Origin of the sequence: Pseudoalteromonas sp. 3D05, assembly GCF_002723455.1 — a bacterium.
GTDB lineage: Bacteria > Pseudomonadota > Gammaproteobacteria > Enterobacterales > Alteromonadaceae > Pseudoalteromonas.
Genome location: NZ_PDUS01000007.1, coordinates 115861 through 173531, shown reverse-complemented (window position 1 = coordinate 173531; position 57671 = coordinate 115861). Strand labels below are relative to the sequence as shown.

Here is a 57671-nt window from a genome sequence, read left to right as displayed (position 1 = left end):
ACTTGATGGCGTTTCTACATTCGTGCTCATAATATTATTACCTTAACTACAGACACAACAACCCTACACTACGGCAGGGTTAATCCATTAAAATCTAAACTTAAAAACAGACTTATTTAAACCGATTTTTAACCTAAGACTTTACCCACTCACAAGAAAAAATTGGCAGGGGCGGAGAGATTCGAACTCCCAACCGTCGGTTTTGGAGACCGCTGTTCTACCAATTGGAACTACGCCCCTGCAAAGTGGATGCCTATTATACTTACGCAATTCATTAACACAAGAGTAAAAGATACCCATTAACTAAAATCTCACCTCATATTAAGTAAAACAATCTTAACTTTAATTAAAAATCAGTTTATGCTTGTTTCAATTAAGGGAATAATGAAAGCGTAAGGGAATCTGTGTTGATAGGTAAAATCATCATTTATACTGTGGTTATAAGCTTTAATATTTTATTTTCAGCCCTATCTAATGCTCGGTCTCTTCATTTAGACACTTACTCTACCGAGCAAGGTTTAACACAAAACTCAATCACCTGCGCTATCAACGACAAACGTGGATTTCATTGGTTTTCTACTCAAGGAGGCCTTAACCGTTTTGACGGCTATAACATAAAGCGCTTTAAATCCTATCCGATGGACCCGTTAAGCCTTTCTGGGAATTGGATCACGGCATGTGGGCATACTGAAAATGGCACCCTGTGGATTACAACAGCGACAAAGGGGCTGAACCTTTTAGACACAGAAACTGGGCAGTTTAGCCATATTAATCAAACCACTGAGCTCGCAATTAAAGATGACCGCATTTGGTCAGCAACCATGGATAGTAAAAACACTCTGTGGATGGGTCATGAGGATGGCAATTTAACGCAACTTAATATTAAACATAAAACTGCCAATTTTTTTAGCTATACCCATCCCGATGCAAGCAACGTTATTTTTCGAGATGTAATCACTGATAATAATAATAATATTTGGATTGCGAGTAATGTTGGCTTAATCAAATTTGATAAACAAACAACACAGTTTGTCTATTACCCTAAGAGCATGCAATCCCTATGGCGCTTAAAAACCATGCCCAACGGAGCGCTATTAATTGCCAGTAAAAATGGCTTAAGCACATTTAATCCAAAGACTGAAGTGTTTAAAGACCTAGCACAACTCAAGGGTATCTGGATAACTGACATCATGTTTGATAATGAGCAAAACCTATGGCTCTCAAGCTATGGAAAAGGACTTTTTTATCAACCTTATTCAAATAATGTGGGCAATCACTTTGAGCAATATAGGCATACCGCAAAACAACAAAATGGCTTAGCGAGTGATTATCTACTTACCTTATACCAAGACCCACAAAATATTATTTGGATCGGCACGGATGGTTACGGCATTCAACGCTACGATGCATCTCAAAAACAGTTTAATCACCAACAACACCAAGAATCTGTAAACTCATCTATAAGTCATAACTTTGTGCGTGCTTTATTAAAGGATTCACAAGGTCGTCTATGGGTTGGTACTCGCTCTGGCCTTAATAAGCAAACAAAGCGCGGGTTTATACGCTATACAAAAGATGACAACGAACCTACTAGCTTAACCAACAATAATATTTTTAGTCTTTTTGAGGATGCTAATCAACGCGTGTGGATTGGCACTTATGGCGGTGGATTACTGCGATATGACCCACAAACTGACTCTTTTGTAGCATTTACCAAACAAAGCCATCAATTAAGTAGCAATAACATTTACGCTATTACGGGTGATGCTGAGGGTAATTTGTGGCTAGGTGGCAACCAAGGGCTTACCCGCTTTAACCCAGATACCCTAGCCGTTAAACATTTTCAGCATGACAAATCGGCCAATAGCTTATCCAACAATACGATTTTTACCCTGCTGTATGACAAGTATGCCAACGCAATATGGGCAGGCACCCGCGTTGGCTTAAATAAATTGCAATTAACAAATGAGCAATTTACTCATTATAAAGCCAATAGTAATAATGCTACTAGCCTGAGTCATAACATGGTCACGTCTATGCACCTTGAGAATGAACAAACACTTTGGGTAGGCACCATGGGAGGGATAAACCGCCTTAATAAGAAGACGGGCGTGTCAAGCAGCATCTCAGAGCAAAATGGCTTGCTAAACGATAATATTTTCGCTGTTAAACAGGACAAGCAAGGACGCCTGTGGTTATCAAGTAATCAAGGATTAACGCGATACGACCCTAAAACAGAACAAATGCAACACTATTTACCAAGAGACGGTATTCAGCATAACTCTTTTATTCTTGGTGCTGCATTCCAAGGCGATGATGGCGAACTACTCTTTGGCGGTATTAACGGCTTTAATCAATTTTATCCTCACGAGTTAGCACACACTAAAGCAACGCCTGAGCCAGTCCTGACAGAGCTACTCATTAATAACCAAGCCTCACACATAAAAAGCTATGCTAGCGAAGATAAAACTAAACTAATTAGCTATGCCACCAACCTTACTTTTGATAAGGCTGTTGGTGTAATAGGCTTCACATTTTCCGCGCTAAACAGTAATTCCTCCCCCGATCTTTATCAATACGCTTACAAACTTGTGGGATTGGACAAACAGTTTTTATTTACCGACGCAAAGCAGCGATACATCAACTATTCCCAACTCCCTGCTGGCAGTTACCAGTTGCAATTAAAAGTAAAAGACCAGCATGGAAAATGGAGTAAACCAAGCGAGTTAATCAACCTCACTATTGTGCCTCCATGGTGGCAAACAACATTTGCTTATATTATTTATATAAGCTTGAGCATTTTAATTATCTGGTTAATCACTTACTCAATGTATCGGGCTAAAATTGCTGAACAAAAAAACAAGCAGGCACAAGAGCTAAATAAATTAAAAAGTGAATTTTTAGACAACATAAGCCACGAATTAAAAACTCCGTTGAGTTTAATTATTGCCCCGTTAGAGTATTTGCAAGCACATTTTAAAGAAGCTGCCGCCCAAGTTCATTTATCGACTATTAAACGCAATAGCCAGTACTTACTTACGTTAATAAATCAATTATTGCAGCTTAGTCAGCGTCCAAGTGCAGCGTTAAACACAGTTTCACCCTACTCAATCTCAACAATCTTTGAGCAGCTGGTTGAAGACTTCAACATGCTCTTTGTTAAAAAGCAGATTACCTTTTCTATAAAAAAACAAACACCTAATGATTTATACATTAATGTAGAACCACAGCATACCTTATCTATTATTAGCAATTTACTTAGTAACGCACTCAAGTACACACCTTCTCACGGTAGCGTGACGATTACGTTGTCTGAAAATAATAAAATGGCACAAATTAGCGTACAAGACACAGGTATAGGTATTGAAAAACATCAACAAGAAGCAATTTTTGAACGCTTTAACCGCGTTAATTCAGATAATAATGGTTGTGGTATTGGCTTAGCGCTCGTTAAACAACTCACCCAGCAATACAATGGTTCTATATCGCTAGAGAGCGAAAAAGGAAAAGGAAGTTGCTTTAAGGTGTGTTTACCATTGGTACAAGCCATGTCACCCATTTCACTGCCTACGGAAGAACAAGCAAGTGTTAATAACTCATCACAACATAAAAAGATCCTCATCGTTGAAGATAATGAAGATATGCAGCAACTACTGGTGTCACTGTTTTCACCCAATTACATCTGTATAAGCGCACAAAACGGTGAGCAAGGTGTACTGATGTGTAAAAGCGAGATGCCCGATTTAGTCATTAGCGATGTGATGATGCCTATTATGGATGGCTATGAATTGCTCAATACGCTTAGAACCAATATAGCAACAAGCCATATACCTGTATTGTTGCTTTCAGCCAAAGCAGACACTCAAAGCCGATTAAAGGGCCTTGATTTACTCGCGGATGATTTTCTCAGTAAACCCTTTGAACCAAAACTACTCCTGGGTAGAGTACAAGGGTTATTAAATATTAGAGAAGTGCTAAATCGTCATTTGTCGTTACAACTGTCGAGCCATGAAGTCGCTGGAACGAGTGATTCATCGTTTATACAAAACAAAGACTATTCGTTTACTGAACGATTAAAAAACATTGTTCATAAACATTACCAGCAAGAAAGTTTTACGGTTGAACAGCTGGCTGAACATATGCACATTAGCCCGCGTGCTTTACAGTTAAAGATGAAAGCTATTTTTAATTTAACCCCCACAGATTACATCCGCAATATTCGTTTGGTTCAGGCTGAAAAACTGCTTTTAGAAACAGATCTTGCCGTTGGATTAATCGCAGATAAAGTCGGTTTTAGTTCGCAAAGCTATTTCGCACGATGCTTTAAAACTAAACACCAGCTAACACCAAAGCAGTTTCGCGATAACAATAAAAAATTAGCAAAAATTTCGCCTATGTGATTAAACCGTTCGCTTATGTACTATTTTTAACTAGCTGATTTAACTAAATTAACCTTAATTAAAACGTGCACACTTCTACGCACTATATTAAGGAAAATAGCATGCTAAAAACCACAAAAACGATACTGTTGAGTTCTTTATTAATAACTGGGCTAGCAGGCTGTCAAAGCACCTCAACTAAAGTAACCTCAGAGCAAAACTCACCAGATATAAACGAGGTATCAAAGCAGCAATACAACGGTCCAAAAGCTCGAATCGCTGTTGCACGCTTTACTGATAAATCAAATGACTCGCGATGGTGGCGTAAAGAGTTAGGTGAAGGAATGGCAGATCAACTTACCACCGCACTTGTCAGTACTAACCGTTTTATTGTATTGGAGCGCCAAGCATTAGATGCCGTACTTTCAGAGCAAGATTTAGCAGTCTCTGGCAGAGTGAGCGCACAATCAGGTGCAGCTTATGGGCAGATTGAAGGCGCTGAAATTGTAGTTGTTGCAGCGGTTACCGAGTTCGATGATGACAACTCGGGTGCACGAGTGGGGTCAGGCGGTTTTATTGGTGATGTGTTTAGTTCTGTTTCAGCTGGTTTTTCTGGATCGCATATGGCCATTGATCTACGTTTAATTGATACGCGCACTTCACGTATTCTTGCTGCAACCAGCGTTGAAGGTGGCAGTAAAGATTTCGATTTTACCAGCGCAGCAACTAATTTTGGTGGCGCACTAGTTGGTGGCAGCCTTAGTGGTTGGTCAGACACACCGAAAGAAAAAGCGCTGCGAGAAGTAATAATCAAAGCGGTGGAGTTTTTAGAAACTAAAGTCCCAGATACCTACTATCGCTATAACCAAAATAACACGCTTGCAGCAGGTTATACCGCACCACCGCCAAAAGCAATCAGCAAAAAAGCACCAGCTGCGGTAGTTGTTGATGTACCGAATCATAGAATGCCACATTATGAAAAAATGGATTTAGCGATGTCTCGCATGAATCTTGTTTGTTTAGGTTATTTGAGAAATCAGCCACATTATGAAGAGTTTGATACGCAAGATGTTGAATACGACCGTCAAACAGTTATTGCCTTGCGTGAATATCAACAAGAAAAGCAATTAGCAGTGACAGGGCTTGCCGATGAAGCCACTAAAAAGCACCTTGATGATTCAAAGTGCATTGCTAAAACGCAAAAATCAGGACTTGAAAGCTTAGGTAGCATATTTCAAATTGACTAAATTTAAATAAAAAAGCGGCTATCCCCTAGCCGCTTTTAATCTACTCGTAATAACTCACCGCGGTAAAAATCACACAGTAACCATATTTGTTCAAATTGATGGTTTTTTGGAAAAGCTATTTTTTTGATTGTTGCTTCAAAGTCTCTTCTATTCCAGATGGGGCTGGCATTACGAATTAGCAACCAGGTGCGTTTTGAGTAATAGCGCTTAGTGGCTTTTTGTTTGAGTAATCGTCCTAGTGCTGATTGCAGTCGGTGTTCACTGGGCTGTTGTGCCATATCAGCTAAGTCACATTGCATTTGTATCGACAATGGCCGGCCTAACACGGCCATTGCTTCGGTTTCGCTGGCGTATAAATGCGCTACTTCTATATCGAGCTGCTCATTTGCTTGATAGCAACTTACATCAGGTCTATTCGGTTCATTATGCCAAATGTGGCGCATATGAATACCGGTTTGCTGTTCGTAACAGCGTAAAAATAACTTAGCAGCCCCATGCTCAAGGGCTATTTTTTCGCGTTCACTGTCACGCTTCATTTAGTACGTTATACACTTGGCTTAATAAACTCGAAGCGCCGAATCTGAATGTTTGCGGGTTTAAGTAATCAGCCCCCATAATATCACTCGCTAAGTGTAAATAATCACTGGCTTCACTCACCGTTTTAACGCCGCCAGCGGCCTTAAACCCAACCACTTTATTTGAGGCTTTAATTGCCTCTAGCATTATTTTTGTTGCATCAAGTGTCGCGTTAATAGCCACTTTACCAGTGCTGGTTTTAACAAAGTCAGCCCCGCCGGCAATCGCAATTTCTGTTGCTAACTTAATTAACGTTGGAGTTTTAAGCTCACCTGATTCAATGATAACTTTTAATTGAACATGCTCAGGGCATACCGCTTTGCTAGCTGTTACATACTCAAGCGCTTTCGCATCATCACCCGCTGCTAACGCTTTATAGGGCAGCACCAAGTCAATTTCATCAGCGCCACGCTCAATCGCAACTAAGGTTTCGTTAATCACATCACTTAATGCCGCATCACCAGCTGGAAAGTTGGTTACCGTGGCCACTTTAATGTGGTTTAACTCACGTTGTGCCAGAAACACTTTTGCATCGTCAACAAACTCGCTATAAACGCACACTGCCGCTGGCGTACCCAATAAAGGCTGGATGCTTGCCACTAATTGCTCGATCGTGGCAGTTGTATCGGTTTCATTAAGCGTTGTTAAATCCATAACGGCGACAGCGCGCGCTGCATTTTTATGTTTTTCATTCATGAATTAACCACCCTACTCGTATCAAAATTAGTGTTCTATATTAGCAAATTATCATAATCTAGCTATATCTCATAACTAATCACAATAAGCAGATTAATCTACTTGAAAGTAGCCGCAATCCCTTGTTAACTAAGCCTTAGGCCAAATCAACACACCCCATATAACTTTTGGTTATATGAACTGGGTTTTAATTATTTTTTACTTCGCTGTGCGCGCTATACTCTGCGTTTCTATTAAGCATATATGCTACGACAGTTGTTAAGAGGTGTTACTACAATGCAATATTTACCTATCTTCACCAAGCTAGATAATAAACCTGTACTGGTTGTGGGTGGTGGAGAAGTTGCATTACGCAAATGCCGTGCATTTTTAAAAGCACGCGCCAGTGTTACCTTAGTTGCGCCTTGGTTTTGTGATGAGTTACAAGAACATGCACAAAACAATGAAGTAACGCTTATTGACGCCTACTTCGAGGAATCACACCTTGAAGGCAAAATGCTGGTTATTGCAGCCACAGATAATGACGCCGTCAACAACACCGTATTTGAACTTGCCAATGCAAAAAATGTATTTGTAAATGTGGTAGATGATCAACCTAAATGCACGTTTATCTTTCCTTCTATTGTTGACCGTGACCCTATTACTATTGCGATTTCAAGCGCTGGCACAGCGCCTGTTTTAGCAAGGCGACTGCGCGAAAAACTCGAAACACTGATCCCACAGCATATTGGCCCGCTTGCAACGTTAGTGGGAAGCTTTAGAGACAAAGTTAAGCAGCGCTTTAAACATTTTGCCGATCGCCGTCAATTTTGGGAAGGCGTGTTTGATTCCTCTGTGGTCAGCAAAGTTCAAAGTGGTGATACGCAATCAGCTATGGCGCAATTAGAGCAACTTCTTGATGCCAAGCCAGAGCCTGAAGGCGAAGTGTATGTGATCGGTGCAGGCCCAGGCGACCCAGAATTATTAACCTTAAAAGCACTGCAATTAATGCAACAAGCTGATGTAGTGGTATATGACTACCTCGTCTCAGATGAAATTATGGAACTGGTTCGTCGAGACGCCGATTTAGTGTGTGTTGGTAAGCGTTTAGGCGATCATAGTGTAGCGCAAGAAGATACTAACCAAATGCTGGTCGACTTTGCCAAACAAGGTAAAAAAGTATGCCGTATCAAAGGCGGCGACCCGTTTATTTATGGCCGTGGTGGTGAAGAAGTACAAGTACTAGCAGCGAATAACGTAAGTTACCAGATAGTGCCGGGCATTACCGCTGCCGCAGGCTGTAGTGCCTATGCAGGTATTCCGCTAACGCATCGTGACCATGCGCAGGCTATTCAGTTTGTTACCGGCCACTGTAAAAAAGACGGCCAAGAGTTAGATTGGCAATCACTGGCTAAGCCAAATCAAACTTTAGCAATTTACATGGGTGTAATTAAATCACCACATATTCAAGCGCAACTACTTAAACATGGCCGTGGCGCAGATACACCTGTCGCAATTATTGAAAACGGCACACGTAAAAACCAACGTGTAGTAACAGGAAAATTAGGTGAATTAGCCGACTTAATTGAAAGTCATAGCATTATTTCACCTGCATTACTGATTATTGGTGAAGTGGCCTCTTTGCATGAGCAACTTCATTGGTTTGGCGAAAAAGCACAAACCAGTAGCTTTGCGCAGCCGCTAACCGACGTGGCATAAGAACAAATTTTTATCACTTTTAATTTTTAACTTTAATCATTTTAGTAGGACGACTAACAATGGCTTTAACTCACCTTCAGCAACTAGAAGCTGAAAGTATCAAAATCATGCGCGAAGTCGCCGCTGAGTTTGAGAACCCAGTTATGCTTTACTCTATCGGTAAAGATTCATCGGTGCTTTTACACTTAGCGCGTAAGGCTTTTTACCCAGGTAAAATTCCATTTCCACTGCTCCACGTTGATACCGACTGGAAGTTTAAAGAAATGATTGAGTTTCGTGACCGCTTGTCAAAAGAGTACGGCTTTGACCTAATCGTTCATAAAAACCCTGAAGGCTTAGCAATGGGTGTGGGTCCATTTACCCATGGTTCTGGTAAACACACGGACATCATGAAAACCCAAGGTTTAAAACAAGCACTTGATAAGTACGGTTTTGACGCAGCCTTTGGTGGCGCACGCCGCGATGAAGAAAAATCACGAGCAAAAGAGCGTGTGTACTCGTTCCGTGACAAACACCATCGCTGGGATCCAAAAAATCAGCGTCCTGAATTGTGGAATACTTACAACAGCCAAGTTAACCCAGGTGAAAGCATTCGTGTATTCCCACTGTCTAACTGGACTGAACTGGATATTTGGCAATACATTTACCAAGAAAACATCGATATGGTGCCGCTATACCTAGCTAAAGAGCGCCCTGTTGTAGAGCGTGATGGCACCTTGATTATGGTTGATGACGAACGTATGCCACTTAATGAAGGCGAAGTACCGCAAATGAAGTCAGTGCGTTTTCGTACTCTTGGCTGTTACCCACTTACGGGTGCAGTAGAGTCAACGGCAAGCACATTAACTGAAATTATCGAAGAAATGCTGTTATCGACTTCATCAGAGCGCGAAGGTCGCGTCATTGATCATGATTCAGCAGGTTCAATGGAGAAGAAAAAACGTGAGGGCTATTTCTAATGTCTACTAACACTAACGACACCATTAACGAAGTAAGAGAAATTGGCATCGACGCCTACCTTGCTCGCCAACAAGATAAAAGCCTATTACGTATGTTGACCTGTGGCAGCGTAGATGACGGTAAATCAACCCTGATTGGCCGCCTATTACACGACAGTCACCAAATTTATGAAGATCAGCTAGCAGCCCTTCATAAAGATAACGAAAAAGTCGGTAACGCCGGCGAAGATCTTGATTTAGCCCTACTCGTTGATGGCCTGCAAGCAGAACGTGAGCAAGGCATTACCATTGATGTAGCGTATCGTTATTTCTCAACAGCTAAACGTAAGTTTATTATTGCTGACACCCCAGGGCACGAGCAATACACCCGCAACATGGTAACCGGTGCATCAACCAGTGATGTAGCCATTATTCTTGTTGATGCCCGCTACGGCGTGCAAGTGCAAACTAAGCGCCATAGCTTTATTTGTGATTCACTGGGTATTAAACAGTTTGTTGTGGCGATTAACAAAATGGATATCGTTGATTTTGACGAAACCGTTTATGAGCGCATTAAAGCGGATTACCTAAAGTTTGCTGAGCAACTTAACGTCTCTGATATTAAGTTTGTACCTATGTCGGCGCTTAAAGGCGATAACGTGGTTACTCGCTCTGCACATACACCGTATTACACTGACAAGCCGTTACTTGAGTTACTTGAAGACTCACCAGCTGCCGAAAGCGACACAGGCTTTGAAGCGCGCTTCCCGGTGCAATATGTTGTGCGCCCTAACTTAAACTTCCGTGGTTTCCAAGGTACATTAACATCGGGTAAGTTATCTGTTGGCGATGCAGTAAAAGTATTACCATCGGGCAAAACATCAAGCATTAAAGAACTTGTCACGTTTGACGGTAACCTAGACACAGCATATGCTGGCCAAGCAATCACGATTACGCTTAATAGTGAAATTGATATTAGCCGTGGTGATGTAATTGTTCCTGCTGATTCTACTGTTGCGGTGACGAACCAAGTGCAAGCAAAGTTAGTGTGGATGCATGAAGCACCGCTCGTACTAGGTAAAAGCTATAACTTTAAGTTAGGCAGTAAAAACACCTCTGCTATCGTTAAGAAGATTGATCACACTATTGATGTGAACACCCTTGAACACGGCAGCGCAGACAGCCTACAACTTAATGAAATCGCCATTGTAACGCTTGAGCTGACAGAAACGATTTTAGCTGATGAATATCACAACAATCACGAAACTGGCTCGTTTATCTTAATCGACCGTTTATCTAACTTAACCGTTGCAGCGGGCATGGTAGAGCAAGCACTTGCCAGCCAAGAGCAAAGCGGTGACTTTAGTGATTTTGAAGTTGAATTTAATGCTTTAGTACGCAAGCACTTCCCACATTGGCAAGCGCTTGATATTTCTAAGCTTAAATAACTAACTTTGCCTGTTAAGGACATTTAAAGCATGTATCAACAGCTAGTATTAACAGGCATTATGCTTACTTTAGTCGGTTGCCTTTTTGGCACTCGACTAAAGCCAGCATGGCTTTTTGTCGGTGCCATTGGCACCGCCTATTTAGCTGGCCTGATTGAGCTTGAAGACATGTTGGTAAACTATGCCAACCCTTCCCTTATTACTTTGGTTTTATTAGTTTTAGTGTCTATCGCGGTTGAAAAAACCACGCTAGTGCAAAAATTAGCCCAGTCACTTTCGAAGGGTAGCTTATCCAGCTCAGTGACCAAGCTTGGCCTTTCAACGGCCTTTTTATCATCCTTTACTAACAACACCGCCGTAGTGGCATCTTTAATTACCGCAATTAAAGACAGTCCCACTCATTCACCATCAAAACTGTTATTACCATTATCGTACACCGCTATTTTAGGTGGCACGATTACCTTAATTGGTACTTCAACAAATTTAATCGTCAATGGTTTTGCCGTTGACGCTGGCATGGCACCGCTGGGCTTTTTCGACTTTACTTTAGTCGGATTAGGCGCACTGAGTGTTGGCCTTATCACTATTTTAGTAATGCTAAAATACTTACCCGACAACGGTAAGAACGACCAAGAAGTCGTGCCCTTCTATCTTGAAGGTAAAGTGGAGCCCGGCTCAAAATTAATTGGTAAAAGTGTAGAAGAAAACGGCCTGCGCGACCTTAAAGACTTATTCCTAGCCGAAATATTACGAGGCGACAGACGTATATGCGCAGTAACCCCGCAGCAAGTAATAAAATCTGGCGATGTGTTACTGTTTGTCGGCGACATTAAATCAGTGCCACTACTGACCCGCTTTGATGGCTTAAAAGTGGTGCATGATAAGCACGAAAAAGATGTAGAGCACCTCGTTGAAGTGGTCGTAAGTCAATCATCTAAGTTTATTGGCAAAACAGTCAAAGAAATTCGTTTTCGCGAGCAGTTTCACGCCGCTGTTATCGCAATTCGCCGCGGTCATGACCGCCTACAAGGTGGCCTTGGTAAAGTGCAGCTACAAGCCGGCGACTCATTAATTCTTGCTCCAGGTAAAGATTTTTATACCTTGCCTAATTTAAAGCGTGAGTTTGTGTATATCTCAGGGCTTGATTTACAAACTCACCTTGCCTCTAAACAATCAAATTTAGTGCTCGCAAGTTTTGCCACCGTATTAGGATTAAGCATTTTTGGTATCGTGCCACTTGTTAAAGGCCTACTGGTCTTGCTAATCGGCTTAATGCTGACAGGCACCATTAAACTGAATGAAGTAAAGCGCCGTTTCCCTATCGAGTTACTAGCAGTAGTGGGCAGTGCCATTGGCCTTGCCAAACTCATGATAGGCACGGGTTTAGCAGGGCAAATATCAGATGCGATGTTTTATGTACTCGGTGATTTTGGTCCTTACGGCGCGTTTATTGCCATATTTATAATGACGGTGTTATTCACTGAGCTCATTACAAACAATGCAGCCGCAGCTTTATCATTTCCAGTGGCTTACGCTTTAGCGATTGGTTTTAATGTAGACCCGCTGCCCTTTATTATGGCGGTTGCATTTGGTGCCTCGGCCAGCTTTATATCACCGTTTGGTTATCAAACTAACCTAATGGTTTATAGCGCGGGTAATTACCGCTTAAAAGATTACGTATTAATGGGCTTACCGCTTTCTGTTATTTATTCAATAACGGTATTAACCCTAATTCCGCTGGTATTCCCGTTTTAACCAGCGTTACTCAAGATTCAATAAGAGAGTATTAAAATGGATGAGAATATTGTTTGGCACAATTATGCCATTACTAAAGCACAGCGTAGTGAGCATAAAAGTCATAAACCCGCTATTTTATGGTTTACTGGTTTTTCTGGCTCAGGTAAAAGCACCGTCGCAAACGCCCTTGAGAGCGCACTTAATCAGCAAGGTATTCACACCTACTTACTTGATGGCGACAACGTACGCCACGGTTTATGTAAAGACCTAGGCTTTAGCGACGAAGACCGTATCGAGAATATTCGCCGCGTGGGCGAAACTGCCAAACTCATGGTGGATGCTGGCCTATTGGTACTCACTGCCTTTATTTCACCGTTTCGCGCCGAGCGCGACATGGTCAGGGAATTAGTGGGTGATGGTGAGTTTATTGAGGTGTTTTTAGATACGCCATTGGATGTCTGTGAAAGTCGCGACCCTAAAGGCTTGTATAAAAAAGCCCGCGCGGGTGAAATTAAGCACTTCACGGGGATTGATTCAGACTACCAAATACCTCATTCACCTGAAATAATATTAGATACCAGTAAAAACACCCTAGACCGATCGGTGCAAGAACTGATAGCGTATCTAAAACAACAGCAAATTATTAAAGGTTAAGTCATGAACCAAACGGAACTGCTAGAAGAAGTATTGATCCTCGCCCGCCAAGCCGGTAATGCTATTATGGGGATTTATGAAAAAGACTTTAACGTTGAGTACAAGGCCGACGAAAGCCCAGTAACCGACGCCGATCTAGCAGCTCATAAAGTGATTGCCAACGGCCTAAAACACTTAACCCCTGACGTGCCAGTACTTAGTGAAGAAAGTGCTGATATCAGCTGGGATGTCCGCCAAACTTGGACTCGCTACTGGTTAGTTGACCCAATAGACGGCACTAAAGAGTTTATTAAAAAGAACGGTGAGTTCACAGTAAACATCGCACTTATCGAAAACGGTAAACCCACGCTAGCCGTGGTAGACGCCCCTGCTCTTGGCGTTTCTTACCTCGCCGCAGAGGCCATCGGTGCATTTAAAGATAAAGGCGATGAACGCATAGAGCTTAAAGTGACGACTAAACCTAATAAAGGGTTAATTCGCGTAGTTGGTAGCCGCTCTCACCCTTCTCCTGATTTAGCTGAGTTTGTAAAACGCTTTGACGACGTTGAAATGGTATCAAAAGGCAGTTCACTAAAATTGTGCTTAGTTGCCGAAGGCAGCGCTGATATATACCCACGCCTAGGCCCAACCTGCGAATGGGACACAGGTGCAGGCCACGCCATTGCCGAAATAGCTGGCGCAAAAGTCACAAAACTCGACGGCAGCCCTTTGCTTTACAACAGCAAAGATGAATATTTAAATCCGTATTTTATTGTGAGTGTGATAGAAGAGTAAAAGCTTTCAGTCGTAAGTTTATGAGCCGCTCGGCGTTAAATCATAGTAGGCTGGGTAGAGCGAAGCGAAACCCAGCATGTTTAAGCCATAAGCGGTAGGGCTTTAAGCGGTAAGTTATAAGCGCCTCAAAACCCAACCCGTAGGAGATGGCTTTAGCCACGAAAAATCCTACACCGAACTCTATTAAAAAAACAAATTTCACCACAGAGATCACCGAGACGCTTCGCGCTGCACAGAGATTGTTTTTGTAGGTCGGGGTTTACCCCGTCACATTTCTCAGGCTAAAGCCAGACCTACAAGACATAAAACCGTAAGTCCAAATATACCCGTAGGAGATGGCTTCAGCCACGAAAAAGCCTACACTGAATTCTATTTAAAAAGGCAATTTCACCACCGAGCGCACCGAGGTTTGATATTCATGTTCTTTTGTAGATCGGGGTTCACCCCGTCACATTATCAGGCTAAAGCCAGACCTACAAGATATAAAGCCGTAAGTACAAATCCCCGTAGGAGATGGCTTCAGCCACATAAAACGTTCTGCGTTAAAGTTTTTCGTGCATGCCTCATAACTGTACCTTAAAATGAAAATTCAAATTAATTATAAGGAACAATAATGACGACTGTTGAACAGGCTATTGAATCGGCGTATCAAGCGCAAATCACTCACTTATATAATGCACTTAGCCATGCTGTATTAGCTGCTAATGGTGAACCAAGTGAAATCAATGCTGCTGAGGCAAGCTTTAAAAAAGGCTTAACTTTTGCCGCTGATATTAGAGCCCGCGCACTCGCTGCGGCGCAATAAGCGGCACTGTCAATGAGCACTCATTTTGATGCTCATTGCTTTTAGATCTGCTTTATAGAACTCAAGAAGATAAAGATATAAAAGAAACACTCCTCCCTTATCTCACTTGCCCGTGATTTATCTCAAATTGTTTGTTTATCGCAGCTCTTCAGGCATGTTATAAATTAACTAGCCTAAAAATAAAACAATTATGCGCCTTACTAAACAACTCATACTTTGCGTAAGCTTACTTACCACATTTGTGTTAAGCCCTTTAGCTAAGGGGAATAACGTGCCGACTATTTTATCAATGAAAGAACGCGCTGCGTTTATCGATAACATTACCGAGCTCAGGGTTAACACGTTAATGCCCAGCCTAATGAAGCAACACAACATTGATATGTGGCTGCTTATTAGCCGTGAATACAACGAAGACCCGATACTAAAAACCATGCTGCCTGCAACGTGGTTATCGGCAAGGCGCACTACTATTTTGCTGTTTGCCCGAAATAAGCAAGGCGGTGTTGATGCCTACGCTATCGCCCCTTATAAAATAGGTAATGTATTTACAAAGGGCTGGGATAAAAAAACGCAGCCAAACCAATGGCAAGCACTTAATGACATCATTGAACGCTACAAGCCAAGTAACATCGCACTAAATACCTCTACCGATTGGGGCCATGCGGATGGTTTAGTGCTTGGTGATTACAATACCTTAATGGCCAACTTACCAAGTGCTTATAAAAATAAAATAATATCAGCCGAGCCGCTGGCTGTTGCTTGGTTAGAGCAGCGTATTCCTCAAGAAGTAGAAATGTACAAACACATAGTCGCGATTGCGCATGCGATTATTGCTGAAGGCTTTTCCAACAAAGTTATTACGGTAGGCAAAACAACCAGCGACGATTTAGTCTGGTGGTTTAGAGAACGCGTAAAAGACCTTAAACTACAAACATGGTTTCACCCCAGTATTGCAATACAACGCGCCGACAGTAAATCATTCGATCACGAAGACAGCTTTACCAATGGCTATGCCGATAATGTGATTCAAGCAGGTGATTTACTGCATGTCGATTTTGGTATTACGTATTTGCGCTTAAACACCGACACACAACAACATGCCTATGTGTTAAAACCTAACGAAACACAAGCCCCCGACTACCTTGTCGATGCGTTAAAAAAAGGCAATAAACTACAAGATATTTTTACCGCTGAATTTAGCGAAGGGAGAACAGGTAACCAAGTATTAAAAGCCGCCCGCGAAAAAGCCATTGCAAAGGGCTTAAAACCTAATATTTATACGCATCCGCTTGGCTATCATGGCCACGCAGCTGGCACTACATTAGGTATGTGGGATTCACAACAAGGCGTGCCGGGGGATGGTGATTATCCACTGCATTTAAACACCGCTTATTCAATTGAACTTAACAATGCGGTGTTTATCAAACCGTGGCATAAAGAAATTAGAATTATGCTAGAAGAAGACGCCATTTTCGATAAAACCGGCGTGTGGTATTTAAATGGTCGACAAACCGAATTACTGCTTGTCGATTAAGCGCACTTTTAGCCGTTGATGGTTAGGTCTTTTTAAAGCAAAAGCTACAAAAAAGACCTGACATTCCTTTCACTTAATTTAGTTAATGGAGAGAAAACGTACGTTATGCGTTAAACGTGTACTCACGTTTTATTTCTACCACTTGCACACTGTATGACTCATACCACTTAGAACGGCCAACGCCTTGGGCTAGCGCGTGCTCTGGATCACGCTTCCAATTTTTGATTGCTTCTTCACTTTCCCAGTACGAAATTGCAATTTCTTGATCGCCCTCTGTCACAGCAACAAAATCCAAACAGCCGTACTTTTCAAATGCAAGCTCTCTCATTTTTGTGACTGTTTTACCGTATTCATCATCTTGAATTCCCGGTTTTGCCCTAAATATGACTGCGAACATAGATACTCCTTAGTAGTATTCACTGTGACTGGTGTTTGCCTTAACGAGTAGGCTTAAGTAAAAAAAGCCAGTGCGCAAATTTTCACGTACTGGCTTTATTTATCACTGTTTAGTTAAAGGGTCTCATCTAACCACTTAAAGAATTCACGTTGCCATACAATCCCGTTTTGCGGTGTCAGCACCCAGTGGTTTTCTTCAGGGAAGTATAAAAAGCGGCTCTGCAAACCACGTAATTTTGCAGCCTGAAAAGCGGCAATGCCTTGCTCTAGCGGTACACGGTAATCTTTACCACCGTGAATCACAAACATCGGGGCATCCCACTTATCTACATAGCTTATTGGGTTAAATTGGCCATATGACTTTTTAGTCGCGGCATTTTCTTCCCAGTAAGCGCCACCTAATTCGTTATTTACAAAAAATAACTCTTCAGTTGTGCCGTACATGCTACGTAAATCAAAAATTCCACAGTGGGCAATAAAGGTTTTAAAGCGGCCATCGTGATTACCTGCTAAATAAAATGCAGAGTAACCGCCATAACTTGCGCCAATTGCACCAATACGTGAGGTATCAACATAGGATTCTTTTGCCACATCATCAATAGCATTAAGGTAATCTTGCATTACCTTACCACCCCAATCTTGGCTTATGTCTTCATTCCATTTAACACCATGACCTGGCATACCACGGCGGTTAGGTGCCACCACAATATAGCCTTGCGAGGCCATTACTTGGAAGTTCCAACGAAAAGAGTAAAACTGCGAAAGTGCAGACTGAGGACCGCCTTGTAAATACAATAAGGTTGGGTATTTTTTGCTTTTATCGAAATTAGGCGGGTAAATAACCCATGTGAGCATGTCTTGACCGTCTTTAGTTTTTACCATACGTTTTTCAACATTCGGCAAATCAAGGCTGGCATAAAACGCGTTGTTCTCTTTGGTCAATGCAACCAGTTTTTTGCTCTTTAAATCAAGTCGGTAAATTTCTCTTGCGGCATTCATGCTGTTACGCGTAACCACTAATTGATTATCTAATACCGCAACAATGCTGTTTACATCAAACTGGCCATTAGTCAGCTGTTTTATTTTAGGCTTGGCTTTGGTTTTCGTATTTACAGAGACTTGAAATAGCTGAATTGTGCCATCAGTTGGCGCCACAAAATAAATATGCTTACCGTCATTGCTCCATTTAAAGCTGTTTACTGTGCCATCCCAGTGCGCTGTTAAGTTAAATTCACGGTTTTTAACTTTAACAATGATATCGTTCTTATCCGCTTCATTGCCTGGCTCATCCATTTGCAACCACGCTAAATGACCCTTTGGCGAGAACGCGGGATATTTATCATAACCTAAATTACTTTGTGTGATGTTTGTGGTCTTTTTGCTCGCCAGGTTATAACGATAAATATCGGTATTGGTGCTTTTTACATACTCAGTGCCTGTGAACTTTTTGCTCACATAGTAAATATTTTCACCTTTTGGACCCCAGGTATAATCAGCAGCCCCACCAAATGGTGACGTTGGGCTGTCGAACGCCATACCCTTCATGATGTCGACTTTTTCTTCGCTTTTTAAATCTTGATAAAATACATGCTTAAAACTGCCGTCTTTCCATGTATCCCAGTGGCGATAGTTTAAGTCATCAAACACATACGCATTTGCCTGACCAAGTTCTTTATATCTATCGGATGCTAATACGTTTTCTAGTTTCACTTTTTCATGAAACAGTTTTTTACTGCCATCAGGGGATATACTGCGATCAATCAAAAGGCCTTGGTAGGCTTCTAATAACTGAGATTCACCGCCTTTAAGTGGCACTTGGTAAACTTTGCTATTGAAGTCGTTGCTTTCAACACTTGGCGTGGTTACTTTATAAATCACATGGGTTTTGTCTTGATTTAAACCCAACGCACTGACGCGCTTTACTTGCCAAAGCTTTTCTGGGGTCATTACATCGCTGGCATATGCGCCCATACTGACCGCTAATCCCAAGCTTACAGATAACACTGTTCGCAACATGGCGAAACTCCTTTAAAAATTAGACTCGATTATGCTACATAAAATAGGCACAAGTTAAAAGAAAGTCGCGATTAACTGACTCCCTCTTTTTATAACCCCCAAACTTGGGATGCTGACAGCGCTATAGACAAAACCAGTCCTATAAAAGCCAAGAAATTAAAAAGCTTCCAATGTCCTTTGTGTTTTTTCAAAACTTGATAGAAAGTAAAAATCAAACCTGCAATAGAAGCCAATACCAGCAATAACGAGTTTTGCATTAACGGTGACCATATAACATTTCCAGCACCGATATGATGATTTAAAAAAGCGGCAAACCACAACAACAGTAGAGCTATAAATATAAGATAGTACTCTTTCAGCCCAAACCGGCTTTGAGAAGCGCCACAAAACGGGCAAAAATAAGCGGCAGATTTACCTGAACCGACTAATTTAGGTACGATTTTGCTTTTGCATTTTTTACATGTTGTCATAATGCACACTATTTTTTGGCGGTATTTGCTAAACTAAGCAAAAACTAACCGTTGCCTCGTTAATCTGCGCAATAGGCAAGCCAACTGTTAGTTTTTATTTTTGCCCCAGAAAATAGGCGCCATCTACCTTTAATTAGTTACATGCTAATTTTGCTTGTTGTTTACAAGCCTGTTCAGCCTGCTCAATAGATTCACCACCCATACAAAAATCTAACCTTAAGATTCTCTTTTCTGGAGCCGTCACTGTTGCTGCAGGTACCCACTCCCATTTTTTCAACATTTTGCGAGAATATTTACCTATGTGCTTATTAGGCAATGTACTAATAACCTCAACATTCTCAGTTTTTCCCGAATCAGTGATATCAAAGACCAAAACAGCGCAGCCTCTTATTCCAGAGCGAGCAAGCTCAACTGGATATTTAGGCGTATTTTGATTTGCACGCTGCCAAATAAAGTCACTGGTAGGGTCTACATTTGTAACCTGTATGTCTGCATAAGTAGTTTTATTTTTAGCTACTGCACCTGTACTGGCAAAGGCTAAGAAAACAGGGATTAATAAAGAAATTTTCATATACACTCCATTGTTGGAATATCCACATAACAACCTGCCCTATCTCATTTTGGCGACTGATAACAACACCTTGTGTCAGTTAATAGCGCCATCAGACAACAGCACTGTTTCTAGCACCAAAGGCTGTGCCGCAGGTAGTTTTCACCTTAAATTCATCACTAAGAGACAATAATATATAGCAACGCCAAGCCAATGAGGGCCCTCTACGTGCTTTACTTAAAAAATATCGTCTGAGTGAAATACACAGGAATGTTTTGAGTATTGGATTCAGCAGGAATAAAATCTTGTTTTGACATCGCTTCAACCCCGGCATTATCCCATAGACCTTCAGGTACTGATTCGATGATTTCAGGGTCAAATGTGTTGCCATTGGAGTCTATGAGAAAACGTAAAGTAACATGCCCTTCTTCAAGTTTTTCTGGTGCTCGTCTTAGAGGTAAATTAACACTAAATTTTTTATTTTTTAGTACCCAGTATTTACCAACATTGTCATTGGTTACCTCTACTGGCTTTTGGTTCAAAGCCACTTCAGGGGTTGAAGTACAACCTAAAACCAAGATTGAAAAGAAAATAAGTAAGAGTGTTTTCATAAAATATCCCTATATGTTTAATTTAAATGAGTACATAAATTTTTCGTCTACGACATATACAGTTCTATCAACCGATAAATATCTATATATGACAACATATTAACATTATCCATTAAATGCATTTTTGTAAACAATTAGTTAATTATGATTCAGCGTTATGGATTCTAACACTCGTAACTGAGGGGTGGTAACTATCATATTTAATAAAACTAAATGAGCCAAACTGACTGCATAAATTACGATAATAAGTAACGGTGCTTTTATCGCTCATATAGCGGTGTAAGATTAACTCAAACTTGTAAAGCTATATGAGCAGATATTATTACGGCACGCTGTGCCCTGTAGAGCCCTGCCAAATTCGGTACCACTGCTCGCGGGTTAGTTTTAACTGCTTGGCGGCTACTGCCGATTCAATACGTTTAATGTTGCCTGTACCGAGCACTACCGATGGCGCGCTTGGGTGCATTAGTAACCATGCGTAAACCACTTGATCAATCGAACTTGCGCCAATTTCACTCGCAACTTGCTCAAGCACATGGCGTAAACGTATTGCTTTTTCATCGCTGTCTGAAAACAAACGCCCGCCAGCAAGCGGCGACCAAAACATGGGTTTAATATCAAGCAGCTGGCATTGATCTAAAGTGCCATCATCAAGGGCTTTCAATTCATAGGGTGAGCATTCAATCTGGTTAGTCACTAAGTCAAAGTCTAGGCGTGACTGCAACAAGCTCAATTGTGAAGGGGTAAAGTTAGACACGCCAAATTCCAACACATCACCATTTTGCTTTAAGGTATTAAAGGCGTGTGCCATTTCATCGGCATGCATTAAATAATCAGGACGATGGATTAGCAATACATCTAATCGGTCTGTATTAAAGTGCTTAAGTGATTGCTGCGCAGAAGCAATAATATGTTGTGCACTTGAGTCATAGTGATTGGCTTTCCCCTCAAGACCTAAACCAGGAAAAGCAGGTTTAATACCACACTTAGTAATTATTTTAATGTCATCACGAATACTTGGCTTTAATGCCAAGGCTTTACCAAACTCTGCCTCGCAACCATATTGTCCGTAAATATCGGCGTGATCAGTCTCTGTTATACCCGCTTCAATCGCTTGCTCGAGAAAAGTTAAGCATTGCTGCGGTGAAATTTGCCAATCAAGTAATCGCCAAAACCCCAGAACTAATTCATCTATTTTTCGCTCAGTGCTGATCATTATTTCTGCCTCATTCCATTTATTATTCAATTAAAACCCGCACGTTAATAGGTTGTTACATTATTGTCGTGTGCAGATACTGATTATGCTTTATTCTACCTACATAATAAGGTATTAATAGCCTTAAGATTTGTACCTACAAGGAATAATAATAATGAAATCAACCAATGCCCTGTCTGCGTGTGTCGATATTTTTATCACACCGACTAAAACCTTCAATGGCCTAAAAGAAGCCAAAGGCTGGTCTTGGCTTGCGTTTGCACTGATTATAACGGCTCTTGTTGCCAGTAGTTATTTGTTTTACAGCAAAGCTGATCCGCAATTTCTATTAGAACAACAAGTCGCCGCGGCCACGGTTGATGCCACCATTGGCGAAAAAAAGATGATTCGTCAAAGTATTGAACAAGGGATTGATCACCAAGTTTGGTTTGCTATTGGTGGGGGGATTTTCGGTATTATTTTTATTAACGCACTTATTTCTGGGTATTACTTATTAGTGTCAAAACAAGACCCTGAAGCAAATTACAGCTATGGTGCATGGTATGGCTTTGGTTTTTGGGCCATGATGCCGATGATTATTTCAAGCTTAGGTGTTATTGCCTTAGTGTTGACGGCAAGCACCAATGAACTTTCAATCAATTTATTTAATTACGCCTCAGTAAATCAATTACTACTTGGCTTAGAGCTAGGTCACCCGTTTTATACCATGACTGAAAGCTTAAGTATTTTTAGTCTTTGGGGCATTGCTTTAGCGGCTATTGGCTTAAAGTGCTGGACTAATTTTAGCTTCAATAAAGCACTTCTGTTTGCAGCTCTGCCAAGCGTTGTAATCTACGGAATATGGACTGTGATAGCCCTCGTTTAAAAGTGCGTGGGTAATTAACGTTACCCACAAAACACACGGAAATAACAATGAAAAAAGCCATTATCATCATCCTTGCGATTGCTGCGTTTGTCGCATTAATTGTGTCAAAGCAAATCACCGGCAATAAAGATGCACCAGAAGTTAATATCGCACTGGTTGAACAAGGCAGTATTGCCGACTCTATTTTAGCCTCGGGTAACTTGGTGTTTAATACGCAAGTACAACTGCGTTCTGAAGTAACTGGACGCGTTGACAAAGTGTTTGTAGAAGAAGGTCAAAGTGTGAAGCAAGGCGATATTTTAATGCGCCTAGATACCACCGCATTTGAGTCTGAAGTCAATCGTAATAAAGCGGTTTTACGTGCCAGTGAAATAGAAATTAAGCACAGTAAAACAAGGCTACAAAATATTGAGCGCCAGTTAAAACGCCAAAAAGAACTCTATGATGTTGGCCTTGCTGGACAAGAAGTGTATGAAAACCTACAAAATGCCCGCGACCTTGCCAAAATTGATATAGAAGCACGCGGTGAGGCCTATAACCAAGCTAAAGCGTCACTGTCGATTGCTGAAGACAGGCTCAGTAAAAGCGTTTTTCGCGCCCCAATGAGTGGTTTATTAGCCTCGGTTAATATTAAAGAAGGCGAAACGGTCATAGCGGGCACCACCAATATTATTGGCTCTGACTTAATGCTGGTTGCCGATCCAAGCGCTATTTTGGCAGAGCTCAGGGTTGATGAAACCGATATTGCAGGCATCAAACTTGATCAACATACCGATATTTATGCCGCTGCCTACCCGAACCAACCTTTCACAGGCAAAGTGATTAACATCGGCACTTCGGCTAAAAATCAGCCTGGCTCTCAGGGCTTATCATTTAGAGTAAAAGTACTACTTGATAATACCGACAGACAACTTTACGCCGGCATGAGCTGCCGTGCGGAAATTGCGACGAGTATTGCTGTTGATGGTTTAAAACTCCCCATAGAAGCAGTACAAAAAGAAGATGATAAATTTTTTGTATGGCGTTTAAACGACGATAACACAGTAAGCAAAGCGTATGTCGAAGTGGGAATTTCATCCGACATAGAGCAAGCCATAACCAAAGGTTTAACAAAAGGTGAGCGCGTTGTTATTGGCCCTGCTCGTCCAGTCAGTAAGCTAAAAGAAAACGATACCGTAAAAGTAAAACAGCCTATTGCTGAGGATGCGTAAAAATGTCGGCGGTTATTAGGCTTGAACATATCAACAAACAATACAAAATGGGTGAGCAAATATTTAAAGCACTCGATGATGTAAACGTTGTTATTGATGAAAATGAATATGTGGCGATCATTGGTCCGTCCGGCTCAGGTAAATCTACTTTAATGAATTTACTCGGCTGTTTAGACACGCCAACCAGTGGCGATTACTTTTTAAAAGATAAACTTGTAAAAAGCATGACTGAGACGGAGCTAGCGCATCAGCGTAATGAAAGCGTGGGGTTTATATTTCAGAGCTTTAATTTATTGCCTCGCGCCTCTGCGCTTGAAAATGTGATGCAACCGCTGGTGTATCGCTTTATACCCGCTAAACAACGTAAACAAAAAGCGCTTGAGGCTCTCAAACGTGTAGGACTCGGTGATAAAGTTGACCATCTATCCAGCCAGTTGTCGGGAGGTCAACGCCAGCGAGTTGCCATTGCACGAGCGCTAGTGACTAAACCGCACATTTTATTAGGTGATGAACCAACTGGTAATCTCGACAGTAAAACCACCACTGAGATCATGGCGTTGTTTGATGAACTGCATAACGAAGGCCACACCATTATTTTAGTAACTCACGAACAAGACATTGCCGATCATTGCCAGCGGGTGATTCGTTTAGTGGATGGCAAAGTCGTCAGCGATGTGCGTAAAGGTGAAGGAGATAAACAGCATGTTTAAATCTGCTATAGCCATTATGGAAGGCACCAAAGCGGCGCTTGTGGCTATAAAAGCCAACGCCATGCGAAGTGCGCTCACCTGCTTAGGCATCATTATTGGTGTGGCGGCAGTGATCACTGTGGTTGCCGTTATGCAAGGTTTTACCAAGCAAATCAACGACCAGTTAGCTGACATGGCACCGGATGTTACTTCTATAAAACCATTTACCAGTATTGAAAAAGAAATGGTTGGTCAAAACGCAAAGCTCACCTACAGCGATTTTTTAACCTTAAAAGCCCGAGTAAAAGAAGCCGAAACATTGACCGCCTTAATGTTTACATGGCGTTTTTCTGGTGGCGCTGAGTATGGTAATAAAAGCCATTCATCACGCGTGATGGGCACTGAACAAGATTACCAAAAAGCATATCGCACATTCCCTGAACTCGGTCGTTTTATTCGCGCTGAAGATGATGAAAAACGCCGCCGTGTTGCGTTTATCGGCCCTTCAATTATAGAAAAATTAAACCTTCCTAAAAACCCTGTGGGTGAATATATAAAGCTTGGCGGTGAATGGTTTCGAATTATTGGCGTTGCTGAAAAACAAGGCAGTTTGCTGGGGTTTGATCAAGACGATTATATTAATATTCCTATCAGTACCATGAGCGCACTTGAAGGGGCTAGCAGTAACAGCAACGTGCAAATTATGTTTAGGTTAAAAGAAAACAGTGACGAAGAGTTAGTGCTTGCCAAAATTACCCGTATTTTGCGTCAACTGCATAAACTAGAAGACGGTGAAGAAAACGATTTTGAGTTTGAAACCGCTGAGAAAGCCCGCGCTAACGTGGATAAATTTACCGGCAGCGCCACCGCAATTACCGCGGGTATTGTCGGTATAAGTCTAGTAGTAGGCGGCATCGGTGTTATGAACATTATGCTGGTCTCGGTGACCGAACGCACCCGTGTGATAGGCACGCTGAAAGCACTGGGGGCGACTCCTGGTTTTATCATGCTACAGTTTTTAGTTGAAGCCGTGGTGTTATCACTCTTTGGCGGGTTAATTGGTCTTGCTATTGGCTATGGCGCCGCTGCGCTTATTTCACTCTCTGTGCCGAGCATGCCTGATGCGTATATACCTGGTTGGGCGATTATGCTGTCGTTTGGGTTTACATCGTTAATTGGGATAGTATTTGGATTAGCCCCTGCTATAAAAGCAGCAAGGCTAAATCCTATTGATGCACTGCGTTACGAGTAATTATTGCACCTTGTAAGGTACCTTGGCGCAGTCGACTTCGACAGTTTTAGGGTACCAAACAGGGCCGACTTCATTAACGGCCATTTCAGCTAAACCATTCACAAATGATTTATACGTGTGAACACTCTGCCACTGACCATCCGCACACGTTTGCGATAAATTAATCGCATCGGAACCTTCGTATAACCCGAGTCCAAAATTGTGATGCCACTGTTTTGTTTTATTTGCTGTCTCTGACGCTGTGTATTCGCCATTGTCAAAATGAATATTGGTACACCCAGTCGCACTGAGTATCACTAAACTTGCTGCTAATACCGTTAATTTTTTCATAATACCTCCCCTGCCACTCGTTGCTCATCACACCATACTTTTACTGTGTGAGGCGCATAAATTCCTAATGTGACCAACCCTAAAGCCCCATCTATCACTGTTTGTTGCGACTGCATTTGCACAACAGTTTGATCGCCGCATACTTTTTTCACATTCACGCGCTCTTCGCCAACGAGCCCCCACATAAAAAAGGGGCGGCTATCTTGATATGTTGGTTTATCGCTTAATTTAGCAATTTTTTGTGGTTGAATCGTCACCGAAGAACATGCACTCAGCATAACGACTATTGAACATGTGATTAACGCCTTCATCAGGTTTGTCCTTTTTATGTATTTAAGAGTTGTAATTGTATACATTGGTTTTCTATTAAATAGTAAGAAACTGTTATAGCTTTGTAGGCAAATCGTAGAGCCGACAACACTTTTTAACAGTGAGCTTTATCAGGCAATGATTCTCTTAAAGTGGACGCTACGTTAACTAAACTAAGACTGTTCAATGTTCAATGTTCAAAAATATGCATTACCCACATCGGCTTAGCATTTCACCACTCGTGTTATTTAGCCAATTTAGTCACGCAAGCGAAATCGATAAAGAGGTTAAGCACCTTCATCAAGTTTATTGCACAAAGCATTACTTTATTTATTCGAAATGGTGATAAGCACACAAGCAATGAAGCCTTAGAACACTTATTCATGAAGTAGTAAAAGGGTAAGCGTATAAAAACAGCGGGTGACTTTATAGGAAATTTAGCAAGTAAGCGTATAACGTTACTTTCAAAGATGGAAAGAAGTTAACTGCAAATGCATGGTTATACTAGAACTTAATAAAATCAGAGCCACAGAAAAGCCGCAATAAATGCGGCTGGGTTTCACATGTAGGAGAGTGAATTCGATTCTGTGGAATCATAGTGCAAGGTTCACTATATTTAAGTAAAAATGAACATTGAGTGAACATATAAATAGCACCAATAAGAGCAGATAACGCTTGCACCTGATACTGTGACTAGGTATAAAAATAATACCCACTTTTAATAAGAAGCGAAAAGCCATGCAGAAACATGATAATCAACCCCTTACTGACTTTAATGAGTACCCTGAAGAAGTTATGCTTGAACGCGCAAAGGAGTTTTTAACAACCAGCCAGCGCCGCCACAGCATTCGCAGCTTTAGCGACCGCCCCGTACCAAAAGAGATTATTGAAACCTGCTTAAAAGCTGCGGGCACCGCTCCAAGTGGCGCGAATCATCAGCCGTGGCATTTTGTAGCGATTCATTCAAGTGACGTGAAAAAACAAATTAGAGAAGCCGCAGAAAAATTAGAACGCTCTTTTTATGAAGGTCGCGCTGGCGAAGAGTGGCTGGACGCCCTTAAACCATTAGGTACTGATGCTAGTAAACCCTACCTAGAACATGCCCCTTGGTTAATTGCTGTTTTCAGTCAAAAGAAAGGCGGTTTAAGCACCGATGACAAAAACACCAATTATTATGTGCATGAGTCAGTCGGGCTCGCTACAGGCTTTTTAATTCAGGCGCTACACCGCGCAGGCCTTGCGACACTTACTCACACACCAAAACCAATGAGCTTTTTAACCGATATATGCGGCCGTGATAAAGACAACGAGCGTCCTTATATGCTTTTAGTGGCAGGCTACCCCAGTGATGAGGCAACCGTACCTAATCATGCCTTAGTGAAAAAATCACTTGATGAAATAGCCACGTTTATTTAACCGTTGTTGGCTTATAGTCAATTGCCAGCTTGTCGCCAGGGTTAAGCCCTGCGACAACGTGTACGTTTGAACCCTGCACCTCGCCTAAGCGTACAAACCGACGCTCTATAGCATTATTGTTTAGTACATAAACCATATTTAATTGTCCAAATTCATGTATCCAATCAGTTGAAACAACCACCCCTTGCTGTGCATGTAGCGGTAATTTTAACTGCGCGTATAACCCCGGCATTAACCCATTGTGTGACTTCATATCTAAACGAATTAATAAACTACGCGCCGCGCTGTCTGCCACAGGCACAATTTCAGTCACTATGGCCTCAGTGCTTATATTTAATGCGGGTAAATGCACTTGCAGTGTTTGCCCTAATCGCAGCTTAATTGCTTGGCGTTCACGAACATTAAATTCAAGTTGCAGCTGCTGAGGGTTATACAAGGCAAGCAAGGGTTTTCCCGGAGTGGCTGTATCGCCCGGCTCGACTAACCGCTCAACAACAACACCTGAAATTGGCGCTTTGATACGAGTAAACTCAAGGGCAACTTGGGCTTGCGTTTGTTGCTGCTGCGCAATCGCTAAGTTGGCTGTTGCATTATCAAACTTAGCCTTTGCATCATCAAGATCACTGACCGAGACTAAGCCTTGTGAATATAAATCACTGATGCGGTTAAGCTGTTTCTCAGTTTGTGTTAGCTGCGCTTGAATCGCCTTTATTTGCGCATCACTTTGTGCCAATTGCGCTTTGAAGTCATTTTGTTCCAAACGGATCAGTACATCACCTCGGGTTACACTATCACCTGCTCGAACATTTAAGCGCTCTATCTGCGCCATAACTCGTGACGAAATTTGTGTATTTTGTTTTGCAATCACACTGCCTGGCACTAACTCATTTCGTGCAATGGCTGTAGTGTTAACCGTAATAACTTGGCCTGTGTAATCAGGTGCGGGGATTGCTTTGTTTCCAGCAGCCTGCTTATCTGAAAAGCTCCCAGCCATATAAAGTACTGAACCAATAATCACCACCAACGCGATGATTGAGCCAAACAGTTTTGATTTACCTTGCATGAGCATCATCCTCAGTTGCTTGTGTGTTTGAGAAAACTAAAAAATAAACTAACGGTACTACGAAGAGTGAAAAGACGGTCGATGCCACAATACCAAAGATTATCGCAATCGCTAGACCACTAAAAACAGGGTCGAGGGTGATCACTAAGTTGCCAAGTAAAGTGGTGCCTGCCGTCAACAGCACTGGGCGCATACGTGTTGTTCCGGCGACAATTAAAGCGTCTTTAATTACCATGCCTTGTGTTCTGGATTGATTGATAAACTCTACAAGAATAAGCGAGTTACGTATTACAATACCCGCTAATGCGATCATGCCTATCATGGCTGTTGCGGTAAATAATACTGGCTCTGGTGCGCCAGCAATACTGCGCTCACCAAACTGATTGAGCAGCCAGAAACCAGGCATAATACCAATCACCGTCAAAGGGATCGCCGACATGATGATTAACGATAAGCTTGCTGATTGTGTTTGAATGCGCAAAATAATAAAGATCGCGGTTAAAGCAAATGCAAACGCGATTCCCATATCACGAAATACATCAATCGTGATTCGCCACTCCCCTTCGCCACTAAACGTCACATGCGTGCCATCTGGTAGTTGCCAAGCTGCGGTGCCACCGTTATTGAAAAAGTGCCTACTTAGCCAGTCTGTTTGAATAAACTCTTCGCTACCTGTATTTAAATCAGCGCTTACATCGGCAATAATTTCTGCGGGTGTGCGGCCATTAAGTTCAGCCATTACATAAACGACATCGCGTTGGTCTTTGCGCATAATGGGCTTAGCCACATTTAATGATGAGAATTCACCGAGCTCTGACAAGGACACCAGCGGACGAGGTGCACTCGACAGCCCATATTCATCCATGGTTTTTGCCAATTCACGATCACCACGTACTTGCATGGCGAGCAGCGTTGCTAACTGATTTCGCTGCTGATATGGCAGCTGCATTTTAATATCAACTGGTTGCGTTTCACCACTGACGTACATCACTCCGACACGCTTACCCACTGAGGCTATAGACAATGTATTGGCAATGTCGTCGGTTGACACGCCTGATAACGCCGCTTTTGCTTTATCGCTAATAAAGCGCTGTAAAGGAGCTGGTGCAGCAATACTGGTATCCACTTCCACCACGTGTGGCTCTTGCCTTAAACGTTCTGCAACATTGTGTGCCGCTCGATGAAAAGTCGCGGTATCAACAAATGCGTCACGGTATACTTCAGCGACAAGGGTGCTTAAAACCGGCGGCCCTGGTGGCACTTCTACGACCTTAATTACAATGCCATCAACAGCGAGAGGTGCAAGTTGTTTACGCAAACGCATTACTACGCCATGAGATTGTTGCTCTCGCTCTACTTTATCTAATAACAGCACTCTTAGCTCGGCCAGGTGTGGAGCTTCACGGCGATAATACCCGCGCACCATACCATTAAAGTCCATGCTTGATGGCTGACCAACATATGCAGCTATTTCGCTTACTTCGTTTAGCTGCCACGTTACAGCCTGTACTTTTCGGGTAATAAGGGCTGTATGTTCTAAGTTTGTTCCTTCTGGCATATCAATCAGAACTTGCACTTCATTTTTATTATCAAAGGGTAATAATTTCAGCGGGACTGCGCGCATTACTGGCAATAAAGCACTAATGATAAAAAGGGTTAAGGTTATCCACAAAACCAACTTGGCCCTACTTTTTGATGCTAAAAGAGGGGTTAATATCCGCTCATAAATACCGACCTTTTGTGTAACGACTGCGTGAGGTTCAGTCCCCGTTTCTTTTAATAGCTTCATAGCAAGCCATGGGGTAACAAAAAACGCGACAATAGTCGAAACCGCCACACTCAACGGAACATTGAATGCCATTGGCGCCATATAAGGCCCCATCATGCCAGTGATATACGCCAGAGGTATAAACGCCACCATAATGGTTAAGGTAGACATTAACAATGCACCGCGTATTTCGCTCATTGCGGCTACGATTTGCTGCTTTTTGTTACCTTTTTTTTGTAAAAAACGACTGATGTTGTCGATGCCCGTTATAGGGTCATCCACCAGCAGACCAAGGGATAAAATCAATGCAAAAAGCGTCACCCTATTAATGGTGTAGCCAAAAGCAAAATCTAAACTCAGGGTAATGCCATAACAAATCGGTACGGCAAGGCCCACCACTATCGCGGGGCGCCAACCCAAAAACACCCCAACAAAAATAACCACTGTAAAAACAGCGAACACCAGACTTGACGTTAAGTTATTCACTTTTTCATCTGCCGTTTGGCCGTAATCCCGCAGCGTGGTGTAGTCTATTTCAGGAGGTAAAAAGCCTGCTTTAAGCTCAGCCATCATTTGATGCACGTCGTTGGCAACCGCAACAGCGTTAGTGCCTGCTTTTTTAGCAATACTGAGGGTCACTAATGGCTGGTCTTGTTTGCCATTAGATTGTGCTAACCACTGATAGTTATCAGGCTCACTGGGTCCATCAAGGACATGAGCCACATCGTTTAAATAAACCGTTTTGCCATTAATGACATTGACCACTAACTGCTCTATTGCGGCTTTTGAACGAAGTACATCACCGGCCTGTAGCGTTATTTGCTGCGCTGCATCGACAACACTACCAACGTGCGTGAGCTGGTTTGATACGCTTAAGGCATAATACACATCTGCTAGCGTTGTTTGATGCGCCGCTAATGCGCTGGCATCTAAATTAACCGTTAAGGTGCGTGTGCGCCCTGCAATAACTTTTACTTCACTGGTGTTTTCAATACGCTGAAGGCTGTTTGCAATTTCATACGCAAAGCGGGTTAATTCAAAATCACTGTATAGTTTTGGATCTTTACTGAATAGGCCAAGCATCACAATTGGCACATCATTCACTTCAATCGGTCTAACTTGCCATGCACTAATAACTGATGCCATAGTGTGTTGATAGCTATAAAGTTTTGCGTAAGTATCTAAAATAGCTTGCTCGCGGTCATGCCCCACTTCAAAGCGTAGCGTAACAACCGTGCTATTCGTGTGTGTGGTTGAGTAAATATGTTCGACACCACGTAGTTGTGCTAATAATTTTTCTAGAGGCTGGGTGACTAACCGTGCCACTTCCGGCGCCTCAACGTTCGGAGCCGAGACATATATATCAAGCATGGGAACCACAATTTGTGGTTCTTCCTCTCGTGGGGTCTGTTGTAACGCCATAATGCCAAGCAAGACAGCCATCACAAAAATAATCACAGGAACACGGCCATTGAGGCTATTTTTTACTGCGCTATCAAGCGTAGACATCATCTTATTCCTTACAAAATAAGCCATATAATGTGGCCAACATCGCTTGCGCATGCTGATCCACTACACGGTAATAAATTGTTTGCCCCTCTCGACGCGTATCAACTATGTTGGCTTTACGCAGAGCTGCTAAATGCTGCGATAAGGCTGATTGTGCTAAAGGGACAGCTTCATTAAGTGCAGATACACTCATCTCTGTATCTTGTAATGAGCATAAAATCATTAAACGGTTTTTATTGGCTAATATCTTTAATAGCCCTTCAGCACGCTCTACGTTGTTAGCCATAGCAGCAAAATCGATAGTCATAAGTTCACTCTTATATTCAAAGTACCAAAATAGTATAGGTGTTATATTAGAAAAGTCTAATATTAGAATTTACTAATATACGTTTTTCTAATATATTTATTCTATATTCACTTTGAGTTGAGGTTAAAATGAAACTAAACGACGTACTCCGCCTTATCGCTGGCATCATGGTTGGCATTTCATTGTTGTTACAACAGTTTCACGATCCGCTATGGATTTGGTTTACTGTATTTATTGCCCTAAACTTAGGGCGCATTCATCTTTCAGGGTTGGGATTTGTTCAATCTAGGAGCATTTTAATCGCGGCGCGAGGATTGCAGCATAGTAGTCTATGTAATTTCCGAGCAACAAAGAGTAAGATGCTCCTAGGCGGAACCCGAAGGGCAGCGTCTGTTTGGCATTTATTCTGCGTTATCGCACATTCATATGACAACACCATACTTCATGTGCTCTGCCTTGCCAAAATGCCAAACAAACTGCTGCAAATCCAACCTCGAAAAATAAATGCGCCCTTTAGTCGGCATTTAGCAAATGGTGCCCAATGATCACTATCTTAAAAAAACTTGGTTTCGAGGAATAACATGCTTACATCTATCCCTGATTTAATGAAAATAATTACACCAAACCAACGTCGTATCGAAGCAGAACAAGCAAAGCAAGAGCTTGAGCAAAACCACGGCTTATTAATTGATGTTCGCGAGCCTGCTGAACATGCTACAAAGGCAGCAACGGGTGCAATCAACATCCCACGTGGCTTACTGGAAATGAAGTTAATGGAGATAGAAAAAGACCCCGCACGCCCTATTTATTTGCATTGTGCCAGTGGCGCACGTGCAACACTAAGCGCAGAAGCGCTCACGCGTGTAGGCTACGAAAACGTGACTGTCATTACCTGTAAAGCAGATACTATCTGCCAGGTATTTTAATATCTGTTTCATATAATAGTAATACTGGTCGGATAAGCTCATTGTTTTACTTTTAACGGTACAGAGCAATGACGTTTACACGGAGAAGTTTTTTAAAAGCATCGGCAGCGGGTTTTGGCGCTGCCGTTTTATCATTAGGCATCACAGGGTGTACATTTGATGAAAACGATGATGAAACCATTGAAATCAGCTTTGATCACGGAGTAGCCAGTGGCGACCCGCTTAGTGACAGCCTAATTTTATGGACCCGTGTAACCCCTCTCGACACAGCAGCCAGTAGCATTAAAGTACAGTGGCAAGCCGCAACAGATCCTAACTTCAATAACATTAGCCATGATGGCGAAGCGCTTGTAACAACCGCCAGTGACTTTACTTTAAAAGTAGACCTTCAAGGCTTAGATGCTAATACCACTTACTACTACCGATTTATCTCTAATGGAAAAGCATCACCTGTTGGTTCAGGTAAAACACTGCCTACAGGCAGTATTGATCAAGTGAAGCTCGCCGTTATTTCATGTGCCAACTACCCTGCGGGCTTTTTTCATGTGTATGGTGAAATAGCAAAACAAACTGATTTAGACGCCGTATTACACTTAGGCGATTATATTTATGAATACGGAAATGGTGGTTATGCTTCGCAAGATGCGGCGCTGTTAGGACGTTTACTACCCCAAGACAATAGCGAAGAAATACTCAATTTAACTGATTACCGTAAACGCTATGCGCACTATCGTACAGACCGAAATTTGCAAGCTGCGCATAGTCATTGTGCATTTATAACCGTGTGGGACGACCACGAAGTAACCAATGATACATGGCGTGAAGGTGCACAAAACCATAACGATGGCGAAGGGGAATTTAGCGAAAGAAAGCTCCATGCTCTACAAGCCTATTTTGAGTGGATGCCAATTCGTAATGTCGCCGATAAAGAACGTATTTACCGCCGTTTTGAGTTTGGCGACTTAGTGTCGCTGTATATGCTAGATACTCGAGTTTTAGCCCGTGATGAGCAGCTAAACTACGGTGATTTTGACTTAACTAGTGCACAGGGGCAAAGCGATTTTGTAAGTGCCATTAGCTCGCCTAGTCGTGCATTACTTGGTAATGAGCAGCTCACGTGGCTGACTGATGGCATGACAACATCAAGTGCTCAATGGCAAGTTCTTGGTCAACAAGTGTTGATGACAAAAATGTACTTACCATTCGAAATATTACAGTTATTAGTGACTCTACAGGTAACACAAGCTGGCGGAGGAGATATTGCGCCACTATTAGCTCAAGCCAATACAATGTTTGCAGAATTAGCCCAAATTAAAGGCCGTATTTTGGCTGGCGACCCAACAGTAACTGACGCAGAGCGAGCCCGTGTTGATACCACTGCACCTTATAATTTAGACGCCTGGGACGGCTATGCTTACGAACGCGAAGTGCTACTTGGTACTGCAATCGCTTTGCAAAAGAATTTAGTTGTGTTGGCTGGTGATACGCATAACGCATGGGCAGGTCAGCTAACCACAGATGCAACCAACCCAATTGCAGCTTCGCAACATGCAGGGGTTGAATTTGCGACCTCATCGGTGTCTTCACCCGGCCTTGAAGAGTACTTAGCATTGAATACCCAAGGGCCAGAAGTTACTGCTCAAATGGAGCAAGTTATCCCATTGCTAGTAAACGACTTGGTGTATAACAACCTTGTTGATCGTGGGTATTTAACGATTACGTTTACCCCTGAACAGGCAACCGCAAAATGGCAATACGTAAGTAGCATTAAAACTGCCTCGTACACTATGCAAACCGAACGCAGTAACGCGCTTCATGTAATAGCTGGGCAGCCACAGATTCAAGGCTAATAGTATTATGATAAATGTACTCAGCTTAAGCGAGTCACTTAAGCTGAGTAATCATTATAAGCTACTACCAAACAGGTTAAGCGTATGCTGATTAAAATTACTTAAGTTTGGAAATATATCAACCAGCTCAGAATCTGGTACACCAAACCATTTGGCTAAAGTGGCAAAGTATTGCTCATTGGCAACACTTGGAATTAAGCGACCTGAGCCGACATCCTGCGGGCCATCTAAATGCTGAGTAAGTAGCTCTCCATATATATTCCCCCCTTGCACAGCTCCTCCCATCACTATTTGATTGCCTGCCCAGCCATGATCGGTACCATCCCCATTTGACGTTAAAGTTCGGCCAAAGTCAGACATAGTAAATGTTGTTACATTGTCAGCCATATTTAGCTCTTTCATTGCACTGTCAAATTCAGCCAACCCTTGAGCAAGTGTGTTGAGTAATAGTGGATGGGTGTCTAACTGATCATCATGCGTATCAAAGCCACCCATAGAAACAAAAAACACCTGCCTTTGTGTGCTTAACCTAGATTGAACACTAATTGCTTTAGCAACTGCTGCTAGCTGCTCTGATAAAGATGTTTCACTGAACACCGTTGCAAACTCAACGCCCGATTCCAGCGCAGCATTCATTGCTTGGGTGTTATTGATCGCCGAATTAAAGCTGCTCGCGTAGGCTGTTGTAAGCGGATGCTGAGTGTTATTCATCAAACGATTCATAATACGTGTTACATGTTCTGCACGAGGTTGATAACCACTAAATGCATTAATCTTACTAATGCCACTTTTGTTTAGTGCAAATGCTTTTGTTTGATCGCCCGTTTGCCAAAGATTAGTTCCATCCAATGAGATATTGGCTGCAAACTGGTCTTGCTGCCCTAAACGCTCCAACAAGCGTGCTCCCCATCCGCTATTTAATGACTGTTTCTCGCGCCCATACATCCATGATGCTTGTTGATCGTTGTGTGAGAATAGATGCTTAGGGAGTGCGGTAGTTTTATTTTTGTAGTCATTGTAGGTGGTTGGTGTAAGCAAAGTACCAACACCGCCAACAAACGCTAAATTGGCAGAATCAAATACGCTCTTTATTGCACTCAGAGAAGGGTGTAACCCCACCCCACCAGCAAAATTTGTTGGGGTATTTAATGCCACAGGTGAAGCTACCGCAAGATTTTGCCGACTCTGTTCGTACAGTATGCGTTGTTCACCGTCTAGCGGAACAAGCATATTGAGTGAATCATTCCCGCCATATAAAAACACACATACCAAGGCTTTGTAGTCAGTTAATTGTGTTGTATTTACTGAGCCGGTGAGTGCTTGTAACTGCAGGCTTGTCAACGCAGCTGCCGAAACTCCACCTTTTAAACATAATGATAAAAATTGTCTTCTATTTAAACTCATTATATTTCTCCTAATACTGCAGATTAAATTCAGGTGAAATGGCAATCATATACAACAGGTAAGACACTCTTTCTGGGTACTGGTCATCATCAAAGTAAGCGTCTAAATCACGTAAAGCTTGGCGAGTATGGTCACTCATAGAGCCAGCGTAATAAACAACATTGTATTGTTCTAGTAATGCCTCAATACCATTGCTCTGTAAAATGTTCATATCGTTTTGAAGGTAAACGTAGATACTACTCGACTTTAACTGCGTTTGTTTTTCGGCCACACCCCACACTAGCTCAGAGTAATGCTCATTCATTGTGCCAATTAACGTTGCATCCCCTGCAATTTGCAATTCAGGTGCTAACAAGCCATCTGCACGTAATTGCGCGGGTTGATAGTCAGGTCGAAAAAAGTTAAATACCGAAGGTGAGCGCATTGGACCCTGTCCTAACCTGTCAAAAGTGTTCCAGGTTCTGTACTCATCATCTAAAGATTTTGCATCAAGGTTGCGCCAAAACTGCACTACTTTAATTAACGGCTCTTTAATCTTTCCTTGATAGGCTAAAACAGAACCAAAATGGCGTGCTTCATCGTCTAAGTAAATAGCCTTGATCACGGCAGCTAAATCACCTCTTACCCCCTGACCATTATCATTAAATACGCTAGCAACTCGCTCAACGTATTGTGATGTTGGGTTAGAAGTTATCAAACGCTGAATAAGTTGCTTGGTAATGAATGGGGCAACATTAGGATGATTAAATAGGTTGTCGAGTGCTATGTTGAGTGATTCTTGCGGTCCATACCCTTGTGGGATGATTTGACCGTTCAACAACACCTTTTGCTTATTTGAATGATACTCTGCGAAGGCCTTCATGGGTTTAATATAATTGCGGTTTTTGCGCTTGAATGTTTCATTATCAGCATATGTCCAACCGGTAAATACCCGAGCAAAACCTTCAATTTCTTCTTGGCCATAAGTGGCAATGCTATTGCCTTGTGCATCGCGTTTTAACGTACCATTGAGATTTAGCTCGTCTAAACCGATAGTGAATAACTGCATGACTTCGCGGGCATAGTTTTCATCTGGGCGAATGTTTAGTGCTTCATCCGCTTTTTCATTGCCTAAATGACTCAAATACGTCCCCATAACAGGCGACAGTGTTACCGCTTCAAGCAAGTCTCGGTAATTACCAAAGGCATGCTCAAGGAGTAAATCATAGTAGCCAACCATGGCTTCTGGCTCTGAGCGCAAACCATTATTAGCATCAGACACCACCAGTATTTCGCTTAGTGCAAATGCCACTCGCTGTCTAAGCTGGTCATTGCTACGCATCACCGCTTTCCACCAAGCATCTATGCGATTGATGTAACCAAACTCATCTTCACCCGGACTTTTTATCAAGTAATCGCTGTGATAGCCAACAGGTAAAGCTATTTGCTGATCAAGCCACTGCTGCTCACTCAGCCCTTGTGCTTGGTGTATTTCATTGAGTGTTGGGCCCATACTGCCTTGGTGCAATAACCGTGAGCTGGCTAATTGGTCCATGCGATTGAGCGCGGTAAAGCGGATATTAGCTGTTGCAGTTGCCCCCTGATTATCTGTTGCTGTTACCGTAAAAGCGTACTCTGTTGGCGTAAAGCTCAAGGCAGGGGCAAGATCAAGTGTTATTGAGTTAGCGTTGACAGGCTCAGCAAGTACGTTTTGTCCTTCACTTTGCTGCCAAATAACGCTAGCAATACTGCCATCTTCATCACTGGTTGTTGCAGATAATGTAAGCGATTGCCCTTTGGCTACCTCACTAGGCACGTTGGTAATGGAAATTGAAGGGGCTTTATTTCGCGTGACAACAGGTGTGACTTCATTTTCACTGTTGCCGCCTCCACCACCACAACCACTGAGTATACTGGCAATACTGAGTATCAAAAATAATTTATAATGCATATTAGTTCGACACCTCTAAACAAACGACGCCTATTTAAAATGTAGCTATAGCACCATTAAAACACAAACCATCAGTGACAGCTCTAAGGCGTTTGTCGGTATTTAAACTGCTCAAACGTTAGGCATTCAACATAGTATTAAAAAGAAAATTACGTCTCTGTTTTGTTAGGGATTAGCTAATTAAGATATGTGATTAATATTTGTACGATGCAGCACCAAAAACGATCAGATAAGGGGGGCTCAAATTGCAATGATGCCCCTGTTTATGATGGAACTATAAAATGTTTTCAGCTTATATTTTCGACTTAGTGATTGACGTATTTACTTTTTTTCGTCCAATAAAGTAACCATCATTTGCTCAATATTTTTTACGCTATAAGTTAACGCACGCAGCAACTCTAACTGGCTATCAGGCTCATTATTTTGCGCTTTACTCGGTTGTGAAGACGTTAAGTTATCTTTTTGCGTTAAAATCGCTTCACGAAATTCACTGGCATCAACGACACCCAATAATGATACTAATGCTCCTTGCCCCGACTGACCAGCCGTTTCAAAGCTCAAACGATACAAACCAAACAACCGCATCAGCGGGCCTTGGCTTAGTCCTACATCGGTTATTTTTTCAAGCGGAATCGATTTCTCTACTTTAAAAAATACGCCTCGCTTTACCACCAGCTTACGCTCTAAAAGTTCAGCCGACATAGCCGCTAAAATACGACCACTGACAAGCCAAACAATCAACACAATAATGGGGATTAAAGGAATACTGACAATACTGATTGTGCTTATACATAGGGCAAAAACTAACCAGTAAGACTTTATTTTGGGATCAAATTTAGCAGTTTTTAAAACAGACTCTGACATCGTAGTTACTTCCTTTTTGTAATTATAAATTTAAGATACGCTAAGTTATTGACCACTGCAATTGAGATATAAAAAAGCCGAGCATCCAGGGGGCTCGGCTTTTGGGTTTACAACTAAGACTGATTAATTCTTACTGATTAGTACCTTCACGTTGTTACGGTCAGGCCCAATTACAGCAAAGGTGTAATTTCCTTGCTCTGCAATGGTCAGTTTTATATTCGCACCGACGGCTTCAAGTAAGCTTTGCTCGCCCACCATCACTACGGGTGCTTCACCTACACCACCATAATCAACGGTACTCCAATCTTCTGAGGCTATTTTAAATTCATAATCGCCAGCCGCTAATTCAAGTGACGTGCTATACATCGCATTGCTTTGATACATAAGCGGATTGTCAGTACCCCATCCATTTAAACTACCGCGTAAATAAACTTGTGTTTCACCAAACATTTTCGCATCAAATACACTCAGGGTTGGCTCATCTAAGTTACTAGCATCAAACACAAATTGGTAATCACCATCACTGGCAATATCCATCATCATGTTTGCGCCTTTAGCAGCGAGTAGCTTCTCTTTAGCCACAGTTACAAGCGCATCAGACTCACCAGAACCAAAATCAACTGTCTCCCAATCCTCAGAGGCAATTTTAAACTCGTAGCTGCCTGCGCTTAGTGTTTTAGTGAATGTGTAAATACCTTTACCCTGGTACATTAGTTCATCACTCGTACCCCAATCATTTAAGCTACCGCGTACAAACACGGGCGTGCCCACAAACGGCTCTTCGTTATACACTGTAAGTGTCGGGCTCTCTTTATCACTGGCATCAAATGAGAATACATAAGTTGCATCCATAGCCGCTGTAAAGGTCATGTTTGCGCCACTGCGTGTTAAAGACTCCGCTTGGTTCTCCAGCACTTCTTTGTCTGCATCACTGAGCGCACCAAAATCAACAGTTGCCCAGTCTTCAGAAGCTATCTTAAACTCGTAGTCACCCGCAGTAAGTGTAATAGCTACGCGGTATTCACCGTCGCCCATATATTCAAAGCTATCAGCTGTGCCCCAATCATTAAGACTGCCACGAACATAAACTGTGGTACTACCAAATGGTACAACATCAGGTGCGCCAACCGTTGCATTAGCGCTTAAGCCTGTACCTTGTGTATCACCTTGCGGTTTCACAAACACTGCCATAGTGTAAGCTGGCACAGTAAACGTGCCGTCAGTTTCGTTAGCACTAAAACTAACACCAGCCATACTGCTATCTACGCTGTTTTGCAGAGTTGGGTGTAATTCAAACCCTGTTGCTGTTGCAATTGTGTGTGAAAGAGCTTGCTCAGTCGCATTAATAACTACCACTACAGCATCAAAGTTACTGTCTAGATCAGTAAGACCTTGGCCATCATCCAAACTCATTACGATTAAGCCGTGTTGCTGGTTTTTACCCACATTATGAAAACCGACACGGTCGATAACATCTTGCTCAGTGGTTAATCTAAATAACGGGCTTGCGCTACGGATAGCTAAGAACTCTTGGAATACATCACCTGCATAGGCAATGTCTTGTGGCATTGCCTGAGCATCTGCATTAGCAGAGATAGGCATAATCTCAGACCATTTTTCTTGGTTCTTCTCTGCGTTAGGTAGACCAATGTTCCAGTTATTATTCTCTTTGGTTAAATCAACAGCATTAAACCAATCACCGGCATTATAACTATCACGATCCATTGACTTAGAACGCAGTAAATCAGCACCCAGTTGCATAAACGGAATGCCTTGGCTCATAAGTGGAATAGACAACGCCATGTTGTGCGCACGCACACGTTGCTCAATACTCATGCTTGATGCATGCTTATATTGCAACTGATCCCACAGTGTTTCGTTATCATGCTTAGATACGTAGTTAATGCTATCTGCAGGGTCTAATGCATACGCTGTTGGTTGCGTGTTCCAGCTAAAGCTATTACCTTTTGCCGAATTACCTTTAAAATCTTTAAGAATGTAGTTTTGTAAGTTGCCCGCCAGCGATAAACGTAACGTATCTTGCTCCGCTAGATTGCCATCTGTCGGGTTATTACTAAACATTGCACCACCACGCACGGCTTCACGAATACGGTCGTTAAATGTACCGACCTCTGAGCCTGCCATATCAGCCTGTTTAGCTTGGGTGAATAAACGATTGTTAGCTACTTCACCAAAATCCCAGCCTTCACCGTAAAAATAGTTATCAGGGTCGACAGCTTGTACTGCTTCACGCGCAGCTAAAATGGATGACTTAGGCATATGCCCCATTACATCAAAACGGAAGCTGTCATAACCAAAATCACGAGCAAGAATAACCATTGAATCTGTAACAAACTTATCCATCATCACATGTTCAGTTGCTGTGTTTTCACAACAGGTTGAGCGTTCAATCGCCCCAGATACTTCGTTGTAACGGTGGTAATAACCAGGCACTAGTTTGTCGAAGACTGATTTTTCCCAGACGCCTGATGATGTTGTGTGGTTATAGACCACATCAAGTACCACACGAAGTCCTACTTCTTGTAATGATTGCACCATGGCGCGTGTTTCAAGTACACGAGCAATACCTGCGCTGCTTGATGCATATGAACCTTCAGGCGCAATAAAGTGATGAGGGTCATAACCCCAGTTAAAGCCGTCTAAATCACGCATCGCACTGGCTAGTGCTTGTGCATCATCTGAGCCAGGTAGGTAACTTTGCATAATATCAACAATGGTGCTGTTTTTATCTTCGATTTTACATGCATCCGCTTCATCGTTAATGCGCTCACACAATTTACCTAAGGTATCAGTGATTTCAACACGCTCTGAAGCATCTTCTTCAATGGTGCCAATATCAGTCACTGGGAGTAAATGAAAGTGTGTTAAGCCTTTATCAGCTAATTGCTTAAGGTGCTGCATTGGCACGCTTTCAAGTTCTGTGAATGCAAGGTATTTACCACGGTTTGCTTCGCTCACTGACTGATCGCGAACACTAAAATCACGTACATGGCCTTCATAAATAACCGCATCTTCTGGGTTAGTAATTGTTGGCACGATACGCTCATCCCAGCCTTGTGGTTTAGTGTCGTCATCGTTCAAGTTTATCAGCTGTGAATAAAGCCCATTACTCGATACATTGAGTGAGTAAGGGTCGGTACTCCATAAGCTTTCAATTGCTTTAGTGGTTGGGTGATAAACATCAAATGCAAAACGGAAGTAATGGCGGTCGTATTTGCTATCTAAACTGATAGACCAAATACCGGTATTGCTATCAAAAGTCATCGCACTGCTATCAACTTGCGTTTTATCAGCATCGAAAACCGTGATCATCATATTATTTGCAGTGGGTGCCCAAACCGATACATCAATTGCATTATTATTATAATGCACACCTAACATGGCTTCATTCGCGTCACTTTCACCTTGAGTGTAAAGTGCGTCTAATGCTTTTGCTGATTGTACAAAGCTTGCTTCTAGTAGCTTGCCATCGGCATCGTAGCCTGCAACAACAAGCTGTTGCTTTATAAGCTGCTTTGCAGCGTCCGCATCCCAACTGCCTTGATAAGCAGTCCAATCCGTTAAGTGTGGTACTTTTGCTGCTTGCTCATCACTTAACTCGGTTGCAGTCAGCTCAACGGTTTCACCATTTAGCCCAGTGTCTAAATCAACCACCAAGTCAGCAGTTACAGAAGAATGTAACTTAATGATTTGTGTAAGCTCATTACTTGGCTTATACAATACTGTATTTAAATCAATCCAATGTGCTGATGCGCCATCAATCGCAACCGGGCGTTCACCTAGGCTTGCAACTGGAAATTCAAAAACTGAAGGCTCACCATCAAAAGTAAAGTTCATACGTACAAAGCGTTCATCGTCTTGCATCAATGGCATGGTTAAGTCCACATCACCATATGCTTTACCATCGCCATCTGTACCAATGTGAACAATAAAGTTAGCGCATTCGGTATAACCTTCTTTCAACGCTACAATCCAGTAAGCACCATAGTTAGGATCAACACCATCATATTCGTGCCCGTCAGCCCAATCGGTTGCATCAAACGGTGGCGCGTAGGCATCACAGCCATCGGTGTTCCAAGAGTGTAAACGGTAGCCTTCGTATCCTTCATTTTCAGGGCGTTTATAAAATAATATCGCCTCACCTTCGCCTGCAAATACAACAGGGTCTGGTAAGTCAGGGTTATAGCCATTGATGCAGCTTTCGTTATTTGCATCAGGAAATAACGGTGCATCGCAAGAAATAGGCTCAGGGTCAACGCATTGTGTTCCCTCTGCATTAGGGACTTGCGGTACATCACAGGTTAATAAAGTTTGTCCAGCTTTGACATCGCTACTGCCTGCGCCACCGCAGCCAAAAAGTAGCGTTAAACTCACTGCCAATAGCAAATGAGTTACTTTAGTTATTATATTCATTATTCGTGCTCCAATTTGCTATTAGTGACTATAGGTAAAACCTAAATAAACCTGACGGCCAAAATATTGGGTTGTCCCGGTGATACTTTCATTGCCAAAGTAACTCTGGGTTGGTTCGTCAGTGAGGTTATTGACCTGTAGCAACATGCCAAATGAATCAGTAAATTGGTAAGAGGTTTGAAAATCGACCACGGTTTCAGCATTGAAATTAACTACCTGTTCGTTAATAGCCACTTGCTCTGATACAAAGTCCGAGCGATAACGCACATTAAGACGAGTTTCAAAGCTACCTTGGCTGTAGAACAAGGTGCCGTTTAATACGTTTTTAGACAAACCTGGTAAACCTTGCGTCATCGTATCACCACCTAAGCTGGTGATAGATTCAACCTCGCTCTCTGTGTATGAGTAGCTGCCGTTGAAGCCTAAACCATCAAATGGTGCTGGCAACGATGAAAACACCTGCGTATAGGCAAGCTCAATACCGCGAATGTAACCACCGTTCGCGTTATTAACCGCTGTTGTGTATGTACCATTAGTGGTTGCTACTTGCTCACCACTGACTGGGTTTTCAATAAAGTCCGGCACATTGAAGCCATTACCTTTAAAGTCGAACCCTTCAATAGCGATAGTATCGATAAATGAATCAATATTTTTATAAAACGCAGCTAAGACTAGCGCCCCATCTGACTCATCAAAATAATACTCATAGGATACATCGTACTGATCGGCGTAAAATGGTTTCAAGAATGGGTTATTAGTACTTGACCCATTAATTTTTCCTGAGGTTTTATCTGCTTGTGCGCTGGCATCGCCTGCTAAACGATTAATAGGTGGACGCGACATTACTTTCGCAGCAGCAAAACGCAATTGCGTGTTGTCAGACAGTTGGAAGTTTAAGTTCAGTGATGGCAGATAATCAACGTAATCAGTCCCTAGCACATTAGGTAAATAGTTTTGATTCACAATACCGATACTGTCGGTAATATTTTGCGCACCGAGGGCTAAATCACCATTCACGTTTTCTAAAATAGTAGCCGATTGATCGGTATCTACCCGACGAACACCGATATTACCTAGCACTGGCATATCGCCAATTTCAGCGTTAATGTTAAGCATTGCATAGGCTGAAAACACTTCTTCATACACTGAACCGCTTTGCAGCATAGTCCATGAATAGTTTGTAGTATAACCTTGTGGATCAACCACACCGTCTGCATTACCCCACGTGGTAACTGGTTGAGGAATACCTTGCGGGAACCACGCATTCAAGGCTTTATCTAAATCAATCGCCAAATAAGACGGGAAATAACTAAACTCGCCCTGCCAATCAACAACATCAACCATATCATCGGTTAATTTAAGTGGCGGCTCGCTCGCTGAAAACGCACCATCATCTCCATACTCAAACACCGAGCGATTATTGCTGTATTCGCGGTCAGAATAACGTGCACCAAACTCAACAGAGCTAAACCAGCTGTTATCTAATTCATACTTAAAATCTAGACGATACGCTTTAACTTCATCTTCATTTTTAAAAGGATAAATACCGTATTTACTCACCATCACACGGTCTATATCGCTAAATGCAGCCGCTTGATTAAAACCTACATCTGGTAAGTTCAATCCGTTGAGTTGATAATTTATTGATACGTTATTATCAAGAACAGGTTCTTGTGCGTTGGCATCTTCTGCCACTAACGCCCACAGCAAGCCATTACGGAAATTACTTTTTGCGCTCGACAATGACACGTCCATATTAACGTTTAAGCGATCGGTGACTTGCCAATCAGCATTGATCCCGTAACTATCCACTTCATCAAAGTCTTGATTGTCGTCGTTTACAATTTCGACGCGCGTATAGCTTTTTGAGGTACGGTTAACTGAAGCACCGATTACTGAGTTGCCTTCTAATTGCGCATTCGCATAGCTTGCGCTGGGGCCGCCTAATTTAACCCGAAAACCACGGGCAAATGACTCAGTATCAAAGCGAGATAAAAACACATCACCTTTAAGTTTAAAATTATCTACCGGAGACCATTCAATGGCAGCCATGTAGCCATTTCGAGTTTCTTCGCCGCCTAAATGCTGAAGCTCAAAGCCTTCACTAATGTATTCGTTTTCAGGTTTGAGTTCAGGACCACCGGTATCATTTGCAAGGCCATCAACATCTTTATTATCGTTATACGCAAGGCCGATAAACTGGGTGGCAACACTGGGTTGAAATAAACGGGCATAACCCAGCGCAACACCTAAAGTGTCATCAAGGTATTTACCCTGATATGAAAAGCTAATGCGATCGCCATATTCTGTAGCATCATTGACTTCTGACGCACGGTCATTAAACATGCCTCGGGCATTCACTACAAACTTATGCTTTTGATCGTTGTTTAATGGGCTGGCTGTTTGCAGCTCAACAGTACCTGCAACACCGCCTTCAATCAGCGAGGCTTTTGGTGATTTATATACTGCTGCGGAGCTAATCAGTTCTGATGGATACTGATCAAATTCAATGCTACGGCTACCACTGGTTGAAACCTGCTCGCGGCCATTTAAAGTCGAAAAGACAAAGCCTCCCGACATACCACGTATGTTGATTTCCGCTGCCTGCCCGCCAGTTCGGACCGCTGAAATACCAGGTAATCGCGTTAATGCATCAGCCATTGATACATCAGGCAATGCGCCTAAGTCATCGGCTGATAGTTGCTCAGATACCGTGTCTGTAAAACGCTTTTGATTTAATGATTGAATTAAACTACGACTAAAACCGGTGACCTCAATCACTTCTAGGTCATTATCTAATTTTGGCTTTACTGCTGCATTTTTATCGTTTTCAGCTGCAGCTAATGCACTACTTGCGGCAAACATTGCGAGCATTAATGCACTCAGTTTGAATTTCCCCATGAGCTTCCTACCCTATTAATATTATAGTTGTGTGCTGTTTATTTCTGATTGGTGGATAAAATAGAACCAATAAAGTGTAACCAAAAAGTAAATTAAGTGTGATGAATACGTATGCATAAATAAGGACAATAGCTACAAAGGAGATGGATTTAGTAACTAAGTGCTGCGATCGTGTAGATAACGTCAAATGAATCTACTTAGTAACAAAAGATTCAGTTTCACGTCTTTATTTCAAGGAGGAATTAAGTATTACTAAAAGCAGCTTTAAGAGTAGGTGGTAAGGATTAGTGAAAATGAATACTCTACATCATTAGAACCACTCTTATTGCTAGTCCTATAAAAACTACAGCCAATATTTTATCAAGCCAAGGGGAGGATTTTGTAAAAGCAAAGCGTTTTTTTGAAAGTTCAGTCAACGCTGCAACAATAACATACCAACCAGTATCAATGATAAACACAGTGAAACACATGATCATGCCAACCTGGAGGTTCAAGTTTTCAGGGTCAATAAACTGCGAAAACAAAGCTAAAAAGAAGACCGCTAATTTAGGGTTTAAAAATGCTATAGCAAAACCATCTTGCATTGCTTGTTTTGCACTGCCGCTTTGCTGAGCTACTTGTAGTTCATCATCGCAGGGTTTTGCTAATAAAATTTTAAAGCCTAGGTATGCTAAATACGCTGCACCTAAATAGACTAATACTTGATATACAGTAGGAAATTGTAACATCAGTGTACCGAGACCAAGTAATGAAGCAGCAGCATAAAAACCCACGCCAATACCGTGGCTAAGTGCCGACAACATGCCATTTTTCATACTGCCATGAATGCTGTGTTTGAGCACCACAGCAAGACTTGGCCCTGGTGACATTGCCCCCATCATGCAGATGACAACTAAACTTAGCCAAACTGAGAATGTCATTGATATTCCTTATAGTTCTTCATTTTCAACTAATAAGATGTAGGCGTAAACTTGGCCGTATACCCCTGTTGCAGCACTCACATTGATTACTTTCCAGCCATCTTGATTTAATTGATAAATTCGCTCATTAAGTGCGTCAATATCAATACCGCCTCTAAAAAAGCCACGGTGTTTTTTAAATTCTATTATTTTCTGCACAATGCGCTCGTTTATAACTGATATTCAAAATCATAAAAATGATTGCCACCTTCAATACGAATCGCCATTTTTCCACTGAGCCCTGTAAGTTCATTACTTCCAGAATCTGGTATGACATTTAAAATTAATGAATCTTGGCCTTTATCCATGCTGCCAAAGTGCTGCAATACAAAACTGCCTTGTTTGCCTGCAAGCGTGCCAACCACTTGCTCAATTGCCACATAGCCTGCACTGCCTTGGGTGGTGGTCATGGCACTGAGCATTTCGCCAGTGCTGGTCGCATCAAGCTCACCAGTGAAGGTTTTATCAATCGACATACGACCTAAATTTACGCCGTCAATGCCTTTGGCATAACCTTCGATGGGGTTGAGCTTAACGCTAAATTCACCTGTTACTTTATGTGTTGCCATGTTAATCCCTTAATGATTGTTGGTTGCGGTTATTGAAATATTTTTATTTGCAGCCATATCTATACCTTATCCACAAAAAAGAATCCAGCATGAGCACCAGCAAAACCGAGTCAAAAGACAAAGCTGCCTTTAGTAGTTTAATTCCTATTTTTCAGTTCATTAAACCCTACAAATGGGTGGTATTTTCGGCGCTTTTGGCGTTGCTTGTTACTGCTGGGGTTAACTTATCGCTCGGCCAAGGCGTTAAGTTTGTAATTGACCATGGTTTTATTGCAGGCTCACAGGAGCAACTTAGGCAAGCTGTGCTAGTGCTTATCGGGTTGATAAGTTTATTGGCAATTGGCACCTTTAGTCGTTTTTATTTAATGTCATGGATTGGTGAGCGCGTCAGTAATGATATTCGTAAAGCTGTATTTGAGCGCATAGTTACCCTCCACCCAAGTTACTTTGAAGAAAATCGCAGCGGCGAGCTAATGTCTCGCTTAACCACTGACACGACATTATTGCAATCTATTATTGGGTCATCGTTTTCGATGGCCTTACGCAGTGCGTTGATGCTTGTCGGCGGTTTAGCCATGTTATTAATTACTAACTTAAAACTGACTTTAGTCGTAATTACCTGCGTGCCTTTAGTACTAATACCCATGATGGTTTTTGGTAAAAAAGTGCGCAAATTAGCAAGCTCTAGCCAAGATGCCATTGCAGATATTAGTACTTACGCCGGCGAGATCATTCAAAACATTAAAGTTGTACAAAGTTACAGCCACGAACACCGTGAGCAACAAGCATTTGCGCTTGAAACGGATAAAGCGTTTGCTGTCGCAAAAAGCCGTATTAAACAACGTTCACTTTTAATTGCCGCAGTGATATTTTTAACCTTTAGCGCGATTAGCATTATGTTGTGGGTTGGCGGCAATGATGTACTTGCAGGCACTATGACAGGTGGCGAATTAGGCGCCTTTGTGTTTTACGCCATTATGGTTGCTATGTCAGTAGCCACTGTTGCCGAAGTGTATGGTGAGCTGCAACGTGCAGCAGGCGCTGCGGCCAGATTGCTTGAATTATTAGCTGTGAAAAGTGAAATAATTAACCCAGCTCACCCACAGGATGACACGTTACACACTAATTCTCATTCGACTGCGATTGAGCTAGACAATGTCACTTTTAATTACCCGTCGCGTCCAGATGTGAGTGCATTGAAAAACATTTCATTAGGTATACAAAAAGGGCAAACAGTCGCGATTGTTGGGCCTTCAGGTGCCGGAAAAACAACCCTTTTCGAACTACTGCAACGTTTTTATGATCCAGCCAATGGCGATATAAAGTTTCATGATATTAATATCAAAAATTTGTCTCTTAAAACACTGAGGGACAGCATGGGTATGGTTGCACAAAACCCAATTTTATTTAGCTCTGATGTTATGCACAATATTCGATATGGCAACCCTGAAGCCTCAGACGAGCAGGTTTACCAAGCCGCTAAATATGCTCATGCAGATGAGTTTATTACCAGTTTGCCAAATGGCTATGAAAGCTTTTTAGGTGAACAAGGGGTGCGCTTATCTGGCGGTCAAAAACAACGTATTGTGCTAGCACGAGCAATATTAAAAGACCCCGCAATACTGCTACTTGATGAAGCAACGAGCGCCTTAGATGCGCAAAGCGAGCAACATGTTCAAGCCGCGCTTGAGCATTTAATGCAAAACCGTACCACCTTGATCATTGCGCATCGCTTAGCCACGGTAAAGCATGCTGATATGATTGTTGTCATGGAGCAAGGTAAGATAATTGCCACAGGTACGCACCAACAGCTCATTGAGTCAAACCCACTTTACAAACAACTGTGTGAACTACAATTTAATAAAGATTAAAACATGACCGCACACTGTGCTGTCATACTAGGATCTGTTGGCCTTTGCGGATTAAAATTTGTTCTGCCTAGGGGCGGTTTAATCGCCCCTAGGCAGAACCCTAAGGGCAATGCCTATTTGACATTGATACTGCAAATTCAACCTTGAAAGGTCAACAGACCTTATAATGTAGATTAACCTTTAGTGTTTGGTACGATTTGAATTTCTACACGGCGGTTTTGTGCGCGACCATTGGCACTTTCGTTACTCGCAATAGGCTGTGTTTCACCATAGCCTCGTGTGCTGATACGCCCGGCTAGGATTTGTTGATTTACTAAATAGCCTTTTACGCTTTGCGCACGTTGCTCTGATAGCGTCATATTGTAGCTATCTTTACCTGTGCTATCGGTATGGCCTTCAATACTAAGATACGTTTTTTCGTATTTGTTCATTACTTTTGCAATGGCATCAAGCGTGTTGTGAAAACCAGATGAAATATACGATTGATCAGTGGCAAAGGTAATATTAGATGGCATGACTAAGCGTAAATTATCTCCCTCGCGCACAACTTCAACACCAGACCCTGCAAGTTCATCACGAAACGCCTCTTCTTGTTTATCCATATAATCGCCAACAGCAGCACCGGCTAAAGCGCCAATTGCTGCACCGATAAAGATACGCTTATCATCATGATCGCCAGTTGCTTTTCCAAGGACAGCACCTGTAGCAGCCCCTATTGCAGCACCCGTTCCTGTATTATTTGTTTCACAACCTGTGAGTAATACGCCGATGATTGTTGCAGATAAAAGTGATTTAGTTAATGTCATGTTATGCCCTTAGAGATTAATTCGATTGACTATCAGATTAGCAAGGCGTCTATGAACAAAAAATGAAGTAAGTATTAAAAGTCCAGCATTTGTGAAGTGATGGGAGGTAACTTGTATGGTGCAACAAGTTGGGTTAACTGACCGCTTTTAGCCATTTGTTGCATCTGAATACGGAGTTTTTGAGCAATCACATTTGTTGCAAAATTTTTATTAAACGCAAGGTAGCCATAAATAGTGTCTTTGTAACGATAGTCCATTTTGACTAACTTATTGGATGGTTGATTTAACACACTCATAGCATGATCAGCCGTCTCTTCTACTGCGATCACTAAATCTACCCGCTCTTTTAATAACAGTTCCATTGCTGTCTGCTCTGTCAGTACAGGTACTTTTAATAATTTTTCATCCTCATTAAAACGCTTAAAGTAAGCCGCGCCACGCATAACCGCTATTTTCTTACCATAGAGATCGTCATAATTGGCTATATTTAACTGACTTTTATGACGTGCATAAAAAACAAAAGAGGATGACAAAGCCATATAAGCGGGCTTAACAAACACCATTTTTTGTTGGCGCTCAGGCGTTAATATTAATCCACCCATCGCATCAACTTCACCTTGTTCTAACATGCGTATGCAACGTGAGAATGGGCAACCAACTAATTCAATTTTAAAAGTAAGATGTTCTTGCATTGCTCTGACAATATCAACGACTGCTCCGCTGATCTCTCCATCCGAGGTGATTTGGCTATAAGGTGGTGCATGGTCAACAGCAATAGAGACTTTAGGTACTTTTGTTTGAGCATGAGACTCTACGGCAATTAAGCTAGATGCTAAAAAGAAAAAAGTACGAAGAATATAACCAATAAATTGCATAGCTTATTACATTTGATTAAACCTTTATTACATTATATACCCAAACCCCCTTAATATGTCAGTTTCAGTTGCAATTAAAGCGATTTAGGCAAGGCATTGATTGCAGGTAATAGTCGTTCTATTGTGAAAAGCAACAACACAGTAGAATCGGGCATAAGATTTAAAAATCATTAAAATGTCACATAAATTTGTCATAATGAAATAAAAAAGTCATAAAGGAAAATAGAGCTATTATGTTGTTTGCTATTTTTAAACAGTTTTTTTTACTTGGCTGTATGAGTTTTGGAGGACCTGCGGCGCATTTAGGTTATTTTAAGAATCATTTTGTAGATAACTTGAAATGGTTAAATAATCAGCGTTATGCGCAATTGATCAGCCTCAGTCAAGCACTACCAGGACCTGGTTCTAGTCAAGTGGGGTTTGCAATCGGTGTTGAGCGCCATGGCTTGCTTGGCGGTATTGCTGCTTTTATTGGGTTTACGTTACCATCTTTACTAATCATGCTGCTGTTAGCCCTCAGCGCGCACCAATTTGACAGTATCTACTTTGCCGTAGTGACAGGCCTTAAACTTTTTGCTGTAGTAATTGTGGCAGATGCAACTTTGAGCATGGCAAAGAGCTTTTGCACGAGCTGGCTATTAAAAGCAATAGCCCTAGCAAGTACACTGCTGTTGCTATTGCAGCCTAACCTTTTTAGTCAAATTGCAGTATTAGTTATCGCTGCTACTATTGGCGCTATTTGGCCTTTGCTAAAGTTACCCAAAAATGCTGATATCCCCTCTGTAAAAACAAGTCAAATTAATTGGCTCGCGTTGGGTTTATTTACACTGTTGTTGATAGTGAGCTTTATGCCTTTAAACGATAAAGCCGAACTGTTTGCCCCATTCTATCAAGCTGGCGCAATGGTATTTGGTGGTGGTCACGTCGTTTTGCCTATATTGCAAGCAGGGATTACCGACCTAAGCACTGAACAATTTCTAAGTGCGTATGCCAGTGCTCAGGCTGTACCTGGCCCTATGTTCACCATAGCCACTTATTTAGGAACACAGTTTTCAGGCGTCAACCCAATCACAGGAGCGTTGCTTGCAACGTTGCTTATTTTCTTACCTGGGTTATTACTGATGTTTGCGCTGCAAAAAAGCTGGTTGCAATTGGCTCAACGTCCTCGTTTTGCCAGTAGTATTGCAGCACTCAATGCCGCTGTAGTAGGTTTTTTAGCGGCGGCACTGTATTCACCTATTTGGACATCGGCGGTACATAACATGTGGCACATTGCACTTGTGCTTGCTGCTTTTGTTTGGCTTAGAATAGCTAAGCCACCAATTTGGTGGCTACTTATTGGATTTATTTTGGTTGGGCTTGGTCAGCAGTATTTGCCACTTTGATCGACGGCTTTGAATTATTCGGCTGTGTTGCAGGGCTAAATTGCCCTGTAACGCTTTGATAAGGTCGTAAGTCAAACAAAGGCAATACCGCTAACAGGTGATCCATAATTTCTGCCTGTAAGTGCTCAAACGATATCCAGCGTTTATCTTGGCTAAAGCAGTAAAACTCTATTGGTAAACCATGATTCAATGGCTGTAATTCACGCACCATAAGCGTTAAAGAAGTATTTATTTTTTCATGTTGTTTTAAGTACCCTTCAGCATAGCGACGAAACAGCCCTAAGTTTGATACTGGATCGGGTAATGTACTTAACTTAATGTAATCATTTAACACAATGGCTTGTCCCAATATGTTAGTGAGTTCCTCATCGACAAGCCGAATGCTATTCATATCAATATTTAATGAGCGTTTAATACGGCGTCCACCTGATTCCTGCATTCCGCGCCAATTTTTAAATGAACCAGCCACCAGCATATAGGTTGGAATAGTGGTAATTGTGTTATCCCAGTTACGCACTTTAACGGTGTTTAAACCCAGATCAATTACCTCTCCATCGGCGCCATAATTTTCAACTTGAATCCAATCACCATAAGTTACTAAACGGTTTGCGGCGATTTGAATACTTGCTACAAACCCTAAGATGGTGTCTTTAAAAACAAGTAAAGTAACCGCGGCGATTGCACCAAAACCTGAGAGGATATAAGTCGGTGACTTTTCGAGTATGATACTCACAATCAAGATGGCACAAATCATAAAGGTGATTAATTTAACAACTTGGATCAGCCCTTGAATAGGCACTTCACGTGCAAACTCAAGCTGATTATAAATCCCACCCGCAATACTCACTATACTACTGATAATGAAACCGATATGGATGATTAGCAGTGTTTGCCCGATGATTTTAAAAACCTCAGCTGAAAATTCACCGACAGGGTAAATGCTATCAAACGTGGCTAAAAACAAAACGCAGCATAACATGCCAGCAAAACGACGATTTAGCTTAGTCAGCATCGGCGCAAGAGCGCCTATGCGCTGTGGAGACACTTTAGTCACCACAGCCTGAATGCCAGGCAACATTAATCGTCCTGTAAATAAATACACGAACAATAAAGAACACACACCGATTGCTGTGGCTGTTAACGCGCTCAGAAGTGACGCGTCAGGGACACCTTCAAACCATGGCATTATGAGTTGCTGCAAATCTGTTTGTTTAGTCACGGTATTTCTATCTCCTTATCATCCATTATTAAAGGGTCAGTACTGTATTGTGTATATGCCAGTGCTAGCTCACTGTCTTTTGTCATCCATAACTGATTAATATTTTTTTGAAATTGTGCTCGAAATTCACTGTCTTGTTGATAATTACCTATTAAATTTGGACTGACAGGTGTCAGCGTAATCGTCACGGTTATTTTATTTAACTGCCCACGCAAAAAACTGCCACAAATATGATCACTTTTGGCCTTGTACACCAAGGTGGTGTTGAGTATGGCATCAAATTGCTCCCCTAACACCTCTAACGCAAAAGCGACACCACCCGCTTTAGGTTTAAGCAAGTGTTTAAATGGACTACGCTGAAGCTGATGTTTCAATGCAGTAAAGCGCGTGCCTTCAACAAAATTAATAATCGTTGTTGGGTGACTACGAAAATTTCGGCAACTTCGTTTTGTTCGCTCAACATCGAGTCCCTTTAGTTTTGGGTTACGTGCTTTTTGCGCTTTTGTAACTCGCTTCATAAATGGCATTCCCATTGCCCAGGCGCCAGAACCGATAATAGGCACGTATTTCAACTCATCTTTTAAAAAGAACTTAGGGGCAGGCAAGGCATCTATCGCACTTAATACAACGACATCAATCCAGCTGAAATGATTTGAAATTAACAAGTACCAACCATGCTTGTTTACATCCCCAACAATTGTGACATCAAGTTGCGCATAACTTAAATACAAGCCAAGCCGATTACCGCCACACCACCCTTGATAGGCAAGGTGCAATAAGTCACTCACCCATGCAAACGGCAATACGAGTTTAATAAGTCCCAGAATGAGCACTACCGTACCCCACAGCAAAGTATTGCTAAAAAGCACGGTGCATACAAACAGGCCATTTAGCCAATTCGGTATGATTTTCTTTAGCATATAAACTCGCTTTTTATAATCACTTAGATTGCTGCTCTAATTTGATAATTTGCTGTTCTTTTTCTTCCCACAATCGGTTTAACTCCGACTGAAAGCGCACTCTAAACTCATTATCAGCGGTGTAATCTCCGATCAACTCAGGGCTGACAGGCAACACTTCAACATGAACATTGATATTTTTTACACGCCCACTGGCGAAGTCGATAAAAGTAGGAATACCATCGGGGTACTGAATAGTCACGTTCACCACTTTTGATATTTGCTCTCCCATCGCCTGCATCACAAATGCTACGCCACCCGCTTTAGGTTTAAGTAAATGTGGAAATGGACTATTTTGACGTTGATGTTTTGCATCAGTGAAACGTGTCCCTTCTACAAAATTGACAATGCTCACTGGCATTTCTTTAAATTTTTCACACGCTTTGCGGGTTGTTTCTAAATCTTTGCCACGCAATTTAGGGTTCTTTTTAAGTTGGCTCTTGCTGGTACGAGTCATAAATGGGAAATCCAATGCCCACCAAGCTAAACCCAGTATTGGCACATAGATTAACTCTTTCTTTAAAAAAAAGTTCAGGAATGGGATTTTGCGATTCAATAACCGTTGTAATACCAGAATATCAACCCAGCTTTGGTGATTAGCAATAATCAAATACCAATCTTTGAGCTTTAATTGTTCAAGGCCTGAGACATTTAACTCATAGGGTGTAAATAAATTCTGATTTAATGAATTACAGGTTACCCACATGCTTGCACATTTTTTTGCAGCCCAGCTCATTGTTTTTTGCAACGGCTTAATTGGCACTAATTTTATAAGACCAAAAATAAAAATTGGAATAAACCAAAGCACAGTATTTAGGGCGTAAAATAAAATACTAAAAACACAACGAATTATAGACATTACCACTCAATTCCTTTCATTAAACTTGTCTGTTGTTAATCTTCAAAATACGTATAACCAGCCAACCCAGCATTAAGCTCAGTTAAAAACTGCGCTTTTTCGGTGTCACTGACTGATAGTTTTGCAATGGTTGCGGCAAAGTTTTCGGCTAAAATTGCGCTATCATAATCAACAAACTTTAATACATCCTTAACACTATCACCCTTTATGGCATTAGTAAGTTGATAGCCTTGCTCGTTTAGCTCCACATGCACTGAGTCTGTATCGCCAAATAAATTATGTAAGTCACCTAAAATCTCTTGGTAAGCGCCCACCATAAACATCGCAATATGGTATTGCTGGCCTGGCTGATACTGAGGAATAGGCAAACTCGTTTCAATGCCTGCCCCTTCGACATATTCACGAATTTGACCATCTGAATCACAAGTTATATCTTGAATAATCGCGCGTTGTGTTAATGGCTTATCCAAGTTTTCTATTGGCATCACAGGAAACAGTTGTTGAATTCCCCACACATCTGGCAGTGATTGAAACAGTGAGAAATTCACAAATAACTTATCTGCTAGCTTTTCATTTAAATCATCTAATACTTCGCGGTGGGCACGAGCATTACTTAAGGACGCGCGCACGCGATGTAAAATAGTGAAATACAACTGCTCTATCTTCGCCCATTCCAACATGCTTACCAATCCGTGTACATATTGATCATGTGCTTCACTGAATAGGTGCATTGCATCGTGGTAGATTTCTAAAGCCATACGTGGAGTTAAACGTTGTAAACATTGCCACATTTCATCTAACACTAACACGCTATTTGGCTCTGGGGCGCTTGGATTAGCGTAATTAGGCGCAGTTTCAACATCAATAACATCCGTAATCAGAACGGCGTGATGTGCTGTTAGCGCACGGCCTGACTCGGTAATAATGGCGGGATGAGTAAGTGTGTGTTGTTCGCACACTTCAGCGAATGCATTCACCACATTACGCGCATATTCATCAACCGTATAATTCATAGAGCACGCACTGCGAGAGCCTGACCCCTCATAATCAACACCTAAACCACCACCTACATCAACGGTGTTTAATGGCACACCTAATTGAGTAAGTTCCGCAAAATGACGCGCGCACTCGCGTAACGCTCGGTGAATGTCACGAATATTGGCAATCTGAGAACCTATATGAAAATGTACCATTTGCATCAAATGCAATTTATTGTGCTGTTTAAGCACTTCAACAGCGCTTAACACTTGCCCTGCTGTTAAGCCGAACTTACCTTTTTCTCCACCGGTATTTTGCCACTTGCCTTTGCCAACCGAATTTAAACGAATGCGGATGCCAATTGCAGGCTCAATGCCTAAATCTTCAATTTCAGCCAGCAAAGTAGTTAATTCCGATA

At 42.0% G+C, this 57671-nt stretch carries 47 protein-coding genes and 1 tRNA gene (2 of these 48 only partly in view); 19 read left to right on the top strand and 29 right to left on the bottom strand.

The features are described 5' to 3' along the window. Both secE and CSC79_RS09750 read right to left on the bottom strand, forming a co-directional pair. On the bottom strand, positions 1–30 hold the beginning of the coding sequence (gene secE / locus CSC79_RS09755; RefSeq protein WP_099295623.1) for a preprotein translocase subunit SecE. The gene continues 348 nt to the left of window position 1, outside the view; the window shows 30 of its 378 coding nt (coding positions 1–30); the start codon lies at positions 28–30; its stop codon lies beyond the left edge, outside the window. 133 nt (positions 31–163) lie between these two features. Further along, positions 164–240: transfer RNA gene (locus CSC79_RS09750), tRNA-Trp, on the bottom strand. Between the two features lie 164 nt (positions 241–404). On the opposite strand from CSC79_RS09750, the gene CSC79_RS09745 reads away from it, so the two are divergent. Together CSC79_RS09745 and CSC79_RS09740 are read left to right on the top strand one after the other, a co-directional pair. Further along, a complete protein-coding gene (locus CSC79_RS09745; protein WP_180270410.1) occupies positions 405–4400 on the top strand; it encodes a two-component regulator propeller domain-containing protein in 3996 nt (1331 codons plus the stop codon). 101 nt (positions 4401–4501) lie between these two features. Beyond that, positions 4502–5626, top strand: coding sequence for a CsgG/HfaB family protein (locus tag CSC79_RS09740; protein WP_099295622.1), 1125 nt, complete (start codon positions 4502–4504; stop codon positions 5624–5626). Positions 5627–5661: 35 nt separating this feature from the next. On the opposite strand, the gene CSC79_RS09735 is transcribed toward CSC79_RS09740, so the two are convergent. Together CSC79_RS09735 and deoC are read right to left on the bottom strand one after the other, a co-directional pair. Beyond that, complete coding sequence (locus CSC79_RS09735; RefSeq protein ID WP_099295621.1) at positions 5662–6162, bottom strand: hypothetical protein; 501 nt, start codon at positions 6160–6162, stop codon at positions 5662–5664. After that, positions 6152–6898, bottom strand: a complete 747-nt coding sequence (gene deoC, locus CSC79_RS09730; RefSeq protein WP_099295620.1) for a deoxyribose-phosphate aldolase — start codon at positions 6896–6898, stop codon at positions 6152–6154. Before deoC ends, CSC79_RS09735 begins: the two co-directional genes overlap by 11 nt. Before the next feature lie 276 nt (positions 6899–7174). Between deoC and cysG the strand changes: the two genes are divergently transcribed. The 8 genes from cysG (at position 7175) to CSC79_RS09690 (ending at position 16486) form a co-directional block, all read left to right on the top strand. Next, complete coding sequence (gene cysG, locus CSC79_RS09725; RefSeq protein ID WP_099295619.1) at positions 7175–8596, top strand: siroheme synthase CysG; 1422 nt, start codon at positions 7175–7177, stop codon at positions 8594–8596. 59 nt (positions 8597–8655) lie between these two features. Continuing rightward, positions 8656–9555, top strand: coding sequence for a sulfate adenylyltransferase subunit CysD (gene cysD, locus CSC79_RS09720; RefSeq protein WP_099295618.1), 900 nt, complete (start codon positions 8656–8658; stop codon positions 9553–9555). Further along, on the top strand, positions 9555–10982 hold the full coding sequence (cysN, locus tag CSC79_RS09715) for a sulfate adenylyltransferase subunit CysN (RefSeq protein ID WP_099295617.1): 1428 nt from the start codon (positions 9555–9557) through the stop codon (positions 10980–10982). Before cysD ends, cysN begins: the two co-directional genes overlap by 1 nt. A gap of 30 nt (positions 10983–11012) precedes the next feature. Then, positions 11013–12737 (top strand): SLC13 family permease, encoded by a 1725-nt coding sequence (locus CSC79_RS09710; protein WP_099295616.1) that lies wholly within the window; start codon positions 11013–11015, stop codon positions 12735–12737. 36 nt (positions 12738–12773) lie between these two features. After that, entirely contained in the window at positions 12774–13373 is a 600-nt protein-coding gene (cysC, locus tag CSC79_RS09705) for an adenylyl-sulfate kinase (protein ID WP_099295615.1), read from the top strand. 3 nt (positions 13374–13376) lie between these two features. Next, the gene (gene cysQ, locus CSC79_RS09700) at positions 13377–14147 is read left to right on the top strand and encodes a 3'(2'),5'-bisphosphate nucleotidase CysQ (protein ID WP_099295614.1); all 771 of its coding nucleotides are present in this window, start codon (positions 13377–13379) and stop codon (positions 14145–14147) included. Positions 14148–14760: 613 nt separating this feature from the next. Beyond that, complete coding sequence (locus CSC79_RS09695) at positions 14761–14952, top strand: hypothetical protein (protein WP_099295613.1); 192 nt, start codon at positions 14761–14763, stop codon at positions 14950–14952. A gap of 190 nt (positions 14953–15142) precedes the next feature. After that, complete coding sequence (locus CSC79_RS09690) at positions 15143–16486, top strand: M24 family metallopeptidase (protein ID WP_099295612.1); 1344 nt, start codon at positions 15143–15145, stop codon at positions 16484–16486. A gap of 103 nt (positions 16487–16589) precedes the next feature. Here the strand turns inward: CSC79_RS09690 and CSC79_RS09685 are convergent, their stop codons facing one another. The 6 genes from CSC79_RS09685 to CSC79_RS09660 all read right to left on the bottom strand — a co-directional run bounded on the left by CSC79_RS09685 (position 16590) and on the right by CSC79_RS09660 (position 21745). Further along, positions 16590–16883 carry an antibiotic biosynthesis monooxygenase gene (locus tag CSC79_RS09685; RefSeq protein WP_099295611.1) on the bottom strand — a complete coding sequence of 98 codons (294 nt, stop codon included), beginning with the start codon at positions 16881–16883 and terminating at the stop codon, positions 16590–16592. A gap of 113 nt (positions 16884–16996) precedes the next feature. Beyond that, positions 16997–18898, bottom strand: coding sequence for a S9 family peptidase (locus CSC79_RS09680; RefSeq protein ID WP_099295610.1), 1902 nt, complete (start codon positions 18896–18898; stop codon positions 16997–16999). Positions 18899–18987: 89 nt separating this feature from the next. Next, positions 18988–19368: a hypothetical protein gene (locus tag CSC79_RS09675; RefSeq protein ID WP_099295609.1), complete on the bottom strand. Its 381-nt coding sequence runs from the start codon at positions 19366–19368 to the stop codon at positions 18988–18990. Positions 19369–19501: 133 nt separating this feature from the next. After that, entirely contained in the window at positions 19502–19939 is a 438-nt protein-coding gene (locus tag CSC79_RS09670; RefSeq protein ID WP_099295608.1) for an energy transducer TonB, read from the bottom strand. 212 nt (positions 19940–20151) lie between these two features. Next, the gene (locus tag CSC79_RS09665) at positions 20152–20529 is read right to left on the bottom strand and encodes an energy transducer TonB (RefSeq protein ID WP_099295607.1); all 378 of its coding nucleotides are present in this window, start codon (positions 20527–20529) and stop codon (positions 20152–20154) included. 322 nt (positions 20530–20851) lie between these two features. Further along, positions 20852–21745 carry an aldo/keto reductase gene (locus CSC79_RS09660; protein ID WP_099295606.1) on the bottom strand — a complete coding sequence of 298 codons (894 nt, stop codon included), beginning with the start codon at positions 21743–21745 and terminating at the stop codon, positions 20852–20854. Positions 21746–21899: 154 nt separating this feature from the next. Here CSC79_RS09660 and CSC79_RS09655 point away from each other — a divergent pair, with 154 nt between their 5' ends. From CSC79_RS09655 to CSC79_RS09640, 4 genes are read left to right on the top strand one after another with little or no spacing between them, the layout of a single operon-like run. Beyond that, a complete protein-coding gene (locus tag CSC79_RS09655) occupies positions 21900–22610 on the top strand; it encodes a YIP1 family protein (RefSeq protein ID WP_099295605.1) in 711 nt (236 codons plus the stop codon). 47 nt (positions 22611–22657) lie between these two features. Then, positions 22658–23821: an efflux RND transporter periplasmic adaptor subunit gene (locus CSC79_RS09650; protein ID WP_099295604.1), complete on the top strand. Its 1164-nt coding sequence runs from the start codon at positions 22658–22660 to the stop codon at positions 23819–23821. Positions 23822–23823: 2 nt separating this feature from the next. Continuing rightward, a complete protein-coding gene (locus tag CSC79_RS09645; protein ID WP_058561371.1) occupies positions 23824–24531 on the top strand; it encodes an ABC transporter ATP-binding protein in 708 nt (235 codons plus the stop codon). Continuing rightward, entirely contained in the window at positions 24524–25762 is a 1239-nt protein-coding gene (locus tag CSC79_RS09640) for an ABC transporter permease (RefSeq protein WP_099295603.1), read from the top strand. Before CSC79_RS09645 ends, CSC79_RS09640 begins: the two co-directional genes overlap by 8 nt. Here CSC79_RS09640 and CSC79_RS09635 read toward each other — a convergent pair whose 3' ends face one another. Together CSC79_RS09635 and CSC79_RS09630 are read right to left on the bottom strand one after the other, a co-directional pair. Continuing rightward, positions 25763–26092, bottom strand: coding sequence for a hypothetical protein (locus tag CSC79_RS09635; RefSeq protein WP_099295602.1), 330 nt, complete (start codon positions 26090–26092; stop codon positions 25763–25765). It abuts the gene before it with no gap. Further along, positions 26089–26403, bottom strand: a complete 315-nt coding sequence (locus CSC79_RS09630; RefSeq protein ID WP_099295601.1) for a Bor family protein — start codon at positions 26401–26403, stop codon at positions 26089–26091. Before CSC79_RS09630 ends, CSC79_RS09635 begins: the two co-directional genes overlap by 4 nt. 736 nt (positions 26404–27139) lie before the next feature. Between CSC79_RS09630 and CSC79_RS09625 the strand changes: the two genes are divergently transcribed. Further along, positions 27140–27817, top strand: a complete 678-nt coding sequence (locus CSC79_RS09625) for a nitroreductase family protein (protein ID WP_099295600.1) — start codon at positions 27140–27142, stop codon at positions 27815–27817. Here CSC79_RS09625 and CSC79_RS09620 read toward each other — a convergent pair. Genes CSC79_RS09620 through CSC79_RS09610 form a run of 3 tightly spaced genes read right to left on the bottom strand, consistent with a single transcriptional unit; the run spans position 27810 to position 32464 of the window. Then, positions 27810–28880, bottom strand: a complete 1071-nt coding sequence (locus CSC79_RS09620; RefSeq protein WP_099295599.1) for an efflux RND transporter periplasmic adaptor subunit — start codon at positions 28878–28880, stop codon at positions 27810–27812. The two genes, CSC79_RS09625 and CSC79_RS09620, sit on opposite strands and share 8 nt — an antisense overlap. Further along, the gene (locus tag CSC79_RS09615) at positions 28870–32157 is read right to left on the bottom strand and encodes an efflux RND transporter permease subunit (RefSeq protein ID WP_099295635.1); all 3288 of its coding nucleotides are present in this window, start codon (positions 32155–32157) and stop codon (positions 28870–28872) included. Before CSC79_RS09615 ends, CSC79_RS09620 begins: the two co-directional genes overlap by 11 nt. Before the next feature lie 4 nt (positions 32158–32161). Beyond that, on the bottom strand, positions 32162–32464 hold the full coding sequence (locus tag CSC79_RS09610; protein WP_099295598.1) for a metalloregulator ArsR/SmtB family transcription factor: 303 nt from the start codon (positions 32462–32464) through the stop codon (positions 32162–32164). A gap of 581 nt (positions 32465–33045) precedes the next feature. Here CSC79_RS09610 and CSC79_RS09600 point away from each other — a divergent pair. Both CSC79_RS09600 and CSC79_RS09595 read left to right on the top strand, forming a co-directional pair. Then, positions 33046–33390, top strand: a complete 345-nt coding sequence (locus CSC79_RS09600) for a rhodanese-like domain-containing protein (RefSeq protein ID WP_099295597.1) — start codon at positions 33046–33048, stop codon at positions 33388–33390. A 68-nt stretch (positions 33391–33458) separates the two neighbouring features. Then, positions 33459–35240 carry an alkaline phosphatase D family protein gene (locus CSC79_RS09595; RefSeq protein ID WP_099295596.1) on the top strand — a complete coding sequence of 594 codons (1782 nt, stop codon included), beginning with the start codon at positions 33459–33461 and terminating at the stop codon, positions 35238–35240. A gap of 54 nt (positions 35241–35294) precedes the next feature. Here the strand turns inward: CSC79_RS09595 and CSC79_RS09590 are convergent, their stop codons facing one another. The 8 genes from CSC79_RS09590 to CSC79_RS09555 form a co-directional block, all read right to left on the bottom strand. Continuing rightward, complete coding sequence (locus CSC79_RS09590) at positions 35295–36644, bottom strand: DUF1501 domain-containing protein (protein ID WP_099295595.1); 1350 nt, start codon at positions 36642–36644, stop codon at positions 35295–35297. 10 nt (positions 36645–36654) lie between these two features. Continuing rightward, positions 36655–38574, bottom strand: coding sequence for a DUF1800 domain-containing protein (locus tag CSC79_RS09585; protein WP_099295594.1), 1920 nt, complete (start codon positions 38572–38574; stop codon positions 36655–36657). Positions 38575–38895: 321 nt separating this feature from the next. Further along, entirely contained in the window at positions 38896–39438 is a 543-nt protein-coding gene (locus tag CSC79_RS09580) for a PH domain-containing protein (protein WP_099295593.1), read from the bottom strand. A 123-nt stretch (positions 39439–39561) separates the two neighbouring features. Next, complete coding sequence (gene pulA, locus CSC79_RS09575) at positions 39562–43872, bottom strand: pullulanase-type alpha-1,6-glucosidase (RefSeq protein WP_099295592.1); 4311 nt, start codon at positions 43870–43872, stop codon at positions 39562–39564. A 21-nt stretch (positions 43873–43893) separates the two neighbouring features. After that, a complete protein-coding gene (locus CSC79_RS09570) occupies positions 43894–46773 on the bottom strand; it encodes a TonB-dependent receptor (RefSeq protein ID WP_099295591.1) in 2880 nt (959 codons plus the stop codon). Positions 46774–47075: 302 nt separating this feature from the next. Further along, positions 47076–47693 carry a LysE family translocator gene (locus CSC79_RS09565; RefSeq protein ID WP_099295590.1) on the bottom strand — a complete coding sequence of 206 codons (618 nt, stop codon included), beginning with the start codon at positions 47691–47693 and terminating at the stop codon, positions 47076–47078. A gap of 9 nt (positions 47694–47702) precedes the next feature. After that, positions 47703–47891 carry a hypothetical protein gene (locus CSC79_RS09560; RefSeq protein WP_099295589.1) on the bottom strand — a complete coding sequence of 63 codons (189 nt, stop codon included), beginning with the start codon at positions 47889–47891 and terminating at the stop codon, positions 47703–47705. Positions 47892–47902: 11 nt separating this feature from the next. Then, on the bottom strand, positions 47903–48301 hold the full coding sequence (locus CSC79_RS09555; RefSeq protein ID WP_099295588.1) for a DUF3224 domain-containing protein: 399 nt from the start codon (positions 48299–48301) through the stop codon (positions 47903–47905). 89 nt (positions 48302–48390) lie between these two features. Between CSC79_RS09555 and CSC79_RS09550 the strand changes: the two genes are divergently transcribed. Continuing rightward, the gene (locus tag CSC79_RS09550; RefSeq protein ID WP_099295587.1) at positions 48391–50172 is read left to right on the top strand and encodes an ABC transporter transmembrane domain-containing protein; all 1782 of its coding nucleotides are present in this window, start codon (positions 48391–48393) and stop codon (positions 50170–50172) included. 173 nt (positions 50173–50345) lie between these two features. Here the strand turns inward: CSC79_RS09550 and CSC79_RS09545 are convergent, their stop codons facing one another. After that, positions 50346–50978, bottom strand: coding sequence for an OmpA family protein (locus CSC79_RS09545; RefSeq protein ID WP_099295586.1), 633 nt, complete (start codon positions 50976–50978; stop codon positions 50346–50348). A 74-nt stretch (positions 50979–51052) separates the two neighbouring features. Continuing rightward, positions 51053–51853, bottom strand: a complete 801-nt coding sequence (locus CSC79_RS09540; protein WP_099295585.1) for a transporter substrate-binding domain-containing protein — start codon at positions 51851–51853, stop codon at positions 51053–51055. A gap of 233 nt (positions 51854–52086) precedes the next feature. Here CSC79_RS09540 and chrA point away from each other — a divergent pair, with 233 nt between their 5' ends. After that, a complete protein-coding gene (gene chrA / locus CSC79_RS09535; protein WP_099295584.1) occupies positions 52087–53238 on the top strand; it encodes a chromate efflux transporter in 1152 nt (383 codons plus the stop codon). Here chrA and CSC79_RS09530 read toward each other — a convergent pair. The 4 genes in view from CSC79_RS09530 to speA are tightly spaced (at most 35 nt apart) and all read right to left on the bottom strand, a layout consistent with a single transcriptional unit that may run on beyond the window. Further along, positions 53198–54424: a mechanosensitive ion channel family protein gene (locus CSC79_RS09530; protein WP_099295634.1), complete on the bottom strand. Its 1227-nt coding sequence runs from the start codon at positions 54422–54424 to the stop codon at positions 53198–53200. The two genes, chrA and CSC79_RS09530, sit on opposite strands and share 41 nt — an antisense overlap. 29 nt (positions 54425–54453) lie before the next feature. Further along, positions 54454–55377: an acetyltransferase gene (locus tag CSC79_RS09525; protein ID WP_099295583.1), complete on the bottom strand. Its 924-nt coding sequence runs from the start codon at positions 55375–55377 to the stop codon at positions 54454–54456. 19 nt (positions 55378–55396) lie between these two features. After that, entirely contained in the window at positions 55397–56275 is an 879-nt protein-coding gene (locus CSC79_RS09520; RefSeq protein WP_099295582.1) for an acyltransferase, read from the bottom strand. Between the two features lie 35 nt (positions 56276–56310). Continuing rightward, positions 56311–57671: the 3' portion of a biosynthetic arginine decarboxylase gene (gene speA, locus CSC79_RS09515; RefSeq protein ID WP_099295581.1), read on the bottom strand. The gene runs 517 nt beyond the window's last position; 1361 of the gene's 1878 nt are visible here — the last part of the coding sequence; the start codon falls outside the window, past its right edge; its stop codon occupies positions 56311–56313.

Coding starts and splice junctions, on each gene's coding strand:
- CSC79_RS09520 (WP_099295582.1), bottom strand. CDS start 56,275: ATGTCTATAATTCGTTGTGTTTTTAGTATTTTATTTTACGCCCTAAAT.
- cysG (WP_099295619.1), top strand. CDS start 7,175: ATGCAATATTTACCTATCTTCACCAAGCTAGATAATAAACCTGTACTG.
- CSC79_RS09595 (WP_099295596.1), top strand. CDS start 33,459: ATGACGTTTACACGGAGAAGTTTTTTAAAAGCATCGGCAGCGGGTTTT.
- CSC79_RS09685 (WP_099295611.1), bottom strand. CDS start 16,883: ATGTTCGCAGTCATATTTAGGGCAAAACCGGGAATTCAAGATGATGAA.
- CSC79_RS09660 (WP_099295606.1), bottom strand. CDS start 21,745: ATGATCAGCACTGAGCGAAAAATAGATGAATTAGTTCTGGGGTTTTGG.
- CSC79_RS09565 (WP_099295590.1), bottom strand. CDS start 47,693: ATGACATTCTCAGTTTGGCTAAGTTTAGTTGTCATCTGCATGATGGGG.
- CSC79_RS09645 (WP_058561371.1), top strand. CDS start 23,824: ATGTCGGCGGTTATTAGGCTTGAACATATCAACAAACAATACAAAATG.
- CSC79_RS09585 (WP_099295594.1), bottom strand. CDS start 38,574: ATGCATTATAAATTATTTTTGATACTCAGTATTGCCAGTATACTCAGT.
- CSC79_RS09530 (WP_099295634.1), bottom strand. CDS start 54,424: ATGCCATGGTTTGAAGGTGTCCCTGACGCGTCACTTCTGAGCGCGTTA.
- CSC79_RS09630 (WP_099295601.1), bottom strand. CDS start 26,403: ATGAAGGCGTTAATCACATGTTCAATAGTCGTTATGCTGAGTGCATGT.
- CSC79_RS09670 (WP_099295608.1), bottom strand. CDS start 19,939: ATGAAAATTTCTTTATTAATCCCTGTTTTCTTAGCCTTTGCCAGTACA.
- CSC79_RS09690 (WP_099295612.1), top strand. CDS start 15,143: ATGCGCCTTACTAAACAACTCATACTTTGCGTAAGCTTACTTACCACA.
- CSC79_RS09635 (WP_099295602.1), bottom strand. CDS start 26,092: ATGAAAAAATTAACGGTATTAGCAGCAAGTTTAGTGATACTCAGTGCG.
- CSC79_RS09550 (WP_099295587.1), top strand. CDS start 48,391: ATGAGCACCAGCAAAACCGAGTCAAAAGACAAAGCTGCCTTTAGTAGT.
- CSC79_RS09590 (WP_099295595.1), bottom strand. CDS start 36,644: ATGAGTTTAAATAGAAGACAATTTTTATCATTATGTTTAAAAGGTGGA.
- CSC79_RS09615 (WP_099295635.1), bottom strand. CDS start 32,157: ATGTCTACGCTTGATAGCGCAGTAAAAAATAGCCTCAATGGCCGTGTT.
- CSC79_RS09650 (WP_099295604.1), top strand. CDS start 22,658: ATGAAAAAAGCCATTATCATCATCCTTGCGATTGCTGCGTTTGTCGCA.
- chrA (WP_099295584.1), top strand. CDS start 52,087: ATGTTGTTTGCTATTTTTAAACAGTTTTTTTTACTTGGCTGTATGAGT.
- CSC79_RS09675 (WP_099295609.1), bottom strand. CDS start 19,368: ATGACAACATGTAAAAAATGCAAAAGCAAAATCGTACCTAAATTAGTC.
- cysN (WP_099295617.1), top strand. CDS start 9,555: ATGTCTACTAACACTAACGACACCATTAACGAAGTAAGAGAAATTGGC.
- pulA (WP_099295592.1), bottom strand. CDS start 43,872: ATGAATATAATAACTAAAGTAACTCATTTGCTATTGGCAGTGAGTTTA.
- CSC79_RS09740 (WP_099295622.1), top strand. CDS start 4,502: ATGCTAAAAACCACAAAAACGATACTGTTGAGTTCTTTATTAATAACT.
- CSC79_RS09710 (WP_099295616.1), top strand. CDS start 11,013: ATGTATCAACAGCTAGTATTAACAGGCATTATGCTTACTTTAGTCGGT.
- cysD (WP_099295618.1), top strand. CDS start 8,656: ATGGCTTTAACTCACCTTCAGCAACTAGAAGCTGAAAGTATCAAAATC.
- CSC79_RS09620 (WP_099295599.1), bottom strand. CDS start 28,880: ATGCAAGGTAAATCAAAACTGTTTGGCTCAATCATCGCGTTGGTGGTG.
- CSC79_RS09735 (WP_099295621.1), bottom strand. CDS start 6,162: ATGAAGCGTGACAGTGAACGCGAAAAAATAGCCCTTGAGCATGGGGCT.
- CSC79_RS09655 (WP_099295605.1), top strand. CDS start 21,900: ATGAAATCAACCAATGCCCTGTCTGCGTGTGTCGATATTTTTATCACA.
- cysC (WP_099295615.1), top strand. CDS start 12,774: ATGGATGAGAATATTGTTTGGCACAATTATGCCATTACTAAAGCACAG.
- CSC79_RS09665 (WP_099295607.1), bottom strand. CDS start 20,529: ATGAAAACACTCTTACTTATTTTCTTTTCAATCTTGGTTTTAGGTTGT.
- CSC79_RS09580 (WP_099295593.1), bottom strand. CDS start 39,438: ATGTCAGAGTCTGTTTTAAAAACTGCTAAATTTGATCCCAAAATAAAG.
- CSC79_RS09610 (WP_099295598.1), bottom strand. CDS start 32,464: ATGACTATCGATTTTGCTGCTATGGCTAACAACGTAGAGCGTGCTGAA.
- CSC79_RS09625 (WP_099295600.1), top strand. CDS start 27,140: ATGCAGAAACATGATAATCAACCCCTTACTGACTTTAATGAGTACCCT.
- CSC79_RS09555 (WP_099295588.1), bottom strand. CDS start 48,301: ATGGCAACACATAAAGTAACAGGTGAATTTAGCGTTAAGCTCAACCCC.
- deoC (WP_099295620.1), bottom strand. CDS start 6,898: ATGAATGAAAAACATAAAAATGCAGCGCGCGCTGTCGCCGTTATGGAT.
- CSC79_RS09600 (WP_099295597.1), top strand. CDS start 33,046: ATGCTTACATCTATCCCTGATTTAATGAAAATAATTACACCAAACCAA.
- CSC79_RS09525 (WP_099295583.1), bottom strand. CDS start 55,377: ATGCTAAAGAAAATCATACCGAATTGGCTAAATGGCCTGTTTGTATGC.
- CSC79_RS09695 (WP_099295613.1), top strand. CDS start 14,761: ATGACGACTGTTGAACAGGCTATTGAATCGGCGTATCAAGCGCAAATC.
- CSC79_RS09540 (WP_099295585.1), bottom strand. CDS start 51,853: ATGCAATTTATTGGTTATATTCTTCGTACTTTTTTCTTTTTAGCATCT.
- CSC79_RS09545 (WP_099295586.1), bottom strand. CDS start 50,978: ATGACATTAACTAAATCACTTTTATCTGCAACAATCATCGGCGTATTA.
- CSC79_RS09680 (WP_099295610.1), bottom strand. CDS start 18,898: ATGTTGCGAACAGTGTTATCTGTAAGCTTGGGATTAGCGGTCAGTATG.
- cysQ (WP_099295614.1), top strand. CDS start 13,377: ATGAACCAAACGGAACTGCTAGAAGAAGTATTGATCCTCGCCCGCCAA.
- CSC79_RS09570 (WP_099295591.1), bottom strand. CDS start 46,773: ATGGGGAAATTCAAACTGAGTGCATTAATGCTCGCAATGTTTGCCGCA.
- CSC79_RS09640 (WP_099295603.1), top strand. CDS start 24,524: ATGTTTAAATCTGCTATAGCCATTATGGAAGGCACCAAAGCGGCGCTT.